Here is a 48822-nt window from a genome sequence, read left to right on the forward strand (position 1 = left end):
AATTAACAATTAACAATTAACAATTATTCACTATTCACTATTCACTATTCACTATCCTAAATTTTGTTACTCATTTTCCATCACGGCGGACGATCGAGATGTACGACGACGACGAGTACGAATTACGGGTTGATCACCTTCTAAAGCCTCTTTGATTACTGCTTCTGTAATAGTTTCAGGTTCAGCCATGATGCTTTTATACTCCGCAAAGTCGTCTTTTTCCTCATTGTCTTCTTGAGGTTTAATATTCAATGTGAAATCAAGGTTAGGAGTCACTATTTCCTCCTCAAATTCATCATTAGTGACACTACTGTAAATGATTTCGTCCTCTTTCTCCTCGTCTTGAGAAACGATATTAGAAATAGCATCTAAAAGAGGATATGCAGAAATTTCATCATCCTCTGGGGAATAATTGTCAGTGTCTGGTGATGTTTCTGTATAGAGATTGTTTGTATTTTCATCGGGAGATTTTACATACACCATAACAGCTTTGGGGTCTTTTAATTCCTGCTCTAAACGCAGTATCGGAGACACCCCCATTAAAGCATAAATTTCTTGCTCTGTTTGCGTCATCTCCACCACCACTTTCTCAAGTTTGCTTTCATCTCGATGGTGACGAGGTAACACTCCTCTTTCTTTTCTGGTTTCACGGGTTCGATCGCGCTGCCCAGTTTCACGATCGATCTTACTCTCAGATTCCGTTAAATTATTAGTACCCACTACCATTTCATCTTTTAAAGGAATATCTCGACGACGACGGCGACGACGGGTTGTACCATTTTCTTGCTCTTGGTAATTGGGATAATTAATCAATTCTGTATCTTCTAAATCATTGCTATAATCATCAGCTACAATAATTTTATCTTCCAGAATTGGTTTATCGAAAGTTTTGGCGGCAATAATGGGGGTATAATAATTAGACGGTAATGGATCAACATCATGATGACCGGGTAAATGAGCGACTAATCCTAAACCGTTACAGTGAGAACAAGGTTGTCCAAATAATTCATAGATATTTTTGCCCTGCCGTTTACGAGTTAATTCCACCAATCCTAATTCAGATAATTGAGCGATTTGAGGACGGGCTTTGTCGGTTTTCAAGACTCGGTTAAAATGTTCTAGTAATTTGAGTTTGTCTCGGCGGGTGTCCATATCAATAAAGTCCACCACGATTACACCGCCAATGTTACGCAGTTTTAATTGACGGGCAATTTCGATCGCCGCTTCATAGTTAGTCCATAATACCGTTTCTCTGGAAGTAGCAGAATGAGTAAACGAACCAGAGTTGACATCAATTACCGTTAAGGCTTCCGTTGGTTCGATAATTACATAACCCCCAGAAGGTAAATCAACCCTTGATTTTAAAGCCTCTTTAATAGCGGCATTAACTCGAAAATAATCTAAAATGGGGATAGATTCTTGATGAGCATTAATAAAAACCCCGTCAGGTGATTGCCCTGCCCCCCAATTCATTAATTGTTTTTTCACCCTTTTAACGCTATTTTCCGAATCCACCACAATGCGATTAACGTCATCGGTGTACATATCTCGCAATACCCTTTGAATGAAATCATCATCCCGATTTAAGAGGGCAGGAGCGCTTATATAATTCGCTTCTTGTTGGATTTTATCCCATTGTTTTTGTAATAAGTCTAAATCCTCAATAATGGATTCTTCGGCTGTACCTTCGGCTTCAGTACGCACTAAAATGCCCATACCAGAGGGTTTGAGTAAAATAGCTAACGCTCTCAATCGATTACGCTCATTGTCATTTTTGATACGGCGAGATAAACTAACCCCTTTACCGTAGGGCATTAGTACCAGATAACGTCCTGGAAGACTAATATTTCCCGTTAAACGAGGACCTTTTGAGCCTGTAGGTTCTTTCATTACTTGAACCAATACTTTTTGTTGAGGAGACAATAATTCTGTAATTGCCCCGGCGGTTTTTCGTAGGCGTAAAGGACCTAAATCTGTTACATGAATAAAACCATTTTTTTCTGCATCGCCGATGTTAACAAAAGCCGCATCTATACCTGAAATGACGTTTTCTACTGTACCTAAATAAATATCTCCTACCTGTTGATTTCCTGTGGCAACGACTAATTCTTGAATTTGATCTTCAGCAAATACTGCGGCTATGTGATGTTTTTCTGCAATAATTATTTGTTTTGGCATTCAATTTCCTCAAAAAATTTGATAATAGTTTAATTTTTATTTTGCTATTGCTCTGATGTACGAGATTTTTTTTGCTACAATTTTTATTCCCAAAGACTTTTTTACTAAGTTTCATGGGGTTTATTGTGGCATTATTTAAGATAATTCAAATTATTTTTGAGAATAATATAGAGTCTATATTTTCTTTGAGATTGTCAGTAATAATATTTTCCTCTTGTTCTTTTTCTGGGATAAAATCTTGCTAGTTATTCATGGAGCTAAAAATCAGCAAATCTAAGCTATTAAATCTTTCTCCAAATCAAACTATTTATCTGGTAGCTGGACTTACATATAAAGTCAATTAAGGTTTTTACATCAGTTTTATCTCACAAAGAGTTATTAGGGAAAATTGTCTGAAATCTTGTCTTAATATTTTATAGTCTCTATTTCTTCTTCCTTTCGATCGAACATTATTACAACAAGAAAGTTAGATAAACTTTACTTATTTTGTTACTGATAGGATGTAAACAGGCAACATTAATTACATCTAGTTTTAAGGTTTAATTATGACAAGAAGGCACACGGTGCGAACCAATAATTGCCTCTTGTACCGATGGAATTAATTTTGTCGGAATAGTTAAATTGTCCTAGTAGTAAAATTTTCAACTCAAATCATTTTCAGTCAAAATGCTTACAGTAAAAGTCTTTTATATATTATAGAATACAGTAAATGGGAATTTATAACAACCCTTAATTATTTTTGGATATTGCTTGACTATTTTTTTACTTGAGCTTTGACACTCGATGTCTGTTTCTTAGGAATGATTCCTAGAAAGATTCGATCGTCAAGGTATGTTCAACTTAACTTATTAGATTATAGCTTATTTGTGATGAAGAATTGAGAATGAAGAATTAACATCCAATTCTTTTTTTACTCGTTACTGATTACTCATTACTGATTACTCGTTACTCATTACTCATTACTCATTCCTCATTATCTTCCGTCAATGCTTCCCATTTCACCTTCTAACTCTAAGAAGCCACTATAAGCCTCCATACCATGCTCACCTATATCTAAACCTAAATATTCTTCTTCTTGGGATACTCTTAAGCCTAGGGTAACTTTTAAAATATTCCAAAATAGAAAACTAAAAACAATCATAGTGATACCAATGGTAATGATACCTAATAATTGAGAGCCTAATAGGTTAAAATTACCACTGCTAAACAATCCCGATATATTGTCATCTCCTGTAATTAAGGCATCAGCAAATAGCCCCACTGCGATCGTACCCCATACTCCATTAACTAAGTGTACAGAAATCGCACCCACTGGATCATCAATTTTGAGACTATCGAGAAAATAAACAGCAAAAACCACTAAAATCCCCGCTAACGCACCAATGAGGATAGCACTGGAATAACTTACCATAGAACATCCTGCGGTAATTGCCACTAATCCAGACAAAATACCGTTAATAGTTAGAGATAAGTCGGGTTTTCCTGCTAAAATCCAACTGCTGATAGTAGCAGTAATAGCACCAGAAGCGGCGGCTAAATTAGTAACAACGGCAATATAGGCAATATCTTCATTGACTGCCATAGTCGAACCGGGGTTGAAACCAAACCAACCTATCCAGAGGATAAAACAACCAAGGGTAGCAATACTTAAGTTATGACCGGGTAAGGGCATTATACCTCCCCCTGCGGGATATTTTCCCATTCTAGGACCTAAAATGATCGCTCCTGTCAAAGCACACCATCCCCCTACAGAATGCACGACAGTTGAACCTGCAAAATCCTGAAAACCCATCTGGGCTAACCAACCGCCTCCCCATACCCAATGCCCGATAATGGGATAGGGAATAGCGACTAAAAAGACACTGAATAAAACAAAATCGATAAATTTAATTCTCTCTGCCACCGCCCCAGATACGATCGTAGCGGCTGTACCGGCGAAGGCGACTTGAAATAAGAATTTAGCCGACAGGGGTACTCCTGCCCAACTTAAGGCACTATAAACTCCTCTATAAGCGTCATCAACTGCAGGGCTATTATCAGCACCATTCAAGAAAAATCCTTGTAAACCGATGATACCATTACCATCTCCAAACATTAAGCCAAAACCCAAAACCCAAAATGCGATCGTAGATACGGCAAAAACGATCAAGTTTTTCGATAACATATTGACAGCATTTTTGCGACGACAAAAACCTGTTTCTAACATGGCAAAACCAGCATTCATTAAAATAACCAACACGGAAGCTAAGACAACCCATAAGGTATCTAAACCTACTCTTAATTCACTGGTAATAGCTGTTAAATCTGAAGGGGTATCTTGAGCATATACCGCATAACTGGAACTTAATAATAGAATGGCACTTAATACAACGCAACCTTGCCAACTAGAAGATTTTTTAATTTTATTAATAAATATATTGAGTCTTTTGCGATTTGTGTTGATTTTTAACATTTTCCTCTTTTCAATTTTTGACCTCAGCATTATAGAGTACATAGAGGATTGTATTTAGCATCAATTTTTACAAATATTTAATCAAGCTAAAAAGGCGTATTATAAATCATAATTAATTGTCGTTGAGGATTATATACTTCTACAAGCATTTTATATTTCTGACTGAGATATTGATAATTTTTTTCAACTTGTTCAATATGAGTATTTACTTGTTGTTTCTGTGCATCATTATTGGTTAAACTATTCAGATTTGATAGAGTAGATATTTTTTGTAAATATTCTTGATTTAAAAATATTTTAATACTATTATTGTCAATACTGTAGTTACATTTTAATTCAGTTTGATTGCAGATGGTTTCTAATTCTGCTTTAATCTCTTGTCTAACAATAGCTTGTTTAAGTTCTAGTTTGGCTTTATCTAGCTGTTTTGTAATATTATTTTCTAAGGTTTTACTCTCGGAAGCAATAAAAGTTTCCGTCGGAATTTTTTTGACTTCGTTTAAGGCATTTTCCCAATAGGATACAGCTTTTGTCCATTGATTATTTTTTTGAGAATCTAAGGCTAAATTAATAGTCTTTTCGGCTTGTTTTTTTTGATTTACGGCATTTTTTTCATAAGCAATTCGCTTTTGTATTTCTATCAAATTGACTAGATAATTATTTAAAATACTTTCTTTTTCCTGATAGGCTTTCGTTAAAGGTTCGATCGATTCTATTTGTTTAATAGCAGTTTGCCAACTTTGTTCAATATTTTCTAAGTCAGTTAAATTGGTAATTTCTTTTTGTTGGGTTTCAATTTGTTGAGCTAAATTTTGGGCTTGGATTAAGTTTTCTTCCGCTTGTTTTTCTTTATCAATATTAGTTTGTGCAATAGTTAATTGACTTTGGTAAAGATTTAATTTTTCTTGTTTAAAGTTTTGTAAACTTTCTATAGTTAAAGTATTGATTAAGTCGATCGATTCTTGCCAAAAATCTTTAACTCTAGTCCATTCATCTAAGGATAAAGGAAGATTATTAGTTAAACTTTTTGAGTTATTTTCTAATTGTAAAGCCTGTAATAAATTATCTAATTGCTTAACATCTTCTTGGTACTTTACTATAGCAGAAGTTGCTTCTTTATGAGATTTTGACCAAGAGGGGATTCTTTTTAACTCATTAATTCCCTCAATTAAAGTTACTTGTAAACTTTTGATATTTTCTTGGTTTAAATCTTGAGTATTCTCTTTAAAGTCTTCTAAAATTAAAGTTTTAGTTTCGGCAATCACAGTACATTCTCCCAAAACACAAGGGCGAGTAAAATAATAAAAAATGCCGACAATTCCTAATGATAATACTCCTAAAATAGAAATAATAAAACCGACTGAAAAGTTTTGAGAATTATAATAATTACTTCTTTTTATATCTTCCGAACTATTGTCAATGCTATCATAATAAATTATCTCTTTGTCATTGATATTGCGAATTATAAAGTTATCAATAATTTGGTATCCTGTTAATATATCTTTAATTCGATCGAGCAATTCTGGAATATTTTCACTAATTAAAATGACTAAATAATTATCTTCCTGAAAACAATCTATTTCAACTCGATCGAGATGTTCAAAATCACGACTAATTATCTCATGAAATTCTCGTTTTAAAGTTGTATAATCAAGATTCTCACCCACAGCAGTTTTAATCATAGTGAATTTAACCAAAAAATAGGTATTAACAATAAGATAATCACATCATGGATCACTTTATCATAAAATGAATGGGGAATGGGGAATGAGTAATGAGTAATGAGTAATGAGTAATGAGTAATGAGTAATGAGTAATGGGGAATGAGTAATGAGTAATGAGTAAAAAAGAATTCGATGTTAATTCTTAATTTTTAATTCTTAATTCTACATTCTTAAGGGGGTTCGATCGAAATGAATCAAAAAATTATCTGGCAAACAAAAAGCGAAAATCCTGAAAACTTAGGCAATTTACAATTAATTAGTCAATGGTGGTCAAATCTTGACCAAAAACCAGTAAAATTAGCCCAGAGAGTAATTCCAGAAAGTGGCAACCTCGAAGACATAGACTGGAAAACCCAAAGATTTGACGAAGAATTCACCCTAGAATCCCCTCAAATTAGAGGTATTACTCTTTACGGGAAAAAACAAGGGGAAGAAAAAGAATTTGGCTATACACCACAAAAAATAGAATTAGACGGCGATTATCAACAACTAAGCATTTATCTTCAGTCTCAATCTAATATTATCATTCGTTTCACGATCGATCGAGTCCAATATCCAGTTTTGTCTTTAGGGGAAGTGGAAATAGTTACTAATCCATCAGGAAAAAATCATTTAATTTTGTTAAGAAATCATGAGCAAAAAATAGAAGTAACTTTTAATTTAAACCCGAATCAGCAATTATACTTATTATCTCAATTAGCAAAAACCTTAAAATTGAATCCAAAATTAAATATATCCCCCGAAACTTTAAGAGAATTAGTGGAATTACTACAGTAAATATTTTGTTTATTTTTATAAAGTATTTATCAATTAGATATGAATATTTTATGTTAAGTAATGTAAATAGATGATTTCTATAGGCAAATTGACGAAAAACCTTATGACTTAATAGGAAGTAGAGTTTATTTTGTATCTATAATAACTTTTTTTGTAAAGCATTTTAAACAAATAGAATATCTCCACAAAATCTCCACAATTGTTTTTTAGATTAGAGCTAATCAAAAATAGAAAGAATTGAAAAGTGAGGTTAAACCTATGAGTAACTTAATACAGGAAATTAATCAGCGTTACCTTTTAGGTGAAAGAAATTTTAGCAGTCATAATTGGTCTAAAGCTAATCTACAAGGAATTAATCTAGCTGGAGTTAACTTAAAAAATAGTGATTTGAGTTTCGCTAATTTAGAAAATGCGAATTTAGAGAATGTCAATTTGAGCAAATGTAATTTAAAAGGTGCTAATTTAAAAGGTGCTAACTTAAAAGGTACTAATTTAGATGAAAGTGATGTAAGTTTTTCAAAATTACACGGTGCAAATCTTCATAGTATTCACGGCAAAAAAGTTAATTTTCGTCAGGCACATCTTAATAACACCAACCTAGAAAAAGCCTATTTAAGTTCTGCTGATTTTACCCAAGCCTCTTTAAATAATAGTAATTTATCCTATGCAAATTTGCGCAAAGCTGATTTACAAAATGCTTTTCTCACAGGGGTAAATTTAACCGAAGCATATCTGGGAGAAGCTAATCTTATTGGTACTTGCTTTACTTCTGCTATTATCAATAAAACCTATTTTAGAGATGCACAATACGATAAAAAGACTCTATTTAATGGCAAATTAAACCTTCAAGAAATGGGCTTAATTTATGCAGAATCTAATAGTGTTTCTCTTGCTGATGTCTTAAAAACTATTAATTATATTAGTGGTTGTAGTGCGAAGTATTTGGGGGTGAGTTTAGTAACAAAATACTGGCATTCTTCCAAGCCAAATAATGAATGGTTAAATAAATTCCAAATCAACAATGAGGGTAGGGTAATTTATTTAGGTATGGAGACGGAAGTACTCAACGATTTTCAACTTAGATGGTATCATCAATGGGTAACGCAATATTTTAATTCTTGCTCTTTTATCATCAATAATTTTTCTCAATTAATCCAAAGCGACTTGTCTTCTTCTCCTTATCGTTTACACTTGCCTTTAGCGGCTTAATTGTGGAGAATTTTCGACATGGTTAAATTCTTGAGATGGTGACAGGGTTGAACATTCTTCAAACCCTACATTAACCAAAAAGTGGGCTGTTTTAGTTATTTTTGCTCAAAAACTATTACCTATTACTTCATCACAATACCATGGGGCATCCCCTAATTAATTATCTCCCCAAATTTCTGTTAATCTTTGATCTCTACCGCAACGATAACGATAGTATTTGTACAAGAGGGGATTTTTCTGATAATAGTTTTGGTGATATTCTTCCGCAGGATAAAATTCCTTGACGGCTTGGATTTGCGTATAAATGGGCTTTTGCAGTCGTTTCGCTACTTTTTCTTTGCTTTGTAAGGCTAGTTGTTTTTGAGTTTCGTTGTGATAAAAAATGGCACTGCGATACTGGTTGCCAACGTCACAAAATTGTCGATTTTCTACGGTAGGATCGATATTTTTCCAAAAAATGTCTAATAATTGGCTATAATTGACCAAATTATTGTCATATTCTATATCTACGGACTCCGTATGACCTGTTTTTCCTTTGCTCACTTGTTTATAGGTGGGGTTTTTCACGTTTCCCCCTGTATAACCAGAAGTGGTGGAAATAACTCCGTTTACTTTATCAAAGGGCGATTCCATACACCAAAAACAACCTCCGGCAAAAGTGGCTTTTTCTGTGTCTGCATGGGCAAAGGGTGTTATAATTAAAAATGTAAAAAGTATGATGGCTATTATCTTGTTCATTTTAGGCTTGAGGGATAAATTTTAAGGCTAAACCATTATTACAATAACGTTTTCCCGTGGGTTTTGGTCCATCATTAAAAACATGACCTTGATGCCCCCCACATCTAGCACAATGATATTCTGTGCGTGGTAAAATTAGTTTAAAGTCTTTTTTTGTGCCTAATGACTGTTCGATCGAATCATAAAAACTAGGCCATCCTGTACCGCTATCATATTTAGTACTAGAGTTAAACAAAGGCAAATCGCAACCTGCACAAGCATAAATACCTTTTCTTTTTTCATTGTTAAGAGGGCTAGAAAAAGGCTTTTCTGTGGCTTCTTTTCTTAAAATATTATATTGTTCAGGGGTTAATTTTTGCTTCCATTGCTCATCAGATAAGGAAATTTTTTGAGGTTTATCACTATTAGATTTAGTTTGATTTATGGCAAAAATTAGGGGAAATATGGAGAAACTCAGAGAAAATAATGTACGTCTTTTCATAATTTTTTAAGATGGCAGTACTTAGACAAAACGATCGAAAACATTAAACGATCATCGTTATATTTATAATATAACTTTTTAGCGAGAAAATTTAGCACTTATTTTACTAAATAAAATCTCTAGTTCTGGTAACTTTAAAAGCATGGTAATAAAGAAAAAGATTGCCACAGCAATTAAGCTAGATATAGATAAATTAATTAATTGAATCAATAAACCTTGTTCGCCCCAGAGATAAACTAAAAATTGGTTACTTCCCCAACAAGCAAAACCTGAGATAATAGTAGCAATTACTAAACCCAATAAAATTAAAAACCATTGTTTTAAGGGTAAACCATTTAAGCGTTTATGTAAAAGCCAAATCATAGCAATTATAGAAAAAATATTAACTCCGATCGTACTAAAAACTAAACCTTGAGTTTGAAATTCTTGAACTAATAAATAGTCTAAAACAACGTTAATAAAAATGTTGACAATACTAATTTTAAAGGGTGTTTGCCCGTCTCCTAAAGCATAAAAAACTCTGACTAAAACATCCCTAGCTAAGTAAAAAAACATTCCAATTCCATAGGCTAATAATACGGGTGCGACAATAGCCGAAGCAGAAGATTCAAATACACCTCGCTCATAAATAATTCTCACGACGGGATTAGATAAAGCGGTGAAAATAGCAGTAAGAGGAAGCATGGTTAATGCCGTTAAAATCAAGCCTTGACGGATTCTCATTTTTAATTCATCCCAATTTTCAGGACTTGCTAACCGAGAAAATACAGGTAAAAAAGGCACTAATATCATATTAGAAATAATGCCTAATGGAGTTAACACCACAAAGTTTGCGTAGCGCATGGCGGCGGCGGCATTTTCGATGTAAGAAGCAAAGTATAAATCGGTATAAACATTAATATGTAGCATTCCTGAAGAAAGAGTGGCAGGAAGCATGACTTTTACCACATCATTAACCCCCTCTCTCCCCCAATCGAAACGCAATTTTAAGGTACTAATTCCGAGTTTAATTTGGGTGGCTTGTTGTGCTAACCATTGCCAAAGTCCCCCTGCTAAAGTTGTTCCTGCTAACATCATACTGCCGAACTGAATATACTCAGGGCTGTTGATTTTTTCTCCTAAAAACCAAAATAAACCTCCAACTCCAATGACTATAGTTAAGCTAGAAAAAAGAGGACTGATACTCGGTAGCCAATATTGATCTGAGGCGTTTAAACTACCAAAACCGATGCCAATTAATCCCGCAAAAATCGCTAAAGGTGCCATGATTTGCAGTTGCAAAATTGCCATATTGCGCACATCCGTTGCTAATCCGGGCGCTAATAAATCAATAAATCGATCGGCGAAAATAACTAATATTATTGTAACAACTAATAAACAAGTACTAACAAGAGTGGTAATGGTTTCAATGAGGGGAGCGGCATCCTTTTGATTACGTTTGGCTAACACACTTACAAGGGCGCTATGAAATGGTCCATTAATTCCTCCTAGCAAAATTAATAAAAATCCCGGAATGACGTAGGCATAAGCGTAGGCATTTACCACCGTACCAACTCCGAAAGCGGCGGCGACTATTTGTTCTCGTACTAAACCAAATATCTTACTGATAAAGGTGGCTAAAGCTACTATTCCCGCTATACTGGCTAAAGATTTTTTTTGACTCACTTCGATCGAACCGTAAACAACTGTTTGACCTATTATCTAGCAAAATGGATCAAAAAATAATGAGGAATGAGGAATGAGGAATGAGGAATGAGGAATGAGGAATGAGGAATGAGGAATGAGGAATGAGGAATGAGGAATGAGGAATGAGGAAATATTTTATAACGGTTTAACACTACTTTTTGCACATCCCTAAGAATCAAGAATTATTCCTTAATACCCGAATACTCACCTCTTCTCTTCATCATTTTATATCGAACTCAGGTAAAATAGGGGGTTATACAAAGTTATTATATAAATTCATTATGTCCGTTAGAGTCAGAATTGCACCCTCTCCCACAGGAAATTTACATATAGGTACAGCTCGTACAGCCGTATTTAACTGGTTATTTGCTCATCATCATCAAGGTACATTTATACTAAGAGTTGAAGATACGGATTTAGATCGATCGAAACCCGAATATACTGATAATATTAAGTCGGGATTGACTTGGTTAGGGTTAAACTGGGATGAAGGACCATTTTTTCAAACAGAGAGATTAGATTATTACCGTCAAGCCATCCAAACTTTACTAGATAAGGGTTTAGCCTATCCCTGTTATTGTACATCTGAAGAATTGGAGGCGATGAGAGAAACCCAAAAAGCCCATAATCAAGCGCCTCGTTATGATAATCGTCATCGTAATCTATCTCCAGAAGAAATTGCCAAATTTGAAGCCGAAGGAAGAAAACCCGTCATTAGATTTAAAATTGACGATCATGAGCAAATTGTTTGGCATGATTTAATTAGGGGTAAAGTATCGTGGCAGGGTAGTGACTTAGGCGGTGATATGGTAATCGCGCGCACCCCCGAAAAAGACGGCGACACCTTCGGGCAACCTTTGTATAATTTAGCGGTAGTGGTGGATGATATTGATATGAATATTAGTCATGTTATTCGTGGGGAAGATCATATTGCCAATACAGCGAAACAAATCTTATTATATCAAGCATTAGGGGCGAAAGTGCCAGAATTTGCCCATACTCCCCTGATTTTGAACTCTGAAGGCAAAAAATTATCGAAACGTGACGGAGTGACTTCGATCGATGATTTCCGTAAAATGGGATTTATTGCCCCCGCCTTAGTCAATTATATGACACTCTTAGGATGGACTTCTCCAGACTCCGAAGAAATTTTTACCCTAGAAGAAGCCTCCACAAAATTTAGTTTAGAAAGAGTCAATAAAGCAGGAGCAAAATTCGATTGGGATAAGCTAGATTGGTTAAATAGTCAATATCTGCACAAAATTTCTACTGAAGAATTATTACCTTTATTAATACCTTATTGGCAAGAAGCAGGTTATCAAATTAATCTTGATAATGATAAAGATTGGTTATTAGAATTAATCGCTTTAATTGCACCTAGTTTAACTCGTTTAACCGATGCAGTAAAAGAGGCAAAATTATTCTTTACTGATAGTATTAATTTAGGAGAAGAAGCCCAAGAATTTTCAACTCAAGAAGGAGTAAAAGAGGTTTTACAACAGGTAATTAATGCCCATAAATCGGAATTGACTTCTGATGATGCTAATGGTATTGTTAAACAAATTACTAAGGATTTAAAAGTGAAAAAAGGTTTAGTAATGCGATCGATCCGCTTAGGTTTAACAGGGGAATTACACGGTCCTGATTTACTGCAAACGTGGGTTTTATTAAATAAAAAAGGTATCGATAAAACAAGAATTGAAAGCGTAATTAATTAATCAAAAAAAATATGTAAAACGGGCATCCTGCCCGTATCGATATTTAACAAGGGCATAATTATTTTAAAAACCTTTTTGCCCAATATTTATAACAAAATAGCAAAAAAATCTCGATCGAAATAATGAAAATTTTAATTTTATCGACTCCAGTGGGCGCATTAAGTTCCGGTATCGGCGGTGGAGTAGAATTAACTATCTATAATTTGATTCAAGAAATGCAAAGGCGTAATCATATTGTGAAAGTAGTCGCGCCTCAAGGTTCATCTTTTCCTCATGCTGATATAGTGGAAATAAAAGGAAATTTGCATATTCCAGCCCAAACTCAAACCCGTGAGATTCCCACTATCATGCCTGAAAATTCGGTGTTAGCCAATATGTGGGAATACGCAAGACAGGTACAAGCAAATTATGATGTTTTAGTTAATTTTGCCTTTGATTGGCTTCCTTTTTATCTTACTCCTTTTTTCGATAGTTCGATCGCCCATTTTATTAGTATGGGATCATTATCTGATAGCTTAGATCAAATCATGGCTCAGATAGCGAAAAAATATCCTCAAAATTTCGCAGTTTATACCAAATCTCAGGCGCAAACTTTCCCTTTTCCTGATGTTTGTCAATGTTTAGGCAGTGGTATTGATTTATCTCTATATCAATTTAGGGAAAAACCAGAAAAAAAATTGGCATGGTTAGGGAGAATTGCCCCCGAAAAAGCCTTAGAAGATGCAGTGAAAGCCTCCGAAATTACTCAAATACCCTTACTTATTTTTGGCAAAATTCAAGACGAAAACTACTGGGGCAACATTTTAACACAACATCCCAACGCACCGATCGAATATAAGGGATTTTTGTCAACAGTGGACTTACAAAGAGAATTAGGCTACTGTCAAGCCTTATTAATGACTCCCCGTTGGATAGAAGCCTTTGGTAATGTTGCCATTGAAGCCTTAGCCTGTGGTGTACCTGTTATCACTTATGCTAGAGGAGGTCCTGCGGAAATTGTTACCGATGGAAAAACGGGATTTTTAGTAACTCCTGACAGTGTTGAAGAATTAGTCAACGCCATTAACCGTATTCCAGAAATTCGCCGTGAGGATTGTCGTCAAATAGCAGAACAGGAGTACTCTTTGACGGCTTGGGGCGATCGATTTGAGGCATGGTTGAAATCTGTTAAGAATGTAAAATTTTGATATAACTGGAAACTATAATTGACAAGAAATGTATCCATTTTTTATGGTTAGTATCTACCCTCGATTTGCCTTTCATAAAGTAAACATACAATTAATTTTGCCTACTCACTTATAAACCTTTAGTTTGTGGGAAAAAGTAGGATTTCTTCATGTCACAGAAAAAAAGCCTTGTCAAAAATCTAGTTTGTATAGGATAATAATAGATTGTGTATAAAATCACTGTTATAGTAACTCGACTAAAAAAATGGCAAGTAAAAAAGGTGTTCGTTTAATTATCACTCTTGAATGCACCGAGTGTCGTACTAATCTTGATAAACGTTCTAAAGGTGTTTCTCGTTATACCACCATGAAAAATAGACGTAATACAACCGCTAGATTAGAATTAAAAAAATTCTGCACCCATTGCAACAAGCATACTATTCATAAAGAAATTAAATAATTTCTGGACTGATATTTTTAAAGTAACAAAAGGATTAATATAAATTATGGCTTATTTTCGCAAAAGACTATCTCCTATTCCTCCTAGTCAACCCATTGACTATAAGGATGTTGAATTATTACACAAGTTCATCACTGAAAGAGGTAAAATGCTTCCTCGTCGTATCACTGGCTTAACTGCTCGTCAACAAAGAGATTTAACTACAGCAGTAAAACAAGCTCGTCAGGTGGCTTTATTACCCTTTATTAATGTAGAAGGTTAATTTCATCCTATGGACTTCTCCAAAAACAATGATTTTCAGTTAGAAATCATGAAAAATATAGCTTGAGATTCGTCAATGGTTGCTGAGAATTGATTGCTTTTTGAATTATTGGAGAGGTCTAATGGGGACTTGACTAGAAATCTTTCCCAAATAATCATTAGACTTTTCCAAAAAAAATTTTGATTTATTAAAACTATTTATTATTAACTATTCAGTTTTTCATTGAGGATTTTATTAGCTAATTTTGGATCAGCTTTTCCTCCAGTTTCTTTCATAATTTGCCCTACAAAAAACCCTTGTAATTTTGTTTTTCCTGCTCTAAATTGTGCTAATTTATCGGGGTTATCTTCTAAAATTTTATCGATAATTGCACTTAATTCATCAGGATTAGATATGGCAATTAAGCCTTTACTTTCTACGATTTCTTGAGGAGAACCACCTTTAACTAAGAGTTCTGGTAATAAATCTTTAGCAATTTTACCGCTAATTGTGCCGTTTTCAATTAAGGTAATTAACTCTCCTAACATTTCTGGTTTTAAAGCAATATCATTGATGGTTAAATCCACATTGCTATTCAAATAGGCGGCGATGTCTTGTGTTACCCAGTTAGCGGCGGCTTTGACACTAGCACCACTGGCAACTACTCCTTCAAAATACAGTGCGACATCTCGATCGTCCGTCAAAACTCTGGCATCATAGGCGGATAAGCCAAATTCTGCTTCATAACGGGTGCGTTTTTGGGCGGGTAATTCGGGTAGTAATTTTTCGATCGACTCTAATTGTGCTTCACTAACTTCTAAGGGAGGTAAATCAGGCTCAGGGAAATAACGATAATCGCTTGAGCCTTCTTTGATTCTCATGCTAATAGTACGTTGGTTTCCTTCTTCCCATAAACGAGTTTCTTGAATAATGGCTTCACCATTGTTGATGGCTTCAATTTGCCTTTCAATTTCGTATTCGATGGCTTTTTGGATGGCGCTAAAGGAGTTCATATTTTTGATTTCTACTTTAACACCGAACTCTTTTTGCCCCACTGGACGCACGGAAATGTTAACATCACAACGGAGTGAGCCTTCTTGCATATTACCGTCACTGACTCCTAAATAACGCACTAAACGGCGCAATTCTTGAGCATACTCAGACGCTTCTTGTCCACTACGCAAATCTGGTTCTGAGACAATTTCTAGTAAAGGTACACCAGTCCTGTTAAAATCCACTAGGGAATGGGTTGAGCCTGATAGTCTATCGCTTCCTGCATGGACTAATTTTCCTGCATCTTCTTCCATGTGTAAGCGAGTGATACCGATGGTTTTTTTCTTAACTTCTTTGGTTTTGGGATCAACTAATTCAATTTCTAATTTACCATGTTCGACAATGGGTAAATCATATTGAGATATTTGATAATTCTTAGGTAAATCGGGATAAAAATACTGTTTTCGATCGAATTTACTATAACGGGCGATATTTCCTTCTATGGCTAAACCCACTTTAATGGCGGAGTTTAAGACTTCTTCGTTTAACACAGGCAAAACCCCCGGATGTCCTAAACACACAGGACAAACATTAGTATTAGGGAGGCTATCAAAATTAGTGGAACAATTACAGAAAATTTTTGTATTAGTATTAAGTTGACAATGAGTTTCTAAACCAATAATCGCTTCGTACTCAAGGGCAGTTTTTGCGGTCATATTTTTGATAAATTATTAATAATATCTCCATATCATTTTAACTTGATTTGAGGAATAATTAGAGTCGGCTTCATAGTATTTTGATGAAGGGAAGTAATGGGTAATGAATAATGAATAATGAATAATGAATAGTGAATATTAGTAGCGGTGACGCCATCCATTTCGGGCATCTGCATATCCATAAAAATCACGTCATAGGCTTGTTTTTCCCATAAATTCAGCACTTCTAAGCCATTGTTAGCAACATCGGCGGTGTAACCTAATTTTTTGAGGGTGAGAAGGGCAACTTTTTGATTGACTTTATTATCTTCCGCTAAAAGTATTTTGAGCTTTGCTTTATCTATACTATTAACTATTGTTTCTTGGGAAGATATTTTCTCAGAGGGTAAAACTTCATAAATTAGAGGCATTGCTTTTAGGGTAAAGTAAAATGTTGTACCCTTTTCCTGATGAGATTTTAATACCCAATTTGAAGGCGGATTTCCCCCTATCTTACCTTGACTTTCTACCCAAATTGTACCCCCCATTAGGGCAACTAAATTTCTACATATCGCTAACCCTAATCCCGTGCCTCCATATTTACGACTAATGCTAGAGTCGGCTTGAGTAAAAGGTTGAAATAACTGCGTAATTCGATCGTCCTCTATACCGATACCGCTATCTTGTACTTCAATCATCAACTCTATTTCTTCCTTATCAGAAAAATTAACGGTATTTGAGCTTACCTTAATATTAATGTCTCCTTGACGGGTGAATTTAATAGCATTGCCGATTAAATTAAAGAAAATTTGTTGTAATCGAGAACTATCTCCCAATATACAAGGTAATGAATTATTAATGCTATAGTGTAGCTGAATTTTATTATCTTGGGCTTGTTTTGAGAATAGCTGACAGACGGATTTAAGGATTTCTTCAAGGTTTAAAGGTTGTTTTTCCAGTGTCAACATTTCCGACTCTATTTTGGAAAAATCGAGAATATCATTGATGATGGTTAATAACGTTTTGGCACTTTCCTGAATAATGTTGATATATTCTTTTTGAGTAGGGTTAAGGTTAGAAAGAGACAATAATTCCGCCATGCCTAACACTCCATTCATGGGAGTACGAATTTCATGACTCATGTTTGCTAAAAATTGGCTTTTGGCTTTAGTGGCACTTTCTGCTATTTTTTGCTCTGTTATATCTCTCCCTACGGATTGAATTTCTATTAATTCTCCATTTTCGTTAAAAATACCTTGATTTATCCATTGAGTCCAACCTATTTCTCCATTGCCACGATTATCTCTATTTTCTGTTCTAAAACTAGGATTTTCAAGAGTTAATTGAGTTATTTTCACTAAAGTTGTTTTTAAGTCGTCGGGATTAGCAAAATCTATCCATTTTTTGCCGATAACTTCATCGGCTTGACATCCTAAAGCTACACATAAAGCCTCGTTAACAAAGGTAATGGTGGTGTCAGGGTTCGATCGAATTATGAAATCTGTTTGTTGTTCTACCACTTGACGATAACGACTTTCACTCTGCTTAAGGGCTTCTTGTAACTGAAAAGCCATAATAGAGAAAAAATGGGATAAGTCATTAATTTCTTTGATGGAGGTAGCTTCTGGTAAATAGTTTTTGGCTTCTCCTTTGATAATAGATTTACTTGCCTGAGATATTTTGATAATCGGTTTAGTAATCCATATAGTGGTAATAATCCCCATAATAGTAGTGGTAATTAAAGTTATGATCGATACCATCAAAATCCGTTGTTTGTTTTCCTCCATTTCCGCCATAAAATCAGACTGAGGAATACTGACAACCATTAACCAATCAATACCATAACTATCTTGATAGGGAATAACTTGAATAAATAAACCAGAATCTTGAATAAATTTATTCTCAGTTTGAATACCTTGAGGAAAGTTAGGTAATTGAGATTGAAGAATATTGACGGTTTTTCGACTCAAATCACTAGACATTTCGGTAACGGGGATTCTTTGTGCCTTACCATCAACAATTTTGTAGGGTAGATTGTGGGTACAACTTGCCACTAATAAACCAGACTTGTCGAGAATAAAAACCTGCCCTGTTTTACCAATTTCTAAAGTTCGCAGAAATTTGCTAATGTTAGACAAACTCAAATCTATACCCACTACTCCAACAAATTCTTGAGACGAATTATATACAGGCGCACTGGCAGAAATAGCTATTTCTTCAGGGTTATCTACCCAATTATATATTGGACTCCACAGAGGTTTTCCTTTTTCTTTGGCTTTATTATACCAGTCGTCATCATTAGGTTTTTGCCCTTGGGAAATTTCAGGAGGATAAAGAAGATTTCCTTTTTCATCTACTTTATAACTATATAAAGTATTAATTTCTGACGATTTAATGTAAGATATTTCTAAAATATTGTGAAAATAGCCCACTCCGATAAATTCTTGTTTTTCCGTACCGTAGTTAATATAAGTAAAGTTATATTGCTGTATTTGTTGCCAAAAATATTTGCCTAATGTCTCAAAATCAGTTCGATCGATAATACCACTTTCTAGCACTTGTTTATTGAGGAGATTCACTTGTTGTGCGGTTTGCAAATAACTATCGAGATGTTTTTCTATTTTCTCTCCTATTTCTATCATCAAATCTTGGGAAACATTTTCGATCGATTTTTGTCCACTACGATAGGATAGATAACTGACTATTCCTACGGATAAACCCACTTGCAACACAAACGGCACTATCAAAATCCATTTTAAAGGAATCTGAGAGGATTTATTTTGTTTTGTCGAATTTGATAAAAATGACATTATCCTCTAATTGGGTGTTAGGTAATAGGTAATAGGTTTTAGGTAATAGGTTTTAGGTTTTAGGTAATTCTTCATTCTGCATTCTACATTCTTAATTTATGACTATTAATACCAATCCTTTTAACACTTTAGTTGTCAATGCCAGTAGTAATGATACTATTCTAAATCTATTTCAATTTTTTGATGATCCTTTTACCACTGGTAAAATAGCAACATTCAATCTCTATAACAATACCCTGGGTAATGGAGAAATCAACGTTTTATTATTTGATCAAAATGGACAAGGCGCACCCCTAACCGTTAACAATTTTTTACAATATGTTGAGAATAATGCCTATGTTAACTCTATTATCCATCGATCGTTACCTAATTTTGTTATTCAAGGGGGCGGTTTTACCGTTAATAATCTGGAAGTGAGTGATATACAAACAACCTCTCCCGTTGTTAACGAGTTTAGCTCAAATCGCTCTAATACAAGGGGTACAATTGCTATGGCGAAGTTAGGTGGCGATCCTAATAGTGCTACAAGTCAATGGTTTTTTAATTTAACCGATAATGCCAGTAACCTTGATAATCAAAATGGCGGTTTTACTGTCTTTGGTACAGTCTTATCTCAGGATGACTTAAATACTATAGATTCAATCGCATCTTTATCTACCATCGATGCTAGAGGTACAAATCCAGCTTTTACTAATTTACCCGTGATTAATTCTCCTGTCAATGACGATAGTGATTTAGTGAGATTTGAGGGTGTCACCGTTGCAGATGTACCTGAATTAAGTTTTACCATCCAAAATAATAATAATCCTAATTTAGTTACTGCTAACATTAATAGTAATGGAGAAATCTTACTTAATTATCAAAACAATACTAATGGTGTCGCTGAAATTACCATCCAAGCTACCAATTTATTAGGAGAAACTCAAAACAATACTGTCAGAGTCTTAGTTACTGATGACACTTCCGTATATCGCTTCCAAAACGCCGATCGCCCTGGTACATTTCTGTTTGCCGGGGAAGAAGAGAGACAATCTATCCTTCAAAACTACCCTCAATTTGTGGAAGAAGGATTTGCCTTTTCGGTATTTACAGCCCGAGAAGATGACTTAATTCCATTCTATCGTTTTCAAAATCTTAACGTTCCGGGTACTTATCTATTTGCCGATGACGAAGAAAGGATCGATATTCTTCAAAACTCCCCCAACTTTATTGAAGAGGGTTGGGCATTTTCTGCTTATCCTGCCGATGCGAATATAGGAGAGGATATATACAGATTTGAAAGTATTTTAATCCCTGAGACTTTTCTCTATGTTGGTGATGCTGGAAGACAAGATATTCTTGCTAACTACTCAAACTATTTTGTCGAAAATGGAGTTGTGTTTGAAGTTCCCAGTGTTGGAGATGATTTAATCCTACCATTAATTCTTGAGACTCCTCCCACAATCCTTAATCCCATTGTTGATATTAGTGTTGATGAAAACTCAGAAAATTTAATTATCAATTTAACGGATGTTTTCCGTAATATTATTGGCGGTACGATCGAGAAAACTTTAGTCAGTAATACTAACCCTGATTTAGTTAATGTGAATATCAACGGTAATGAATTAATTCTTGATTTCTTAGAGAATCAATTTGGAACAACTGAAGTTACCATTCGTGGTACTTCACAAAATTCATTATCCGTTGAGGATACCTTTGAGTTAACCGTCGAGAATGTTAATGCTCCTCCCGTAGTCAATACAGCGATCGCAGATCAAACTACTTTAGAAGACAGTATCTTTAATTTTACCATTCCAGACGACACTTTCACCGATGAAGATGGAGACACTTTAACCTATACAGCAACTTTAGCTGATGGTACTGATTTACCCCAATGGTTAAGTTTTAATGGTACAACCTTTACTGGTACTCCCCGTCAAAATGATGTAGGCTCGATCGCTAAAAGCAACGCTGCTCGATCGAACCCTCCATCTGTTTTCTAACTCTGATAATATAGGGAAAAATAACAACAAAACCTTAAAAGTGAAAACCGATAAGTTATTTTACCGTATCTTTTTAAATCAACCGAGTCTGATTTGGGAATTGTTACCAGAAATCCCCGAAGGTAGCCAATTCGATTATAAAGCCCCTGTGGTGAAAGAAAAAGAGTTTCGTCTGGATGGATTATTAACACCTCTTGAAGATAATGAAAATGTACCCCTCGTCTTTTTAGAGGCACAAATGCAGAACGATAGCGAATTTTATAGTCGTTATTTTGGTGGGATATTTGTCTATATTCATCAGTATAAAATTAAAAGAAATTGGCGAGGATTATTGATATTAAACGATCGAAACCAAGATTTAGGTATTGAAAAACCCTATCAAGATTTACTAGATAATCGAGTACAAAGATTGTTTTTATCGGACTTATTAAGACAAGAAAATTTAAGCCCAAATTTAGCCTTATTAAAATTAATAGTTACTCCCGAAAATCAAGCCGTATCAGAAGCAAATCGCATTTTAGAAAGTGCCGAAAATCAAGCACAATTCAACTTAAGATTAGATTTAATCGAAGCTATACTGGTAAATAAATTTCCTAAATTAACTATCGAGGAGATACAAAAAATGATTAACCTAAGAGAAGCAGACGTTACCCAAACTCGTTTTTATCAACAAGTTGTACAAATTACTGAGGTAAACATGGTTATCCGCTTGTTAACTCGTCGTTGTGGCAATCTGAGTAATGATTTACAAGCAAAAGTTCGATCGATGTCCATTCCTCAGTTAGAATCATTAGGAGAAGCGTTACTTGATTTTAAGGGTATTGAAGATTTAGAAAATTGGTTAACTAATAACGAAATTTCTTAACGTAGCTTGGGTTAACGAAGTGTAACCCAACATTTCAGTAAAAAAATTATGAAAACCGATAAGTTATTTTACCGTATCTTTTTAAATCAACCGAGTCTAATTTGGGAATTGTTACCAGAAATTCCCGAAGGTAGTCAATTCGATTATAAAGCCCCCGTAGTAAAAGAAAAAGAATTTCGTCTGGATGGATTATTAACACCCCTTGGAAATAATGATAATGTACCCTTAGTGTTTCTCGAAGCACAAATGCAAAATGATAGCGAATTTTACAGTCGTTATTTTGGTGGGATATTTGTCTATATTCATCAGTATAAAGTCAAACGAAATTGGCGAGGATTATTGATATTAAACGATCGAAACCAAGATTTAGGTATTGAAAAACCCTATCAAGATTTGCTAGATAATCGAGTCCAAAGATTGTTTTTATCGGACTTATTAAGCCAAGAAAATTTAAGCCCAAATTTAGCCTTATTAAAATTAATAGTTACTCCCGAAAATCAAGCCGTATCGGAAGCGAATCGCATTTTAGAAAGTGCCGAAAATCAAGCACAATTCAACTTAAGATTAGATTTAATCGAGGCTATACTGGTAAATAAATTTCCTAAATTATCGATCGAGGAGATACAAAAAATGATTAACCTAAGAGAAGCAGACGTGACTCAAACTCGTTTTTATCAACAAGTCTTACAAATTGGAGAGGTAAACATGGTTATCCGCTTGTTAACACGCCGTTGTGGTAATCTGAGTAATGATTTACAAGCAAAAGTTCGATCGATGTCCATTCCTCAGTTAGAATCTTTAGGAGAAGCACTACTGGATTTTAAGGGTATAGAAGATTTAGAAAATTGGTTAAATGATAACGATCGAACCTAATTTATAAACCAAAAATGGATCAAATTCCCCTTGTCATTGCGAGGTAACGAAGCAATCCCCTTCAAACTAGATCGAACTGCCTCCTCCTCCGTCATTGCGAGGCACGAAGCAATCTCCAACTCGATCGAATCCTATCCGTCATTGCAAGGATACAAAGCAATCTCTAAAAATCAAATATATTCCAGATATTTTTTAGTAAATCTGTTAAAAGCTCTTACCTTTTGCCTATCTTTATCAAAATACTTTTTCAGCAATCCCTAATTATTCATTGATTCATCGATTTTCAGGTAAGATTACTAATTGAGAGTTATCAAATTGATTAATTATGGATTTTTCTAGTCAAATTGCTAGTCAATTGAACGCTACGGCTATCCTTCCCGAAGGAATCGTTATCGTTACTTTATTATTGGTTTTAATTGTTGATTTAATTTTTGGGCGTAAATCTGTTAGTCTTTTGCCTTATGTGGCAATTGGCGGACTTGTTGCCTCAGTGGTTGCCTTAGTCTATGGTTGGGATAATCCTGATCCTACTTCATTTATCGGCTCTTTTACTGCGGATAATTTAAGCATCGTTTTCCGTGGCATTGTCGCTTTATCTACCGCTATCACTATTCTACTGTCGATCGCTTATATTGAAAATACTGGTACTTCCCTCGCAGAATTTATCGGTATCATGTTAACCGCTACCCTAGGAGGAATGTTTCTCTGTGGTGCGTCAGAATTGGTGATGATTTTCGTTTCTTTAGAAATGTTGAGTATCTCCTCTTACCTAATGACAGGATACATGAAGCGTGATCCTCGATCGAACGAAGCCGCTTTGAAATATTTGTTAATTGGTGCTGCGAGTTCCGCTATTTTCCTCTATGGTTCATCCTTACTATATGGATTATCAGGAGGCATGACCAATATCAATACCATTGCCACTACAATACAAGCAGGAGAAGGCTTAGAATCCCTTGGTTTAGCCATTGCCTTAGTATTTATGGTTGCAGGTATCGCCTTCAAAATTTCTGCTGTACCCTTTCACCAGTGGACTCCAGATGTTTATGAAGGTTCGCCCACTCCTGTGGTAGCTTTCCTCTCTGTAGGCTCAAAAGCCGCAGGTTTTGCCATCGCTATTAGATTATTAGTTACCGCCTTTGCACCTGTCACCGAACAATGGCACTTTATCTTTACTGCCTTAGCTATCCTCAGTATGGTATTAGGTAACGTAGTAGCCTTAGCTCAAACTAGCATGAAACGAATGTTAGCATATTCCTCGATCGGTCAAGCAGGTTTTGTGATGATTGGTTTAGTCGCAGGTACTCAAGCAGGTTACTCTAGTATGATCTTTTACCTGTTTATTTACCTATTTATGAACTTAGGTGCATTTGCCTGTATTATTCTTTTCTCCTTGAGAACAGGTACAGATAAAATTAGTGATTATGCAGGACTCTATCAAAAAGACCCCCTATTAACCCTCGGATTAAGCCTGTGTCTGCTTTCTTTAGGCGGTATTCCCCCCTTAGCAGGATTTTTTGGCAAAATTTACATTTTCTGGGCAGGTTGGCAGGATGGGCTTTATAGCCTTGTTTTAGTGGCTTTAGTTACTAGCGTTATTTCTATTTACTATTACATTCGAGTCGTGAAAATGATGGTAGTAAAAGAACCTCACGAAATGTCAGACGTAGTGAAAAAATATCCTCCTACCCGTTGGAATGTCAGAGGAATGCGCCCGATTCAAGTGGCGTTGGTGTTTTTATTGATTGCTACTTCTGTACTTGGTATTTTATCGAATCCCATCGTTTCGATCGCCAATAAATCTGTCAGTAGCAGTTTAGTATTAAAAGCATCTTTAGAAGCAGGAGTGAACAATATTTCTGCTCAAGATGTAGTAAACTCAGAACTTGCTACTAAATCCTAAATCTCATTAACAATTAACAATTAACAATTAACAATTCTAAGCAGTCTTACTAAATTTTTGTAAATGAAAGGTTGCTCAAACAGTTTTTTGATGATAAGCTAGAACGCACTAGGTTTTATGACAAATTAATAATAAATAACATCTAAAACTTTTGTATAATAACCAAATTTATCAAATGAATAAGTTTAAATATTAATAATACTTTCCACTTCTATTCCTGTTATATTTCCATCTAATATTTTTTCAAAAAACTCATTTAAAGGTATATTAATTTTTACTTGTTTTGTCGTTATAGGATAATATCGTAAATTGTTACATAATTCTTTGCTTTGATGATAAAGAGTAGAATTTTCTTTCACAAAATCAGCATCTTTTTCTCGAAAAGTCAGTAAATAAATGAGAGTAATTAAAGCATTTTGTAGATAACTATTATTCTTATTATCACGAGGATTAAGAGTTAAAGCATGGGTAATAATATCTTGAAAATGTTGTTTATAGTCTAAGAATTTCTCAGAATTATTAAAATCAAAATACCAGACTAAAATTCTCGCATAACCCCAAAGATAATCGTCTATTTTGTAAAAATTTTTACCTTTTGTCTCACAATAAAGATTAAATAAATTGATAAATTGTTTCTGTTTCGATAAAGTACAAGACATTCTGGCAATATTTTGCAGATGAATTTCAAAATTTTTGATTTTATATTGTTTTCTAATACCAGAAGGTAGAATCTCCATATTACTCATTAATCTATTATTATCAAACAGGAAATTTAATGACATATTTTGTGTTAAGCTATAGCTTTTTCCTAGAAATAATAAAATATCTCTATGGGCATAATTAATCATATTTTTTGTGTCTTTATTCATCGATGATGGCATTTTTTTACCTAATGCTGATAAACTTTCATCTACAATATTTTCAATAAATTTATATAAATTTAGTAAATATTCTTGCTCAAAATTATCATCATTTATAGTTAAAATAATAGGAAAATCATCTTGTTTAGTTAATCTTAATTGTTTAATTTTATTAGCTTTTTCTAATAAATCAGAAATACTTAATATACTTTCCCATAATTTTAATTTTTCCAATAAAATAGCTTTATTTTCTGATAACTTTACCCAACCTCTCTCAGAGATTTCTTGGCGAAAATTAGATATTTTATCATAGGGAATATAACCTAAAGTAATTTCTGGCCGATCGAGCAAAGAAGATGTTAAAATTCGATCGAATTGATCAATAATTTCTAATTTAGGGGTTAATCCGGGTTGAAGACGAAAGCGAATCTTAATTTTTAATTCGGGTGTTGTGTCAAAATATTGATTATTAATTTGATAAATTTGCTCTTTTTCATCATTAATTAAAGGTTGTTGGTTAATAGTAAAAGGTAAAAAAATGGGAGAAGTTGATATAGAAAATTCATTAGTTATAATTCCTTGATTATTGAGATATTCTCCATAGACAATTACTTCTTTTTCTCCTTCATAACAAATTTGAGAAGGGAGACTAATTTCCGTATCTTTATCTTCTCCTTTTCGGCGCACAAAAAAGCTAATATTATCTAAATGTTGCCCATAAAGAGGGAATTGTTTTTGTCTAGTTTCTTGCCAAATATTTTCAAAATTATTTTCCTCAGTATTAGCAAGAATAAACTCCTGACTTAAAGTATGATAAACGCTAGATATTCTGCTATAGTTAGTTAAAATAACGAAGTTATATTCTTCTTGATTATTGTTAACTATTTCTCTTAATTTTTCTAAGGGAAAATACTGCCAAATAATTTCTGCTAAATCATTAACCTCAAGGTTATATTGATAATAGTTATTATTGACTTTTATTAGTAACGGTAAATTGACAGTATGATGATTAATCTGATAAAAAATATTGATAGCTTTGACATATTTAACAGTTTCTTGAAGATACCGAATATCAATTTTACATTGACGGATAATTTTATTAGCAAATTGTTCACAAATATTATTATAAATATCTTCATAATTAAGATTAAGATTTAAGGATTGATATTTTTCAACATTGCGAGTATCAATTATAGGAATAGGATGAGTAGAGTTAGACAAGTTTTCAAAAGTTAGGGGAGTAATTTGTTGAGGAGTAAAACTGTTAAAATCATAAATGATAATAGGTTTACCTGATTGAGCGTAATTTTCTAATTGATTAGAATAACTCCAATAAGCATAAATATTACTATAAAGATAAGCAGAATTTAAGACTCTTAAAACTAAAGAATTTGCTTCCCTGATAATAAAAATAGAGTCTGAATTATTATCTTCGATCGAAAAGCCTAAAAAATGTTTTATGATGGGGTTATCACGAGGTTTTAATTGTGAAGGAAAATCAGAAGTTATCACAGGAATCGGTAAAAATTCTCTATGGCTATAATCATGATAAAAATTTTTATAGGAAAGAGGTAAAGAATGATTAGGGGGGATTAATGTTTCAGAAGATTCATCAAAAATAGAAGCGTATTGGCAACATTCAAGATAAGATTCTAGGTTAAAAAATTTAGTCATGGTATTAAATTAAAAGTTGAGTTAATTAGATAAAGTTTGTTTAATTTGTTGATAAATTTGTTTAACTTCTTCAGGGTTAGTAGTTTTATAAGTTAAGTCAAATAAAGGAGAATGAGTAAAAGCAAAATCTTGACTACTGAGATAGGCAACTTGACTTCCAATTAAAACAATTTTGCTATGAAGATGATAAATTTTTGTTGCCTTTAAGTCACTACTGTTAAAGTTACAATAAAAAATGAGATGAGGAATTTTTTTGATAAGGTTTAGTAATTGACTATTCGGCATAAAGTTACGAGTGAGAATGATAACTTTTCCTTGGGGATTCTCCTTAAATTTTGCTAAAGAAATCATCAAATCTTTTTCATATTGATAGTAATTTAAAAAGTTGTTATTTTCAGGTGATTTAGCTTGAGAAGGGATTAAACTTTCGATGCGATAACCTTTAGCGGTTGGGATAGCTTTAGCGGTGGTTTCCTCCTGCCAAAGATGATGAAAATAATCGATTAAAAATTGATGTTGGAGATTATGTTGCCAGATGACTCCGCCTTCGAGATTGCGATTTAAACTTCCTCCCGTCAAATTACACGAACCCAAATAAGCCCCTTGTTCGCTAATATAAGTTTTAAGGTGAAAATTGCCACTGCGAAATCTGATTTTAGCTTTTAATAAAATTTGTAAACATTCTTGCTTAAGTCGATCGGACTGTACATATTCAGAGTTATCATTTTCATCATCCATATTAAAATCAACTCGATCTTGCACTTGTTCACTCAAGTCTGTTAATATCCATACTCCGAAGGGTAATTCTTGACTTTTTTTAGCGATTAAATTGACTATTTCCAAATCTTCAAGGCGATAACTACTAATTAACAGAAATTGTTTAGCATTATCTATTAATGACTGCAAAAATTGACGATGATTGCCTTTTGCGATGTAAATTTGAGGCAAATCGAGAATTTGAGTTTGATTTTCGATAGAAAAAGAAGGGATAATACCGTGTTTTTTCTGATAGTCGATAACAAGAGGATTATGGGAAGAAGTTTTGGGGTTGTTAGTTAAAATTGCAATGGCTTCTTTTTGCTGAGGTGATAATTCTTGACGAGAAAAAATAGCGATACAGTTATTAGGTAGATAAACAGAAAATTCTTGAGTCTCTGGATTTTTAACAAAGGTTTCGATGACAGCGAGGGGATTATTTTCCAGACTAAACTGTAATCGATTAACTGCTAAAGTTTTGATATTTTCTAGGAAAGGATTGTCTATATTATTAGAGAATAAGTCGAGATGATAAAAGCCTTCGGTAATGTCTCTTAAATTATGGGGAATTTGAGAATCATCCACATTAAGAAAAAAAGGTGTAAATTGTGATTCTGTTTCGGGAATAAATTGATAAACAAATTTGAGAGGTTGTAAGTTTGCAGAAGAAGAAGTTAATAAAGGAGGCAAGATATTCTTACTCAGTAGAGAAGAGTTAGTGACTTTTTTTGTTAGCAGAGTTTGAAAACTGTCTTCGGATAAAAGACTTAAACCAAAACCTTGATGAATTTTCGGGATAGAGTAAATTTTTTCTTGGTTAGCAATACTATAAATATTCTCGACTAAATCATCTAAGTTGGTTTCTGGTATTGGTTGATTATCAGAAATGAATCTGCGATACTTGCCTTTAATTTTCCAAACTATTTTCATGATGCTATCCTTATTTAACTTAATGTATCAAAAACTTTGTGTGCTTGTGTCTTTGCGTCTTTGCGCCTTTGCGAGAGAAAAAACTTATCACTTTAAATTAAAGTTAAATCTCGAATAACGTAAAATGCGTTGTTATGGAATAAATTAGCAAAAACTGATTTTTCATAATGAGTCTTATCTCCTAAAATGATAATCTGATTTTTTGCCTTAGTTAAGACTAAATGTAAGTCTTGGTGACTAATTTGATAAGAGTCGGTTTTATCACAAATAATTAAAAGATTTTCCCATTCTTCCCCCTGACATTCTTGAGTTAATTTGATGGAAGTATTAATTTCTAAATTAGTTAATTGTTGTTGCAGGATATGACGAGTATTTTGACTAAAAGTCACTATCTGATAATTATGATTAAAGTTTAATAGCTTATCCTGTAAAATTGACCATAATTGATCATTATTAACCACATCATGCCAAATTAATGGACTTTTTTCTCCTCGAAAAATGTTTTGATTCCACTGGTTAAATTGGTGATAACTTTTCTCAGGATAAAGAAAGGGTAAAATTTTTAAAGCCAGTTGTGAATTAAGGCGATAATTTTGCTTCATTTCTATACGATAGGCAACAGACAAAGAATTAAATAGCTGATAAAACTCGTTATCTTTACGGGGAAATAAGTTTCCTAAAAAAATTAGCTTTTGACTATACTTGGTTAAAGTTTTGATGGTTTCTTTCTCTAAGTTATGGCTATCATCGGCGATAACTAAGTCAAAGGTTTGATTTTCTAAAAATGGAAGATACTTTTCTTGACAAATTACAGGAATTTTTAGGGAGTTTATCGCCATAGTTGTTAATTCTTCTAAGGCTGTATCGGAAAGATTTTGATAAGTCTGTTTTAATGATTCTTTTCTTGTTAATAATTGTCTCGATTGTTGAATTTTTTTGACTAATAATAGTTGACGAGTTTTACTTTCTTGGGGAAATTCTTGATTAACCACTTTTGCTAATAAATTTATGTCGTTTTTGTCTAAAATATTTAGCCATTTCTCGCTATTTTTTACTACTTTCTCAAACAGTCGATCGAACTGGAGATAGTTAGGCATAAAATTAAGGTTAGGATTCGTCAAATTTTCTCTTAACCATGTCTTAAATAATTGTCTATATTCTGTCTGATTTTCTCCTGTGATGGATAAAGGCATCAGGGAAAGATTTTGATAAGGCTTAAAACTGCTGTTAGAAACAATTAAGACAGATTTTTGATTCTGTAAAGCAATATTTGTTATGATAGGCACGATCGAACTTTTACCGCTACCTGATATTCCTGCGATGGTGACTAAAGGAGAATTAGAAAGACATAATTCGATTGCCTGTTTTTGCTGAGGATGAAAAGGAAAATTGCCGTTATAGGTAGGTAAATTTAATGACAGTCTTTCAGGAATAAAAGTAAAGGGTTTTTCTTCAATTCTTTTGAGTATTTCTAAAGTTAAATTCATAATTGATAGTGAATAGTTGATAGGTGTTAAGTAATAGTCGCTAATTATTCATTATTATCGAGTATAATAAAATAAAATTTAAAAGATAAAAAGCCATGAATCAATTAATTACAGTAATTTTTGATGGTGAAGTTTTTAAACCTGAAATCTCCCCAAATTTAACTATTAATAAAAAATATCAAATTCAGTTAATTTCTGATTATAATGAAGTAATAGAAAATGAAAATAAACTAGATAATTTAGATCAAGAATTTGATTGGTTAGTCGCTGACTTAGAAGTAAATATGCCATTAACAAGAAAAAAAGTTTATGACATTTAAAAAGAAAAAATTAGAAAGTTTTATCGATACTTAATTCTTCATTCTTCATTCTTCATTCTTCATTCTTCATTCTTCTAACCAATAACAAATTTCTTGAGTTAACAAAGTGACAGCCATTTCTAAATTTTCCTCAAGAGGATCGGGAATTGAAATTAAAGTAAGATTAGATAAGTTATCCTCCTTATTATGATTAAAATCTGTGAAATAAATTACCACTGGAAAATCGCATATTTGTTTAATATCTTCTAAAATTTTTAATGAGGGTTTATGCCAAAAAATCCATATAGGAATAATCACGACATCAGGATTTGCTTGAGGATTTCCGAAAAGATGTCGAGACACTGTTAAAGTTAAATCTCCTTTTTTGATGTCTTGATGACGTTGAATATCAAAGGAAAAAACCATCTTTTCTAAAAAACATGATACCCTTAAAGATTTATCATCTAATTCTTTTAAATATTTACCATAACTAGGCACATCTAAAATATTGATAGTATCTAAAGGTTGAATATAACTTCCTTCTAAATTAAGTAAACTAGCTAATAATAAAAGTGCCACTAAATCAATGAATAAATTGTTACGAAAACTCCAGATTTTTTCCTTCTCACTACGTCTTTTTAAATAGTCTTGATAGGCTTGATAAAAACTGCGATAAATAGGATTTTGTTGCAAAACATAGTTAGGTTTTCCCGTAAAAGTTGCCGATATAGGAATTGATTTTACCGCTTCCTCCTGCCTAAATTGATTAATAGCAGTTTCTAAAGATTTTGCTTCAGAATCATAATAACTATCTCGATAATCTCGACAATGTAAGTGTAATAAGTCACAAAAACTTTTTAAAAATCTATTCTCTGGGGTGTTAAAATTTTGATACCTTTTTATGCCCATTAATTCTTGTCTCGCACCTGCTTTTTCTATGGCATCTTTTCCCGGTTTTTTCACATAATCTCGCAGACAATAAGCATCCATTTCTTGAATATTTCCTAATGGCATCATCTCTGCTTTGCGATTAAGTTGCGATCGTAATTTTGGTGCAATTAGCTGTAACTTATGTCTTAATTCATAGCGTTTATTTAAGGCTAAAATAAGAGGTAAACGGGCATCTTCTTCGCTTAATTGTGTTAAAGAATCGAAAATTGTTAAGGGATATAAAGCCTGTCGATAATCTGCGGAAGAAATCCTAAACAAACTTATGAATAAACTAATGATTTCGGCAGTTTTTTTATCATATTTTATGCCTAATTCTTCTTGTAAATGAAAGGCTAAATTTTCATCGTTATTAATTTGAGTTTCATCAAAAATTTCATCTTCTAAAGTCAGATAAAATATCTCCTCTTTATTCGTTTCAATCATGATGGATTTTGTCAGAGTTTTATGACTTTCCCAATCTGCCACTTCTACCAAAGGAAAACCTATTTCATAAACTCCCTCATCTCTTTTGATTAAAAAGTTATACTCTGATTTTAACTCCTCATTTTCTAATACTAACACCCCTCGATCGCACCCTCGCACATACAATGAATTATCTCCCTTAAATTGATAAGAGCGATTAAATAAATAATCTGTTAAACTAGCATAAAAAAGCATAATTTTTTAATGAGTAAAAAGTAAAAAGTAAAAAGTAAAAAGTAAAAAAGAATTAGGGTGTTAATTCTCAATTATCCATTTTCAATTCTCCATTCTCCTCTTTTTTAAAATTGTTATATTACCTATTCATTAATAAACCATTCCTTTCCATTGAAATTGTCCATATTGCCCTTCACAAGCCTTGTCAAAAGCACGATTTAAAGGCTCGTCTTGCAACTCATTAATTAAAGATTTTAGGCTATCTAAATGAGGTTTTACGTTGCTATCATCTACCATTATTCCCCTTAATTTAGGTAATAATTTTTGTCCAAATTGATCAGCGATCGCACTTTTCATGATAGACTGATCATTATTTGCATTAGGATAATTCGCCACATATTTAGCGATACTTTGATAGACTCGATGCGCAAAAGGACGACCTAATTGCTCCATAATAGTATTGGCTCGATCGATATAATATTTTACTCTATCAGTATTCCCCTGTATTGGCTCATTCATCCAACCCTTAAAATCATTCCAAGATAAGTATTCTGTGGGAATGGGAGGATTTGCTTTTTTGTCACCTCTTAACTTTAATTCTGTAGGTTGTCCAAAAGTAAGAACATTTGCTCTATCTAATACCTTATCCGAAAGAGATTGAGTAGTTTCATCCTCATTCATTGTGCCGACAAACAAAAATTCTTCGGGAATTATCACCCTTCTCTCATTTTCGGGAAGTTTGATACTGCCGACTTCGATGTCTAAATAAGTAGATTTATTGCGTCTTGTCTCTAATTTCGAGAGAAAATCACTGAAATAATACTCCACCCTCGCTAAATTCATCTCGTCTAATAAAACTAATACCATGCGCCCGTTAAAATTTTTATCGTGCTGATGTTGATAAAGATAGTGCATTAATTCCGTAGGTTTGTATTTCTTTTCGATATAGTTGTAAAAACCCTGCAAATCTTGGGGAGAATCCCAACGAGGTTGCACTGGTAACATAACCAAAGGCGCACCAATAAATTCGCTATAGGCTTGGGGTAACTCGCTTTTTCCTGTGCCACTAATTCCTGCTAAAATTACTAAAGCAGAAATATCCTGCACTTTTAAAGAGGTATGAAAAGCCTTAATAATTCTATCTGGAAACGTCAATCCTTTAGCGCTTAAATAGTTATTAAATTGTGTTAAAAAGTCAGCTTCCGAAGCAAAGTTTTTAACTCTTTTTGCTTTAATTTCAATGGGAATTTGTAAAGATTTAAGGGCTTGTTTCGTGCTATTTTCTATCCCCTCAAATTCCTCTTTTGCGATCCGAATTTTGTCTTCAATTTCTTTTAATTTTATTTCTTTCAATTCAACTTCTTGTCTAATATCTTCTTGAATCTGCCTTAATCTTGCCTCTTTCAATTCAATTTCTTGTTGGATTTCTTCTTGAATTTGCCCTAATTTTTTCTCTTGCAGATCGATTTTATTTTGATTACGAGCTATTTCATCTTCTAAATTTGCCCTTTCAGAATCTAACCTTTCAATTTCACGTTTTAAACTTCTTTTTTCTCTTTGAAGAGTCGTAATTTGTGCCGATAATTCTTCTATTTCTCGCCTTAAATTTTCCGCAATTATTGCATTTCCTTCTGACTCTTGAATCACTTGTAAAAGACGATTTTTTTCTGCTTCTAAACGAGGAATTTCTAACGCTAAATTATTTTTTCTTGTCTCTATTTCACTATATTCTTTAGTTAAAACATCATAAGTATTGCGGAATAATTCTAACTCTGTCGCTTCTCGATGCAATCTCTCTAATCGCTCATTAATAACATTTAATTCTCCTTGTTTTTCCGATAACTCCCCTAAAGTTTTTCGTAAAATTTCGAGCCTATTTTCCCTAACAGAAATTTCTTGTTTTAAACTGTCTAATTCAGGTTGTAAAATCTCAATTTGTGCTTGTAATCCTTCACTTTCTCTTTGTCTTGATTCTAATTGTGAGGCTTCTTGATATAATATCTCTAAACGCTCATTAATAACATTTAATTCTCCTTGTCTTTCCGATAATTCTCCTAAAGTTTCCTGTAAAATTTCGAGCTTATTTTCCTTAACAGAAATTTCTTGTTTTAAATTATATAATTCGGGTTGTAAAATCTCAATTTGTGTCTTTAATCCTTCACTTTCTCTCTTTCTTGACTCTAAATCTTTGGACTCTTGAATTAGTGTCTCTAATCGCTCATTAATAACATTTAATTCTCCTTGTTTTTCCGATAACTCCCCTAAAGTTTTTCGTAAAACTTCAAGCCTATTTTCTTTAGCAGTAATTTCTTGTTTTAAACTATCTAATTCGGGTTGTAAAATCTCAATTTGTGCTTTTAACCCTTCACTTTCTCTTTTTCGTGATTCTAAATCTTTTGAATCTTTAATTAGTCTCTCTAATCGTTGATTAATAACCTTTAATTCACCTTGTTTTTGTGCTAATTCTTCTGATATTATACCCAAGTCATTCTTTTCTCTTTCCCTTTGTTGAATCTGCTGTTTAATTGTTTCTAATTGCCCTTGTAGCTCATTAATTTCTGTTTTTAAAGCACTACTTTCACTTTGCCTTTGGGCTAAAATTTGTAAATCTGGCTTTTCAATTTCAATTAATTTAATGGTTTCTTCTAAATTATTTCTTTGACTTTTTAACTCATTTATGTTATTAAGTAATGACTGTTCTCTTCCTTCTAAAACTACTAAATCTTTACTAAATGTTAAGGCTTTTTCTTGTTCTTTAATGATTTTTTCTAAGTTTTCCCTATCTTTTTTTGCCCATACTATTGGAACAAAAGTACCAATTCCTGTGGCGATCGAACCTAGAGTTGCCTGTTGTAATGAAGCACCACTAGCCAAGACAACAACCCCGCCTATAACTCCCCCAGCCAAACCACCAACAACACCTGAGAAAGAATTAACAGACTTTTTAGAGCTTTTTTGTAGCATAACTTTGATATATTCTGATGAGTTTTATCATTGTTAGCTAGTATATCATAAAACAAGAAAATGTGTAATAAGGTGGTGATAAAAAAGTATTTTGCTCAAGGTAAGAAATAAGCGAGGAAGCATCTAAAGTAATGATTGAAAGAAGCAAAAGCTAATATGCACTAAAGTTTTCTTTGCCTACCTTCACCATTCCCTTTATATCCCCATAAAATTAATTCATTGCTAACAATTCTTGAGATTCTTTTCTCAACATCTCTAACAAATAATCATTGTGAGTTTCTTGCGCTATCTGCATTCTTCTCTCTAAATTGCGTCTGAGATTTTGTAAATGTACATCCTCTAGTTTTTTAGTTGTTTCAAAAGAGGCAATACGAGAATGGGGTGCGATCGAACTTACTACCGTTTCAGAAGGATAAAATACAGGGGTAGCATTAGGACAAGTGCTATAACTAACACCACGATAACTTAAGCCCAACTTCGGACGTAATTGAGGAATATGTTTAGGTAATTTGCCGTAAACATTACAACCTCTATATTTACCGATAATATCACCCTCTTTCATTTCTAATAAGGACGTTTCCGATCGATATTGATTGCCACGATATTTCATTTTCATCTTATTTACTCCTAAAATTTTAAAATTACTGTAATATTTATAAATTTGCTGATGTTTTATTTAAAAATAAATTATTTTTTTATCTTCTGTATCTATTTTTACATTTTTTGAGATTAAAGTAAATGAATTGTAAGGAAAACTTAAGAAATAAAAGTGTATTGTGATAGTAATTAGAGTTTGTTAAAATTAGACGAAAAATCACTCATTACTCATTATCATTTACAATAGTATGAAGATTGCGATTTGATTGGTTAACAAAAAATTTAGGTTATGACAACATTAGCACCAAAAACGACAAATACAATGGATGTACCGAAGCACGGTTTACCCGTCACCATCATTACAGGTTTTTTAGGTAGTGGAAAAACTACTTTACTCAACTATATTTTGCAAAATCAACAGGGCTTAAAAACTGCTGTGTTGGTTAATGAGTTTGGAGAAATTGGTATTGACAATGATTTGATTATCTCCAGTGATGAAGATATGGTAGAGTTGAGCAACGGTTGTATTTGCTGTACTATCAATAACGATTTAGTGGATGCTGTCTATAAAGTTTTAGAAAGAGATGATAAAATTGACTATCTTGTAGTAGAAACTACAGGTTTAGCTGATCCTTTGCCTGTGGCTTTGACTTTTTTGGGTACAGAACTTCGTGAGATGACAAGGTTAGATTCGATCGTAACTCTAGTGGATTGTGAAAACTATAGTCTTGATTTATTTAATAGTGAAGCGGCTTATAATCAAATTGCCTATGGTGATATTATTTTACTGAATAAAACCGATTTAGTCGATTCGGCGGATGTGGATTTATTGGAAGTGAAATTAAGAGATATAAAAGCCGATGCGAGAATTATGCGTACCTCAAAATCTCAAGTACCTTTACCCTTAATTCTCAGTGTGGGTTTATTTGAGTCTGATAAGTATTTTACTCCAGAATCTCACGATGATCACCATCACGATCACGATCATCATCACCATTGTACAGAAGATCACGAACATGATCATAGTTGCGGACATAATCACCACGATCACGAACATGATCATCATCATCACTCTGAGCATTTAGAAAATGATGGTTTTCTCTCGGTTTCCTTTGTCAGTGACAAGCCTTTTAATATTCGTAAGTTACAAAGTTTCTTAGATAATGAATTACCCGTTAATGTTTTTCGTGCTAAGGGTATTCTCTGGTTTCAGGAAAGTCCTGATCGACACATATTTCATTTAAGTGGCAAAAGATTCACTATCGAAGATGATGTGTGGAAATCAGGACAAAAAAAGGAAAATAAATTAGTTTTTATCGGGCAAAATATCGATGTCGATCGAATTAAGCAACAATTAGAACAATGTTTAATTAATTAGGAATGAGGAATGAGGAATGAGGAATTATCTACCGTGCTAATACAGGTATATCAGCAATCAAAACCATTAAAACCTTTGCCCTACCCCTTCCTCAGACTTTTTCAGCAACGCTCATTTATTATGTTTCGGAGGATGCTTGAGTATTGATTAAAGGAGAGAAATAGGCAACTAATGCGCCTAAAACAAAACCAATCACATTACGAAATAAAGGTAGCCATTCGGAAGTGCGAGTTACCACAGGTCCCATGCCGAAGGCAAAAAACAAAATTCCCCAAAGAGGAGAAATAATTAAAACCCATTGCCAAGCAAAAACCTGCCCCGGTTTTCGAGGTAATGCCGCTAAACCAAAAATTACTCCCCCCACGATCGATGTAATTAATGTTAAAATCCATTGTTCCTGTGGTAATCCGGGTACGACTAAACAGCCACCTTCTGCTAAACAACCTTTAACGGTGGTTAAGGCTTGTACGATCGAATTATTCTCTCCATTTTCTCTTACATAGTACATATTACCGAAACGAGTTTGTAATTCAATCCAAAAAGTACGGGGTAATAAATCATAAACATCATCCCCAACACTAAAAGCAAGTAAATTACCACCTCTACCATCAGCCACTAAGAGGATACTTTGTTCATCTAAATCCCAAAATTTGATCACCGCGCGTCCGGGGGATTGATCATACTGAGTTAAAACCCTTAATTTCCATCCTGTTTGTTGTTCAAAATTTTCAATATCTGTAATTAAAGATTCTTCTTGTAAATCAGGTAAATAATTAGCCAAATCAACCACTGGAGTAACTTCGGAGGGTAATAACTCAGGATTATTCACCGCATTAGCGCTACTGTAAGGAGTCAATAACCATGTGGACACAGAGATTAAACCAACAACAAAGAGGGTGAAAATTTTATTTACTAAAGGATTTTGTCTCATAATTCCGTGATCAATTTTTTTTAAATAAAGATTTTTTAATTTTTGTTACAAATATTAACCATTATTCTAACTGATTTAAGATACTTGGTTGCATGAATGACAAAATAAACAACATTCTTTTATAAAACATAAGTATTTTATTCTCAGAAATGAAATTAAGTTTCGATCGAAACTCCTCTGGAATTTCACCCTGTAAAACAGGCATCTTGCCTGTGTAGAATTAAATTAGTAGTATCTTGTTTTTGAATTTATTTTATTCCAAATGTTTTAAATTCCGTTTAACTCAAGATAATCCTTTATAATCAAATAAGAGCATCGCTCTCTATAACCAGACTGCAATTATACACAACGCAAATTATGTTTTTATTTGGACTTGGAGAAAAAAAATTAACCTTACCTACTAAGGAAGAAGCCTTACCCGGTAGAAGTACAAAAATGCCTATTCCGAAGCAACATTATGTCAATGGTAATCCCATGAATCCTCCCTATCCTGAAACAATGGAAAAAGCAATGTTTGGTATGGGTTGTTTTTGGGGCGCTGAACGTAAATTTTGGCAACTACAAAAAGGGATTTATATCACTGCGGTAGGTTATAGTGCAGGATTAACCCCAAATCCCACCTATGAGGAAGTTTGTAGCGGTAGAACAGGTCATAATGAAGTGGTATTAGTAGTTTTTGATCCTGATATTATCTCCTATGAAACCCTCTTAAAAGTTTTTTGGGAAAATCATGATCCCACCCAAGGAATGCGTCAGGGAAATGACAAAGGGACTCAATATCGATCGGGCATTTATACCTATTCTGAGAAACAAAAAACCCTAGCAGAAACATCAAAAACTCTATTTCAAAATGAGTTAAATAAAGCAGGTTATGGAGAGATTACCACTGAAATCATCTCAGCACCCGAATTTTACTTTGCTGAAGGCTATCATCAACAGTATCTAGCTAAAAATCCCAATGGTTATTGTGGTTTAGGAGGCACAAAAGTTTCTTGTCCTACGCTTGAGTTAAGATAACTTCCAAGATACTTAAAACTTTATTTTCTTTATAGAACAATACTTACAAGACATTTTCCGATGTCTTTTTTTTTATCCCCTTGTCATGTGCATAGTCTATGTGCATAATAGTAAATAGATTAATAAAGAAAATTATGGCTAGTATCAATATTTATATCAATGACTCCATGAAGGAGGAAATGGCTTCGGTGGAAGCAAACTGGTCTGAGATTTGTCGTCAAGCGATTACTATGGAAATGAGTAAGATAAAAGGCGGTGAAATCACCTACGATCGAAAAAACTTTGACATTGGTAATTGGGATTACTGTTCTTTTGAGGAGAATTTTAATAACGATAATGTTATTATTAAGCCTTATATTGATCACTCTGATCCCAAGTTACGCAATACCGTTAAAGTTGCTTCCCAATGGTTAGAAGAAATAAAACGAGAACTTTCGATCGCACGTTTAGATGGTAATTCCTTGGGGGAGTTTTTTCAGGGAGTGAGGAAAATAGAAGTACTCGAACCGGGAAAAACGTGGAAAACAGGCTATTTAAAGATTAATTATCACATTGATTTTTACTTTGAAGATGACACTTCCACCGATACCCTCGAAGGGGAAATAATCGAAGAAGTAAAACCATTAATTAATATCTTAAAACCCAAAGAGATCGATCGATCTTTACAACTGAAAGAATTAGAACATCGGGGAATTATCAGTGTGGATTTAGATTGTCAAACGGCACAAGATAAGGAAATACCAATAATGGATTCTGAGATATATATTCCCTTAAAAAAAGCCTTAGAAGAAAATTTTTCTGTGTCAAAATCCAGTTTATCGATTAAAAGATTTAGGCAATTATGGAAAGAGTGGTATGACCATCAATTATTATTAATTAATTCTGGATATATTGATGTAGAAATGTTTCTTGAAGAAGATGATAAACGGGAGGTAGAAATATCAGGTTATATTGATCATCAATACTTTCAATTAAGAAAAGAATTTTTTGATGATTTAGAACATAATCTCTGTGACTTTGGCTTTTTTGATTACGATATAGCCTATTTTTCTAGTTTCTTATTTGATCTATTTTATTTTACTCATAATGAAGATTTTAGTAACTTAAAACTTGATTTATTTGCTAAAGTTGATTTTCTCAATATAGACGAACTTCCCCATAAATCTGGTTTATATTTTATCAGAGAAAATAGTAATCTTTATGGTTTTGGCTTTACTCAAAATTTATATACACACTGGGAAAATCATAAATTACAAAAAAAAGTTAGTAAAAAGAAAAACCTAGAAATAATCTTTATAATCATTGATTCTCAGAGATATTTAGAAAAGATCGCCAAAGAATTTACTCCTAATTATCTGGAAAAAATAACTTTTGAAAATAACCCATTACTTAATAATTAATTAAAAATCATGAAATTTATCTATCAATTAATCGGTATTGCCTTAATGCTTTTAGGGGTTTATTTATTAGGAAAAAATATTATTTTCACCACTAATGCTAGTCCTTATTTTTGGCGTGGTATTGCCGCCGATTTATCGGTTTTTGCTTTAACAACAGGAGTTATTGGTTTATTTATGTTTCCTAGAACTGCTAAATTTTTTAGTTGGATTTTAATTGGTTTTGGGGTAGTTTTTGTTATTTATAGTAGCAGAGCTATTTTAAACCCTACCAGTTTGTGGCAATTTTTCTTATCAATTTGCTCAATGGTGGGGGGTTTTAAGTTATTGACCGATCGACAATTTGGCGGTTAAAAAATTAATATTTTTATACTTGCCTAATAATTAACATTTTGTTAGGTAAGTTATTTAAGATTTACACACCAATAACTATATTTTGTCATTTTGATCGTAGCGAAGGAATCTCAATACTCTGATTTTTGGTACAAGTGCGTAACTTAAATTATTTTAAATTGAACAAAAAAGAGGATAAAATGATGATAAAAGAAGAATTAAAAGTGAGGGATTTAGAGTTAATTAGTTCGTCTCAAGATATTGCTGATTTATTTCAAAAACTCAATTATACAGTTATTAATCAACCGCTTGATCTTGAAGAATTTAGTTTTTCTCCTGTTAATTATTATGCAATAAAAAAAGCCTCTTTAATTGCTAGTGAAAAAAACTCAGATTTACAAGTAGTTTTATTTGAATTAGATTATTCAACATGGACATCACCTAATATTTATTTACCCCGTATTGAATCTATTAGTAAACAAATTAGTAATCGAGCTTCTGATTTTTTAGTTATTGGTACAGTTGCCTATAAAAATTTAGTTTTTGTTAAGTCTTCAGGAAGATTTGATGATCATTATAACTTTAAAGTAGAAGTCAATACAACGGTGATTAATCTACAAAAAGTTGATTTAAGTATTTTACATTTTATTAAATCTTTAACTATCACTGAAAATGATCTCAATTTAGTGAATAAACAACAAGAAATAGCTATTAAAAATATTAATAGAGAACCCAAGAAAAGGAATAAATTATCAACTGATTCATTAGGCTGTTATCTTAAAGAAATCGGAAGGATTCCTAGGTTGACTCAAGAAGAAGAGCTAATTTTATCAAAACAAATTCAAGAGTTAGTATTACTTGAGAAAAAAAGAGAAATTTTAAAGAAAAAATTAGGTCAAGAACCAACTAAAAGTGAGTGGGCAGAATTTGCCAAAATTAGCGAAAAACATTTGGATATAAGAATCAGTCAAGGGGAAAAAGCGAAACGCAAAATGGTAGAAGCTAACTTGCGTTTAGTGGTTTCGATCGCTAAAAAATATTATTCTCCTAATTTTTATTTATTAGATTTAATACAAGAAGGTTCATTGGGTTTAATTCGGGCGGTAGAAAAATTCGATTACGAAAAAGGTTATCGTTTTTCTACTTATGCTTATTGGTGGATAAGACAAGCGATTACTCGTTATCTGTCTAATTATAATAGGGTTATTAGATTACCACTTCATTTATGGGAATATCAACAACAAATAAAAAAAGCCTATCGAGATTTAATCGCTAAAAATAAAGCTATTACGACAAATAATATTGCCAATTATTTAGGAAAATCAAAAGAAGAACTTTTAGAAAAATTTAGTTATTTTAACAATATTTTATCATTAGATCAAAGAATTAGAAATGAGGAAGAAGAGAATACTCTATTAATAGATTTTATTATAGATCAATCTCAAGAATATGAAGTCAATTATTGGAATGATACTGAATTTATAAAAAAAATTTTAAATCTAATTTCTGAACAACAAAAAAAAGTCCTTATTATGCGTTTTGGATTAGATGATAATGAGGAAAAAAGTTTACAACAAATTGCTAATATTTTGGGAGTTAGCCGAGAAAGAATAAGACAAATTCAAGATAAAGCTATGATTAAAATTAAAAAATTAATTGACAATCCAAAAGTTTTTTTGGAAATAGAGGAAGCAAAAATTAGAGAACAAAAAGAAAAACAGGAACAGCAAGAAAAAGAAAAATTATTAGCAACAATCAAATTGAATAATCAAAAAAATCAAGAATTAGTATTCACTTAGTATAAATAATACTTAACTTAATCCTTAATATTTTAATTTTTCAAAAACCTTTTTAGTTATTTTTAACGAATTAAAAATTATGAACTTACCTGATTATATTGATAATAAAAATTACACTCTTGAATTGGTTTTGGCTACCATAATTGTAGATAACAAGCAACTAACCCTTGATATAGCAACGGGTTTTTTCCGCATTGAAGCATGGTTAAAGTTAGAGTATCCTATGAATAAACTTAATTCTCTCCGTCTTCTCATCGGTAGAGATCCAGCTATTCGTCCAGCAGAGAGCGATCGCATCGATTTGTTAAAGTATTATAGAAGAACTTTACAACAACAATTAGAAGAAAATCCTTTTAATGTCAATTATAAACAACAAATCGATCGACTAATTGAGTATTTAGAACAAGATAAAATAGAGGTAAGATTATTCGGTGCATTAGGGGATAAAAATCAATTTCTTCATGCCAAAGCCTATATATTTGATGAGTATAGTATCGTTGGGTCATCTAACTTTACTCCATCAGGATTACAAGCTAATAGTGAATTAAATATTGTCAATAAAATAGGTGCGATCGCCCGTGATTTAAGAAATAATTGGTTTGAAAGATTTTGGCATGATGAAAGTGTAGATATTAACTATAAACAAAAATTAATTGATACTTTAAACGCCTCTAAATTTGGTAGTAAAGCCTATACTCCTTATCAAGTATTTCTCAAGGCATTATACGAATTATTCAAAGAAGATACCAACATTAGTGAGGGAAATATCACAGGAGTTGACTTAGCAGATTTCCAAAAAGAAGGATTCAAAAAAGCCATCAGACTGATGGAAAAACATCAAGGATGTATCGTTGCTGATGCCGTAGGTTTAGGTAAGACTTATATTGGATTGAGAGTGATTGAACATTATTTAATTACCGAAAGAAAACCCAATAAAATTCCCAAAGTAATGGTAATTTGTCCAGCCCAACTAAGGGAATTAGTATGGCGAAAAAAACTAGATGAATTTGGCTTAAAAGCAGATATTATTTCCCATGAAGAAATGGGGAGAAAAGAATTTAATTTTAACCGTTATTCCTATTATGATTTAATGGTTATTGATGAAGGACATAATTTTAGAAATATTGGTACAAATCGTTATAATAATCTCCTTAAATTAGTTAATAGTGGTAACAGAAATAAGAAAATATTAATGTTAACAGCAACTCCTATTAATAATAGCGTTTATGATCTCTACCATCAAATATTAATCTTAGCTAGAGGCAATGAAAGTTATTATCGAGAATACGGAATTAGTAACTTAAACGGTTATTTTAAAGCCTTACATCAAGGCAAAACAGAAATCACCGAATTGTTATTTCAAACGATGGTAAGAAGAAGCCGACAGGATGTTATTAGAAGACAAGAAGCAGGAGAGGAAATTATTATTGCAGGTACAAAAATTCATTTTCCCAAAAGAGAATTAGAAAGATTTACCTATAACTTTGAAGCCGAATATCAGGGTTTATATATTGGCATTGCTAACAGCATCGATCAACTAAATTTATCACCCTATAATATTAAATCATTTAAACTAAAAAAAGTTAAAACCGATGAAGCAGAAATAAAAAGAAATTATGCGTTAGTCAATCTGCAAAAAGCACTCTATTTAAAAAGATTTGAAAGTAGCTTAATCGCCTTTAAAAAGACAGTTACTAACCAAAAACAATTTCAAGAACAATTCTATCAATTATTAACAAAAGAAGGGAAACTATTAGATAGTAAAAACTTTAGAAAACTAATCTTTGCCCTTGAAGATGAAGAAGAAAATACAACTGTAACTGATATAATGGAAGAACTCGAAGAAATTAATCCTAAAGAATACAATTTATCAGAATTACAACAACACATAGAACATGATTTGAAATTACTTAATCAAATATTAGAACAAATTAACACCATAGAAAATAATACCTCTAAATCTTTAAAGAAAGAAGATAAAGATTCCTCTAACTTCTCCCTTATTAAAGAGGATAGAGAGGGAGTCATACCCCATTATGATGAAAAATTAAAAGCATTTAAAAAGTTATTAATTAAACTAAAAGGGAAAAAAATATTAGTTTTTAGTTATTATAAAGATACCGCTAAATATCTCCATAAAGAATTAATAAAAGATCAACATTTCCTGAATCAATTAGATAATCCTAAAATTGATATTTTGACAGGAGATAGCAGTAGTCAGCAAAGACAAGAAAAAGTTAACCGTTTTGCACCTAAAGCTAATCTTAGCAACGATAATCCCCAACAAAAACTGGAAGAATTACAGCAATTATTACAAAATCCCATCGATATTTTAATCTGTACAGATGTGTTGTCAGAAGGGCAAAATTTGCAGGATGCTGGAATATTAATTAACTATGACTTACACTGGAATCCAGTACGCATGATTCAACGGGCTGGAAGAATCGATCGACTTGGTACAGAATATGATACCCTCTACATATATAACTGCTTCCCCGAAGAAGGATTAGAGGAGTTATTAGGTTTAGTCAGAAGATTACAAGAAAGAATTGCTACCATCGATCGAGAAGTCGGATTAGATGCTAGTGTATTAGGAGAGATAGTAACAGGCAGAAGTTTAGAACAATTAGAGAGACTAAAAAAAGCCGATACAGACGCAGAAAAACAGGCTATTTTAGAAGAATTAGAAGCCGAAATCGAGTTAGTATCCCTCGATGAGATGAAATTACCTTTAATTGAATTTATCCAACAAGTTGGACAAGAATTAGTAGAAGAAATCCCATTGGGTATTCATAGTACCAAAAACTTAAATATACCTGACAAAAACTTTAAGGAAGGAGGACTTTTTCTAGCGTTTAAATCCGATGATAAACACTTCTGGCAACTATTCCCTCGTCTTAATGGTTCGATCGTCACCGATGAAGATAAAATGATTACAGATAAACGAAAAATATTTAACTATCTTAAATGTAATCAGTCCGATTATTCTAACCCCGATGATTTACCACCAGTGGCTTTTGACAGTGCTATTTTTCGAGTTTTAGAAAGTGCCGTTGACCAAATCTTAACCTATTTTAAGAAACAACAGACTGCTAGAAAGGTAAAACCATCTTTAAATAAAACTTTAACAACTATTGTTAACCTCCTGAAAACACCTGATTTAGACATAGATAATCAGAATCTTATTAAAGATATTTTAAAAGTTATTGACAATATTCCTTTAAAAAGTTTAGATAAAGAAATAAAAAAAATATGGGCTAATTTAAAACAACATAAAACTCCCAATATTTTGGTAATAGAATTAAATCAACTTTTTACCGATAATGGTTACTATGATGAAATTGAAGAGCAGGAAAATCCGATTAAAATAATTAAAAAAGAGGATATTCAATTAGTTTGTTATCAGTGGTTTAAACCTCAATAAAAATTTTATTTTATAAATAGCATTATCTAAAAAGTTTGATCGATTATAATTTTATCGTTAAACAATATTAATTCATAGTTGAGCAAAAATTAAAGATGCAATATTATGTATGCAATATAAAATAATTAACAACGAAAGAAAATGCCTACCAGACACCTTAAATTAGACGATTTACGCACCCTTAACTCCCCTGACAATATTGCTTCTATTTTTCAACAATTAGGCTATAATGCTTCGGCTAATGCCCTTGATATTGCTGATTTAGAATTATCCCCTCGCAATCAAGAAGCTGTTAACCAAGCCCATCTTGTCGCCGACAAAAGACAAAGCGAGTTACGAATTATTCTTTTCCAAGTTGCTGATCGATCGAACTTCTCCAACAGCTTACGATTTAGATAGATTAGAAGCCATCGCACCTACCCCCATCAAAAGACTTTTTCAACACTTCCTATTTACTATAAATTGGTAAATCAAACCAAAAAGTTGTACCTACTCCTACTTCACTGGTTAGGTGAATACGGCTATTGTGTTTTTCTGTAATATTTTTGACGATCGAAAGTCCTAACCCCGTACCTTCTAAGGTGTGGACTCTGTTTTCTACTCGGAAGAATCGATCGAATATAGCCTCTTGGTCTTCTGGTGCAATACCGATACCCGTATCACAAATTTCTACCCTCACATGGGAAATTTCTTTAGTATTTTCGGGATTAACCTTGACAGGATATGCTTTCACCGTTACTTTTCCTCCTTCTAAAGTGAATTTTAAAGCATTGCCCACTAAATTAGTAAAAACTTGTAAAAGTAAATCATAATGTCCCCAAATAGGAGGTAAATCAGGGGTTATTTCTTGAGCTAATTGAATGTTTTTATCCCTAGCATTAAGTTGATAAGTTCTTAAAGTTTGTTCGATCGGTTGGGCTAAATCTAAAGGAGTAAATTCATAACTTTTACTAGACTCTAAACGAGATAAATCTAACACATCATTTACTAATCTGGTAAGTCGATCGGTTTCATTATTTGCAGTTTGTAAAAACTCTAATTTTTCTGCTTCCGTCAAGTCATCACCATATTCAAATAAAGTTTCGATAAAAGATTTTATATTAAATAAAGGGGTTCTTAATTCATGAGAAACATTACTAATAAATTGACTTTTCGCCTCATTTAATTCAGCTTCTTTTGTTATATCTTGTACAGTCATTACAATTCCTTTGATGTTTTCCCTATTTTGATCTAATACTTGAGTTAATAAAATTCTAAAAATATGTTGATTAGGAGAGCTTAAAGTAATGGTAAATTCTCCCCTTGTGGGTAAAAAATTAGCGTGATTTTTGTCATCTTCTAAATGCTCTTCATGGGAAATATTTGTTAAAGGAGTTTTTAATTGTTGAGTCACTTCTAAAGGCAAATATTCTAATAAATCTTCTCCAATAATATGGGTATTTTCCCAATTAAACATTCTTCTGGCTGCAGGATTTACTAAGATTAATTTTAGTTGTGAATCTAGTAAAATTGCCCCGTCTGCAATGGTGGAAACAAGGGTTTCTAATTTAGCCTTTTCAGCAGTTAATTCTTCGATATTTTGCTCTTCATATTTCTCTAAAATTTCCGCCATATCATTAAAATTTAAAATTAATTCTCCTAATTCTCCGCCTAGGGGTAAATCAATTCTTTGTTTGAAATTTCCTGCGGCAATATTTTTCACTCCTAACAACAATTCTTTGATAGGTTGAGTAATGGTTAAAGCGTTAAATACTCCCCCTAAAATCACCATCGCCCAAATGGAAATAAATACCGCAATAGTAACATCCCTAGTCAAGTTAGAAGAAGCCACAACGGTAGGATTCGGATTAATACCAATCGCCAAAACTCCCAAATACTCCTTATTATGGGATAAAGGGACAAAAACATCCGTAACAATACCATTTGGAGTTAAATGTTGTCTAACTACGGGAATCTTCGCCTTGGGGTTATAGTCTTCGGGTAACTCTAATTTTCGTTGAATTGTCAGGGAATTTTTAACTTCATTTTCAGAGAAAGGAATACCGAAAAAAATATGTCCTTTTTCATCCGCATAAATCATATATCTGACACTGGATGTGCTATTAAAAAAACGTCCCGAAAATCGGGCGACTTCTGTGAGATTATCTTCGGCAATCAGGGGGGAAACATTACTAGCTAAAAGCAACCCTAAATCTCTCCCAAAACGAGTATCATTCATTTGAGCATCCTGCTGAATGGAATTGACAGCCCAAAATGTTAAGCTACTCATAACCAACGACACTACCAAAGTAGCGATCGCCATTAATTTTGTTTGGAGGGTAAATTCTGACCACCAACGCGCGATAATTTCTTTTAATACTTGCACCGTGAATAATTTAGTAATGGATAGTAAATAAGAAGACAGGGAGGGGGAAGAGGGGGAAGAGGGGGAAGAGGGG

34 protein-coding genes are annotated in these 48822 nt (G+C 33.0%); 18 read left to right on the top strand and 16 right to left on the bottom strand.

The annotated features are described in order from the left end of the window. Nucleotides 1–66: 66 nt before the first annotated feature. From rne to ACN4EE_RS08330, 3 genes are all read right to left on the bottom strand, one after another. Entirely contained in the window at nucleotides 67–2178 is a 2112-nt protein-coding gene (gene rne / locus ACN4EE_RS08320; protein ID WP_431705959.1) for a ribonuclease E, read from the bottom strand. A 973-nt stretch (nucleotides 2179–3151) separates the two neighbouring features. Next, nucleotides 3152–4630 (bottom strand): ammonium transporter, encoded by a 1479-nt coding sequence (locus ACN4EE_RS08325; protein ID WP_431705960.1) that lies wholly within the window; start codon nucleotides 4628–4630, stop codon nucleotides 3152–3154. Nucleotides 4631–4716: 86 nt separating this feature from the next. Continuing rightward, nucleotides 4717–6312 (bottom strand): AAA family ATPase, encoded by a 1596-nt coding sequence (locus tag ACN4EE_RS08330; protein ID WP_431705961.1) that lies wholly within the window; start codon nucleotides 6310–6312, stop codon nucleotides 4717–4719. A gap of 231 nt (nucleotides 6313–6543) precedes the next feature. Here ACN4EE_RS08330 and ACN4EE_RS08335 point away from each other — a divergent pair, with 231 nt between their 5' ends. Then, nucleotides 6544–7131, top strand: coding sequence for a hypothetical protein (locus ACN4EE_RS08335; protein WP_431705962.1), 588 nt, complete (start codon nucleotides 6544–6546; stop codon nucleotides 7129–7131). Nucleotides 7132–7389: 258 nt separating this feature from the next. Continuing rightward, complete coding sequence (locus ACN4EE_RS08340; protein ID WP_431705963.1) at nucleotides 7390–8340, top strand: pentapeptide repeat-containing protein; 951 nt, start codon at nucleotides 7390–7392, stop codon at nucleotides 8338–8340. Nucleotides 8341–8496: 156 nt separating this feature from the next. Here ACN4EE_RS08340 and msrA (ACN4EE_RS08345) read toward each other — a convergent pair whose 3' ends face one another. The 3 genes from msrA (ACN4EE_RS08345) to murJ all read right to left on the bottom strand — a co-directional run bounded on the left by msrA (ACN4EE_RS08345) (nucleotide 8497) and on the right by murJ (nucleotide 11224). Beyond that, nucleotides 8497–9078 (bottom strand): peptide-methionine (S)-S-oxide reductase MsrA, encoded by a 582-nt coding sequence (gene msrA, locus ACN4EE_RS08345; RefSeq protein ID WP_431705964.1) that lies wholly within the window; start codon nucleotides 9076–9078, stop codon nucleotides 8497–8499. Nucleotide 9079: 1 nt separating this feature from the next. Then, nucleotides 9080–9559, bottom strand: a complete 480-nt coding sequence (msrB, locus tag ACN4EE_RS08350) for a peptide-methionine (R)-S-oxide reductase MsrB (RefSeq protein WP_431705965.1) — start codon at nucleotides 9557–9559, stop codon at nucleotides 9080–9082. A gap of 78 nt (nucleotides 9560–9637) precedes the next feature. Beyond that, entirely contained in the window at nucleotides 9638–11224 is a 1587-nt protein-coding gene (gene murJ / locus ACN4EE_RS08355) for a murein biosynthesis integral membrane protein MurJ (protein ID WP_431705966.1), read from the bottom strand. 302 nt (nucleotides 11225–11526) lie between these two features. Here murJ and gltX point away from each other — a divergent pair, with 302 nt between their 5' ends. The 4 genes from gltX (at nucleotide 11527) to rpsR (ending at nucleotide 14851) form a co-directional block, all read left to right on the top strand. Then, a complete protein-coding gene (gene gltX, locus ACN4EE_RS08360) occupies nucleotides 11527–12963 on the top strand; it encodes a glutamate--tRNA ligase (protein WP_431705967.1) in 1437 nt (478 codons plus the stop codon). 122 nt (nucleotides 12964–13085) lie between these two features. Further along, nucleotides 13086–14150, top strand: a complete 1065-nt coding sequence (locus tag ACN4EE_RS08365; RefSeq protein ID WP_431705968.1) for a glycosyltransferase family 4 protein — start codon at nucleotides 13086–13088, stop codon at nucleotides 14148–14150. Nucleotides 14151–14394: 244 nt separating this feature from the next. After that, a complete protein-coding gene (gene rpmG / locus ACN4EE_RS08370; RefSeq protein ID WP_431705969.1) occupies nucleotides 14395–14589 on the top strand; it encodes a 50S ribosomal protein L33 in 195 nt (64 codons plus the stop codon). Between the two features lie 46 nt (nucleotides 14590–14635). Further along, entirely contained in the window at nucleotides 14636–14851 is a 216-nt protein-coding gene (gene rpsR / locus ACN4EE_RS08375; RefSeq protein ID WP_431705970.1) for a 30S ribosomal protein S18, read from the top strand. A gap of 203 nt (nucleotides 14852–15054) precedes the next feature. On the opposite strand, the gene gatB is transcribed toward rpsR, so the two are convergent. Beyond that, the gene (gene gatB / locus ACN4EE_RS08380; protein WP_431705971.1) at nucleotides 15055–16539 is read right to left on the bottom strand and encodes an Asp-tRNA(Asn)/Glu-tRNA(Gln) amidotransferase subunit GatB; all 1485 of its coding nucleotides are present in this window, start codon (nucleotides 16537–16539) and stop codon (nucleotides 15055–15057) included. Nucleotides 16540–16571: 32 nt separating this feature from the next. Beyond that, entirely contained in the window at nucleotides 16572–19328 is a 2757-nt protein-coding gene (locus ACN4EE_RS08385) for an ATP-binding protein (RefSeq protein WP_431705972.1), read from the bottom strand. Between the two features lie 98 nt (nucleotides 19329–19426). Between ACN4EE_RS08385 and ACN4EE_RS08390 the strand changes: the two genes are divergently transcribed. From ACN4EE_RS08390 to ACN4EE_RS08405, 4 genes are all read left to right on the top strand, one after another. Continuing rightward, nucleotides 19427–21310, top strand: coding sequence for a peptidylprolyl isomerase (locus ACN4EE_RS08390; protein WP_431705973.1), 1884 nt, complete (start codon nucleotides 19427–19429; stop codon nucleotides 21308–21310). Nucleotides 21311–21350: 40 nt separating this feature from the next. Further along, nucleotides 21351–22175: a DUF2887 domain-containing protein gene (locus ACN4EE_RS08395; protein ID WP_431705974.1), complete on the top strand. Its 825-nt coding sequence runs from the start codon at nucleotides 21351–21353 to the stop codon at nucleotides 22173–22175. A gap of 48 nt (nucleotides 22176–22223) precedes the next feature. After that, nucleotides 22224–23048 carry a DUF2887 domain-containing protein gene (locus tag ACN4EE_RS08400; protein WP_431705975.1) on the top strand — a complete coding sequence of 275 codons (825 nt, stop codon included), beginning with the start codon at nucleotides 22224–22226 and terminating at the stop codon, nucleotides 23046–23048. Between the two features lie 325 nt (nucleotides 23049–23373). Next, nucleotides 23374–24951, top strand: coding sequence for an NAD(P)H-quinone oxidoreductase subunit N (locus ACN4EE_RS08405; protein ID WP_431705976.1), 1578 nt, complete (start codon nucleotides 23374–23376; stop codon nucleotides 24949–24951). A gap of 185 nt (nucleotides 24952–25136) precedes the next feature. On the opposite strand, the gene ACN4EE_RS08410 is transcribed toward ACN4EE_RS08405, so the two are convergent. From ACN4EE_RS08410 to ACN4EE_RS08420, 3 genes are all read right to left on the bottom strand, one after another. Then, on the bottom strand, nucleotides 25137–27485 hold the full coding sequence (locus ACN4EE_RS08410) for a hypothetical protein (RefSeq protein WP_431705977.1): 2349 nt from the start codon (nucleotides 27483–27485) through the stop codon (nucleotides 25137–25139). Between the two features lie 21 nt (nucleotides 27486–27506). Next, nucleotides 27507–29171: a phospholipase D family protein gene (locus tag ACN4EE_RS08415; protein WP_431705978.1), complete on the bottom strand. Its 1665-nt coding sequence runs from the start codon at nucleotides 29169–29171 to the stop codon at nucleotides 27507–27509. Nucleotides 29172–29263: 92 nt separating this feature from the next. Then, a complete protein-coding gene (locus ACN4EE_RS08420; protein WP_431705979.1) occupies nucleotides 29264–30658 on the bottom strand; it encodes a DEAD/DEAH box helicase family protein in 1395 nt (464 codons plus the stop codon). 95 nt (nucleotides 30659–30753) lie between these two features. On the opposite strand from ACN4EE_RS08420, the gene ACN4EE_RS08425 reads away from it, so the two are divergent. Continuing rightward, nucleotides 30754–30978, top strand: a complete 225-nt coding sequence (locus ACN4EE_RS08425) for a hypothetical protein (protein ID WP_431705980.1) — start codon at nucleotides 30754–30756, stop codon at nucleotides 30976–30978. Nucleotides 30979–31044: 66 nt separating this feature from the next. On the opposite strand, the gene ACN4EE_RS08430 is transcribed toward ACN4EE_RS08425, so the two are convergent. The 3 genes from ACN4EE_RS08430 to ACN4EE_RS08440 all read right to left on the bottom strand — a co-directional run bounded on the left by ACN4EE_RS08430 (nucleotide 31045) and on the right by ACN4EE_RS08440 (nucleotide 36118). Next, nucleotides 31045–32565 carry a DUF2357 domain-containing protein gene (locus tag ACN4EE_RS08430; protein WP_431705981.1) on the bottom strand — a complete coding sequence of 507 codons (1521 nt, stop codon included), beginning with the start codon at nucleotides 32563–32565 and terminating at the stop codon, nucleotides 31045–31047. Nucleotides 32566–32694: 129 nt separating this feature from the next. Continuing rightward, nucleotides 32695–35508, bottom strand: a complete 2814-nt coding sequence (locus ACN4EE_RS08435) for an AAA family ATPase (protein ID WP_431705982.1) — start codon at nucleotides 35506–35508, stop codon at nucleotides 32695–32697. A 211-nt stretch (nucleotides 35509–35719) separates the two neighbouring features. Then, nucleotides 35720–36118 (bottom strand): DUF4278 domain-containing protein, encoded by a 399-nt coding sequence (locus tag ACN4EE_RS08440; RefSeq protein WP_431705983.1) that lies wholly within the window; start codon nucleotides 36116–36118, stop codon nucleotides 35720–35722. Nucleotides 36119–36394: 276 nt separating this feature from the next. Here ACN4EE_RS08440 and ACN4EE_RS08445 point away from each other — a divergent pair, with 276 nt between their 5' ends. After that, the gene (locus ACN4EE_RS08445) at nucleotides 36395–37483 is read left to right on the top strand and encodes a CobW family GTP-binding protein (protein WP_431705984.1); all 1089 of its coding nucleotides are present in this window, start codon (nucleotides 36395–36397) and stop codon (nucleotides 37481–37483) included. Nucleotides 37484–37601: 118 nt separating this feature from the next. Here ACN4EE_RS08445 and ACN4EE_RS08450 read toward each other — a convergent pair whose 3' ends face one another. After that, nucleotides 37602–38414: a TPM domain-containing protein gene (locus tag ACN4EE_RS08450; RefSeq protein ID WP_431705985.1), complete on the bottom strand. Its 813-nt coding sequence runs from the start codon at nucleotides 38412–38414 to the stop codon at nucleotides 37602–37604. A 357-nt stretch (nucleotides 38415–38771) separates the two neighbouring features. Here ACN4EE_RS08450 and msrA (ACN4EE_RS08455) point away from each other — a divergent pair, with 357 nt between their 5' ends. The 6 genes from msrA (ACN4EE_RS08455) (at nucleotide 38772) to ACN4EE_RS08480 (ending at nucleotide 46783) form a co-directional block, all read left to right on the top strand. Further along, nucleotides 38772–39431: a peptide-methionine (S)-S-oxide reductase MsrA gene (msrA, locus tag ACN4EE_RS08455; protein ID WP_431705986.1), complete on the top strand. Its 660-nt coding sequence runs from the start codon at nucleotides 38772–38774 to the stop codon at nucleotides 39429–39431. A 134-nt stretch (nucleotides 39432–39565) separates the two neighbouring features. Next, nucleotides 39566–40831 carry a hypothetical protein gene (locus ACN4EE_RS08460; protein ID WP_431705988.1) on the top strand — a complete coding sequence of 422 codons (1266 nt, stop codon included), beginning with the start codon at nucleotides 39566–39568 and terminating at the stop codon, nucleotides 40829–40831. A gap of 9 nt (nucleotides 40832–40840) precedes the next feature. Further along, nucleotides 40841–41182 (top strand): hypothetical protein, encoded by a 342-nt coding sequence (locus ACN4EE_RS08465; protein ID WP_431705989.1) that lies wholly within the window; start codon nucleotides 40841–40843, stop codon nucleotides 41180–41182. Between the two features lie 179 nt (nucleotides 41183–41361). After that, nucleotides 41362–42960, top strand: a complete 1599-nt coding sequence (locus ACN4EE_RS08470) for a sigma-70 family RNA polymerase sigma factor (RefSeq protein WP_431705990.1) — start codon at nucleotides 41362–41364, stop codon at nucleotides 42958–42960. Between the two features lie 79 nt (nucleotides 42961–43039). Beyond that, a complete protein-coding gene (locus ACN4EE_RS08475) occupies nucleotides 43040–46384 on the top strand; it encodes a helicase-related protein (RefSeq protein ID WP_431705991.1) in 3345 nt (1114 codons plus the stop codon). A gap of 141 nt (nucleotides 46385–46525) precedes the next feature. Continuing rightward, nucleotides 46526–46783 carry a hypothetical protein gene (locus ACN4EE_RS08480; protein ID WP_431705992.1) on the top strand — a complete coding sequence of 86 codons (258 nt, stop codon included), beginning with the start codon at nucleotides 46526–46528 and terminating at the stop codon, nucleotides 46781–46783. A 49-nt stretch (nucleotides 46784–46832) separates the two neighbouring features. Here the strand turns inward: ACN4EE_RS08480 and nblS are convergent, their stop codons facing one another. Beyond that, nucleotides 46833–48749 carry a two-component system sensor histidine kinase NblS gene (gene nblS / locus ACN4EE_RS08485; protein ID WP_458575031.1) on the bottom strand — a complete coding sequence of 639 codons (1917 nt, stop codon included), beginning with the start codon at nucleotides 48747–48749 and terminating at the stop codon, nucleotides 46833–46835. Between the last annotated feature and the right edge of the window lie 73 nt (nucleotides 48750–48822).

The organism is Geminocystis sp. CENA526 (assembly GCF_050753365.1).
GTDB lineage: Bacteria > Cyanobacteriota > Cyanobacteriia > Cyanobacteriales > Cyanobacteriaceae > Geminocystis.

What these genes read in the sequence shown, in the direction of transcription:
- rne (WP_431705959.1), bottom strand. Translation starts at nt 2,178, where the DNA reads ATGCCAAAACAAATAATTATTGCAGAAAAACATCACATAGCCGCAGTA.
- ACN4EE_RS08325 (WP_431705960.1), bottom strand. Translation starts at nt 4,630, where the DNA reads ATGTTAAAAATCAACACAAATCGCAAAAGACTCAATATATTTATTAAT.
- ACN4EE_RS08330 (WP_431705961.1), bottom strand. Translation starts at nt 6,312, where the DNA reads ATGATTAAAACTGCTGTGGGTGAGAATCTTGATTATACAACTTTAAAA.
- ACN4EE_RS08335 (WP_431705962.1), top strand. Translation starts at nt 6,544, where the DNA reads ATGAATCAAAAAATTATCTGGCAAACAAAAAGCGAAAATCCTGAAAAC.
- ACN4EE_RS08340 (WP_431705963.1), top strand. Translation starts at nt 7,390, where the DNA reads ATGAGTAACTTAATACAGGAAATTAATCAGCGTTACCTTTTAGGTGAA.
- msrA (WP_431705964.1), bottom strand. Translation starts at nt 9,078, where the DNA reads ATGAACAAGATAATAGCCATCATACTTTTTACATTTTTAATTATAACA.
- msrB (WP_431705965.1), bottom strand. Translation starts at nt 9,559, where the DNA reads ATGAAAAGACGTACATTATTTTCTCTGAGTTTCTCCATATTTCCCCTA.
- gltX (WP_431705967.1), top strand. Translation starts at nt 11,527, where the DNA reads ATGTCCGTTAGAGTCAGAATTGCACCCTCTCCCACAGGAAATTTACAT.
- ACN4EE_RS08365 (WP_431705968.1), top strand. Translation starts at nt 13,086, where the DNA reads ATGAAAATTTTAATTTTATCGACTCCAGTGGGCGCATTAAGTTCCGGT.
- rpmG (WP_431705969.1), top strand. Translation starts at nt 14,395, where the DNA reads ATGGCAAGTAAAAAAGGTGTTCGTTTAATTATCACTCTTGAATGCACC.
- rpsR (WP_431705970.1), top strand. Translation starts at nt 14,636, where the DNA reads ATGGCTTATTTTCGCAAAAGACTATCTCCTATTCCTCCTAGTCAACCC.
- gatB (WP_431705971.1), bottom strand. Translation starts at nt 16,539, where the DNA reads ATGACCGCAAAAACTGCCCTTGAGTACGAAGCGATTATTGGTTTAGAA.
- ACN4EE_RS08385 (WP_431705972.1), bottom strand. Translation starts at nt 19,328, where the DNA reads ATGTCATTTTTATCAAATTCGACAAAACAAAATAAATCCTCTCAGATT.
- ACN4EE_RS08390 (WP_431705973.1), top strand. Translation starts at nt 19,427, where the DNA reads ATGACTATTAATACCAATCCTTTTAACACTTTAGTTGTCAATGCCAGT.
- ACN4EE_RS08400 (WP_431705975.1), top strand. Translation starts at nt 22,224, where the DNA reads ATGAAAACCGATAAGTTATTTTACCGTATCTTTTTAAATCAACCGAGT.
- ACN4EE_RS08405 (WP_431705976.1), top strand. Translation starts at nt 23,374, where the DNA reads ATGGATTTTTCTAGTCAAATTGCTAGTCAATTGAACGCTACGGCTATC.
- ACN4EE_RS08410 (WP_431705977.1), bottom strand. Translation starts at nt 27,485, where the DNA reads ATGACTAAATTTTTTAACCTAGAATCTTATCTTGAATGTTGCCAATAC.
- ACN4EE_RS08415 (WP_431705978.1), bottom strand. Translation starts at nt 29,171, where the DNA reads ATGAAAATAGTTTGGAAAATTAAAGGCAAGTATCGCAGATTCATTTCT.
- ACN4EE_RS08420 (WP_431705979.1), bottom strand. Translation starts at nt 30,658, where the DNA reads ATGAATTTAACTTTAGAAATACTCAAAAGAATTGAAGAAAAACCCTTT.
- ACN4EE_RS08425 (WP_431705980.1), top strand. Translation starts at nt 30,754, where the DNA reads ATGAATCAATTAATTACAGTAATTTTTGATGGTGAAGTTTTTAAACCT.
- ACN4EE_RS08430 (WP_431705981.1), bottom strand. Translation starts at nt 32,565, where the DNA reads ATGCTTTTTTATGCTAGTTTAACAGATTATTTATTTAATCGCTCTTAT.
- ACN4EE_RS08435 (WP_431705982.1), bottom strand. Translation starts at nt 35,508, where the DNA reads ATGCTACAAAAAAGCTCTAAAAAGTCTGTTAATTCTTTCTCAGGTGTT.
- ACN4EE_RS08440 (WP_431705983.1), bottom strand. Translation starts at nt 36,118, where the DNA reads ATGAAATATCGTGGCAATCAATATCGATCGGAAACGTCCTTATTAGAA.
- ACN4EE_RS08445 (WP_431705984.1), top strand. Translation starts at nt 36,395, where the DNA reads ATGACAACATTAGCACCAAAAACGACAAATACAATGGATGTACCGAAG.
- ACN4EE_RS08450 (WP_431705985.1), bottom strand. Translation starts at nt 38,414, where the DNA reads ATGAGACAAAATCCTTTAGTAAATAAAATTTTCACCCTCTTTGTTGTT.
- msrA (WP_431705986.1), top strand. Translation starts at nt 38,772, where the DNA reads ATGTTTTTATTTGGACTTGGAGAAAAAAAATTAACCTTACCTACTAAG.
- ACN4EE_RS08460 (WP_431705988.1), top strand. Translation starts at nt 39,566, where the DNA reads ATGGCTAGTATCAATATTTATATCAATGACTCCATGAAGGAGGAAATG.
- ACN4EE_RS08465 (WP_431705989.1), top strand. Translation starts at nt 40,841, where the DNA reads ATGAAATTTATCTATCAATTAATCGGTATTGCCTTAATGCTTTTAGGG.
- ACN4EE_RS08470 (WP_431705990.1), top strand. Translation starts at nt 41,362, where the DNA reads ATGATGATAAAAGAAGAATTAAAAGTGAGGGATTTAGAGTTAATTAGT.
- ACN4EE_RS08475 (WP_431705991.1), top strand. Translation starts at nt 43,040, where the DNA reads ATGAACTTACCTGATTATATTGATAATAAAAATTACACTCTTGAATTG.
- ACN4EE_RS08480 (WP_431705992.1), top strand. Translation starts at nt 46,526, where the DNA reads ATGCCTACCAGACACCTTAAATTAGACGATTTACGCACCCTTAACTCC.